Annotated in this window: 42 protein-coding genes and 2 tRNA genes (1 of these 44 cut by a window edge); 29 read left to right on the top strand and 15 right to left on the bottom strand. The window is 69.0% G+C overall.

From position 1 onward, the window contains the following. A protein-coding gene (ligA, locus tag K340_RS0118670) for an NAD-dependent DNA ligase LigA (protein WP_051266868.1) crosses the window boundary here: on the top strand, positions 1-1,664 show its 3' portion. Its footprint begins 493 nt before the window's first position; the window shows 1,664 of its 2,157 coding nt (coding positions 494-2,157); its start codon lies beyond the left edge, outside the window; its stop codon occupies positions 1,662-1,664. 67 nt (positions 1,665-1,731) lie between these two features. Here ligA and K340_RS0118675 read toward each other — a convergent pair whose 3' ends face one another. Next, on the bottom strand, positions 1,732-2,295 hold the full coding sequence (locus tag K340_RS0118675; RefSeq protein ID WP_154674352.1) for a hypothetical protein: 564 nt from the start codon (positions 2,293-2,295) through the stop codon (positions 1,732-1,734). Between the two features lie 1,442 nt (positions 2,296-3,737). On the opposite strand from K340_RS0118675, the gene K340_RS0118680 reads away from it, so the two are divergent. Beyond that, positions 3,738-3,923 (top strand): hypothetical protein, encoded by a 186-nt coding sequence (locus tag K340_RS0118680; protein ID WP_029137828.1) that lies wholly within the window; start codon positions 3,738-3,740, stop codon positions 3,921-3,923. 240 nt (positions 3,924-4,163) lie between these two features. On the opposite strand, the gene K340_RS31420 is transcribed toward K340_RS0118680, so the two are convergent. Beyond that, complete coding sequence (locus tag K340_RS31420) at positions 4,164-5,594, bottom strand: polysaccharide deacetylase family protein (protein ID WP_154674353.1); 1,431 nt, start codon at positions 5,592-5,594, stop codon at positions 4,164-4,166. Positions 5,595-5,839: 245 nt separating this feature from the next. Then, the gene (locus tag K340_RS0118695; RefSeq protein WP_029137829.1) at positions 5,840-6,526 is read right to left on the bottom strand and encodes an ACT domain-containing protein; all 687 of its coding nucleotides are present in this window, start codon (positions 6,524-6,526) and stop codon (positions 5,840-5,842) included. A 312-nt stretch (positions 6,527-6,838) separates the two neighbouring features. On the opposite strand from K340_RS0118695, the gene gatC reads away from it, so the two are divergent. Genes gatC through gatB form a run of 3 tightly spaced genes read left to right on the top strand, consistent with a single transcriptional unit; the run spans position 6,839 to position 10,184 of the window. Beyond that, entirely contained in the window at positions 6,839-7,153 is a 315-nt protein-coding gene (gatC, locus tag K340_RS0118700) for an Asp-tRNA(Asn)/Glu-tRNA(Gln) amidotransferase subunit GatC (RefSeq protein ID WP_029137830.1), read from the top strand. Next, a complete protein-coding gene (gatA, locus tag K340_RS0118705) occupies positions 7,150-8,673 on the top strand; it encodes an Asp-tRNA(Asn)/Glu-tRNA(Gln) amidotransferase subunit GatA (protein WP_029137831.1) in 1,524 nt (507 codons plus the stop codon). The genes gatC and gatA overlap by 4 nt, the downstream gene beginning before the upstream one ends. After that, a complete protein-coding gene (gene gatB, locus K340_RS0118710; RefSeq protein WP_029137832.1) occupies positions 8,670-10,184 on the top strand; it encodes an Asp-tRNA(Asn)/Glu-tRNA(Gln) amidotransferase subunit GatB in 1,515 nt (504 codons plus the stop codon). The genes gatA and gatB overlap by 4 nt, the downstream gene beginning before the upstream one ends. 87 nt (positions 10,185-10,271) lie before the next feature. On the opposite strand, the gene K340_RS0118715 is transcribed toward gatB, so the two are convergent. Together K340_RS0118715 and K340_RS0118720 are read right to left on the bottom strand one after the other, a co-directional pair. Next, positions 10,272-11,561 carry a PQQ-dependent sugar dehydrogenase gene (locus tag K340_RS0118715; protein WP_051266832.1) on the bottom strand — a complete coding sequence of 430 codons (1,290 nt, stop codon included), beginning with the start codon at positions 11,559-11,561 and terminating at the stop codon, positions 10,272-10,274. An 88-nt stretch (positions 11,562-11,649) separates the two neighbouring features. After that, entirely contained in the window at positions 11,650-12,828 is a 1,179-nt protein-coding gene (locus K340_RS0118720; RefSeq protein ID WP_037365654.1) for an AAA family ATPase, read from the bottom strand. Between the two features lie 372 nt (positions 12,829-13,200). Here K340_RS0118720 and K340_RS31425 point away from each other — a divergent pair, with 372 nt between their 5' ends. Further along, the gene (locus K340_RS31425; RefSeq protein WP_211229535.1) at positions 13,201-13,935 is read left to right on the top strand and encodes a thermonuclease family protein; all 735 of its coding nucleotides are present in this window, start codon (positions 13,201-13,203) and stop codon (positions 13,933-13,935) included. An 18-nt stretch (positions 13,936-13,953) separates the two neighbouring features. On the opposite strand, the gene ilvD is transcribed toward K340_RS31425, so the two are convergent. Beyond that, positions 13,954-15,801 carry a dihydroxy-acid dehydratase gene (gene ilvD / locus K340_RS0118730; RefSeq protein WP_029137835.1) on the bottom strand — a complete coding sequence of 616 codons (1,848 nt, stop codon included), beginning with the start codon at positions 15,799-15,801 and terminating at the stop codon, positions 13,954-13,956. 150 nt (positions 15,802-15,951) lie between these two features. Continuing rightward, positions 15,952-16,440 carry a PH domain-containing protein gene (locus K340_RS31430; RefSeq protein WP_051266847.1) on the bottom strand — a complete coding sequence of 163 codons (489 nt, stop codon included), beginning with the start codon at positions 16,438-16,440 and terminating at the stop codon, positions 15,952-15,954. Between the two features lie 272 nt (positions 16,441-16,712). On the opposite strand from K340_RS31430, the gene K340_RS0118740 reads away from it, so the two are divergent. The 10 genes from K340_RS0118740 (at position 16,713) to K340_RS0118790 (ending at position 29,917) form a co-directional block, all read left to right on the top strand. Continuing rightward, entirely contained in the window at positions 16,713-18,533 is a 1,821-nt protein-coding gene (locus K340_RS0118740) for an acetolactate synthase large subunit (RefSeq protein WP_037365604.1), read from the top strand. 2 nt (positions 18,534-18,535) lie between these two features. Continuing rightward, positions 18,536-19,048 (top strand): acetolactate synthase small subunit, encoded by a 513-nt coding sequence (gene ilvN, locus K340_RS0118745; RefSeq protein WP_029137837.1) that lies wholly within the window; start codon positions 18,536-18,538, stop codon positions 19,046-19,048. A 137-nt stretch (positions 19,049-19,185) separates the two neighbouring features. After that, the gene (ilvC, locus tag K340_RS0118750) at positions 19,186-20,214 is read left to right on the top strand and encodes a ketol-acid reductoisomerase (RefSeq protein WP_029137838.1); all 1,029 of its coding nucleotides are present in this window, start codon (positions 19,186-19,188) and stop codon (positions 20,212-20,214) included. Positions 20,215-20,456: 242 nt separating this feature from the next. Further along, complete coding sequence (serA, locus tag K340_RS0118760) at positions 20,457-22,061, top strand: phosphoglycerate dehydrogenase (protein WP_029137839.1); 1,605 nt, start codon at positions 20,457-20,459, stop codon at positions 22,059-22,061. 295 nt (positions 22,062-22,356) lie between these two features. Continuing rightward, positions 22,357-25,659: a S8 family peptidase gene (locus K340_RS31435; RefSeq protein WP_051266849.1), complete on the top strand. Its 3,303-nt coding sequence runs from the start codon at positions 22,357-22,359 to the stop codon at positions 25,657-25,659. Positions 25,660-25,899: 240 nt separating this feature from the next. Beyond that, positions 25,900-26,922: a 3-isopropylmalate dehydrogenase gene (locus tag K340_RS0118770; RefSeq protein WP_029137840.1), complete on the top strand. Its 1,023-nt coding sequence runs from the start codon at positions 25,900-25,902 to the stop codon at positions 26,920-26,922. A gap of 14 nt (positions 26,923-26,936) precedes the next feature. Continuing rightward, positions 26,937-28,601, top strand: a complete 1,665-nt coding sequence (gene cimA / locus K340_RS31440) for a citramalate synthase (RefSeq protein ID WP_051266851.1) — start codon at positions 26,937-26,939, stop codon at positions 28,599-28,601. 64 nt (positions 28,602-28,665) lie between these two features. Further along, positions 28,666-29,463: a fumarylacetoacetate hydrolase family protein gene (locus tag K340_RS0118780; RefSeq protein WP_029137841.1), complete on the top strand. Its 798-nt coding sequence runs from the start codon at positions 28,666-28,668 to the stop codon at positions 29,461-29,463. 271 nt (positions 29,464-29,734) lie between these two features. Next, a tRNA-Gln gene (locus K340_RS0118785) sits at positions 29,735-29,806 on the top strand. A gap of 38 nt (positions 29,807-29,844) precedes the next feature. Further along, positions 29,845-29,917, top strand: a tRNA-Glu gene (locus K340_RS0118790). Between the two features lie 187 nt (positions 29,918-30,104). On the opposite strand, the gene K340_RS0118795 is transcribed toward K340_RS0118790, so the two are convergent. Continuing rightward, the gene (locus K340_RS0118795; protein WP_037365606.1) at positions 30,105-30,806 is read right to left on the bottom strand and encodes an IclR family transcriptional regulator; all 702 of its coding nucleotides are present in this window, start codon (positions 30,804-30,806) and stop codon (positions 30,105-30,107) included. A 171-nt stretch (positions 30,807-30,977) separates the two neighbouring features. On the opposite strand from K340_RS0118795, the gene leuC reads away from it, so the two are divergent. The 3 genes from leuC to K340_RS0118810 all read left to right on the top strand — a co-directional run bounded on the left by leuC (position 30,978) and on the right by K340_RS0118810 (position 34,077). Then, positions 30,978-32,411: a 3-isopropylmalate dehydratase large subunit gene (leuC, locus tag K340_RS0118800; RefSeq protein ID WP_029137843.1), complete on the top strand. Its 1,434-nt coding sequence runs from the start codon at positions 30,978-30,980 to the stop codon at positions 32,409-32,411. A 24-nt stretch (positions 32,412-32,435) separates the two neighbouring features. After that, entirely contained in the window at positions 32,436-33,029 is a 594-nt protein-coding gene (leuD, locus tag K340_RS0118805) for a 3-isopropylmalate dehydratase small subunit (RefSeq protein WP_029137844.1), read from the top strand. A 295-nt stretch (positions 33,030-33,324) separates the two neighbouring features. Continuing rightward, the gene (locus K340_RS0118810) at positions 33,325-34,077 is read left to right on the top strand and encodes an HU family DNA-binding protein (protein WP_051266853.1); all 753 of its coding nucleotides are present in this window, start codon (positions 33,325-33,327) and stop codon (positions 34,075-34,077) included. An 86-nt stretch (positions 34,078-34,163) separates the two neighbouring features. Here K340_RS0118810 and K340_RS0118815 read toward each other — a convergent pair whose 3' ends face one another. Together K340_RS0118815 and K340_RS31445 are read right to left on the bottom strand one after the other, a co-directional pair. Next, entirely contained in the window at positions 34,164-35,063 is a 900-nt protein-coding gene (locus K340_RS0118815) for an NUDIX hydrolase (RefSeq protein ID WP_029137846.1), read from the bottom strand. Continuing rightward, positions 35,053-37,350 carry an RNA degradosome polyphosphate kinase gene (locus tag K340_RS31445; protein ID WP_245599626.1) on the bottom strand — a complete coding sequence of 766 codons (2,298 nt, stop codon included), beginning with the start codon at positions 37,348-37,350 and terminating at the stop codon, positions 35,053-35,055. Before K340_RS31445 ends, K340_RS0118815 begins: the two co-directional genes overlap by 11 nt. Before the next feature lie 165 nt (positions 37,351-37,515). Between K340_RS31445 and K340_RS31450 the strand changes: the two genes are divergently transcribed. Genes K340_RS31450 through K340_RS0118835 form a run of 3 tightly spaced genes read left to right on the top strand, consistent with a single transcriptional unit; the run spans position 37,516 to position 40,540 of the window. Next, positions 37,516-38,313 (top strand): lysophospholipid acyltransferase family protein, encoded by a 798-nt coding sequence (locus K340_RS31450; protein ID WP_051266855.1) that lies wholly within the window; start codon positions 37,516-37,518, stop codon positions 38,311-38,313. Beyond that, a complete protein-coding gene (locus K340_RS0118830; RefSeq protein ID WP_084614653.1) occupies positions 38,310-39,341 on the top strand; it encodes an NAD(P)H-dependent glycerol-3-phosphate dehydrogenase in 1,032 nt (343 codons plus the stop codon). The genes K340_RS31450 and K340_RS0118830 overlap by 4 nt, the downstream gene beginning before the upstream one ends. 29 nt (positions 39,342-39,370) lie before the next feature. Further along, positions 39,371-40,540, top strand: coding sequence for a D-alanine--D-alanine ligase family protein (locus tag K340_RS0118835; RefSeq protein WP_084614654.1), 1,170 nt, complete (start codon positions 39,371-39,373; stop codon positions 40,538-40,540). 24 nt (positions 40,541-40,564) lie between these two features. Here K340_RS0118835 and K340_RS31455 read toward each other — a convergent pair whose 3' ends face one another. Then, positions 40,565-41,167 carry a DUF3515 domain-containing protein gene (locus K340_RS31455; protein WP_051266857.1) on the bottom strand — a complete coding sequence of 201 codons (603 nt, stop codon included), beginning with the start codon at positions 41,165-41,167 and terminating at the stop codon, positions 40,565-40,567. After that, positions 41,168-41,401, bottom strand: a complete 234-nt coding sequence (locus K340_RS0118845; protein WP_029137849.1) for an Lrp/AsnC ligand binding domain-containing protein — start codon at positions 41,399-41,401, stop codon at positions 41,168-41,170. Positions 41,402-41,583: 182 nt separating this feature from the next. Between K340_RS0118845 and K340_RS0118850 the strand changes: the two genes are divergently transcribed. Both K340_RS0118850 and K340_RS0118855 read left to right on the top strand, forming a co-directional pair. Further along, complete coding sequence (locus K340_RS0118850; RefSeq protein WP_029137850.1) at positions 41,584-42,564, top strand: thiamine-phosphate kinase; 981 nt, start codon at positions 41,584-41,586, stop codon at positions 42,562-42,564. Further along, positions 42,564-43,235, top strand: a complete 672-nt coding sequence (locus tag K340_RS0118855) for a uracil-DNA glycosylase (RefSeq protein ID WP_029137851.1) — start codon at positions 42,564-42,566, stop codon at positions 43,233-43,235. The genes K340_RS0118850 and K340_RS0118855 overlap by 1 nt, the downstream gene beginning before the upstream one ends. Here the strand turns inward: K340_RS0118855 and K340_RS31460 are convergent. Continuing rightward, complete coding sequence (locus tag K340_RS31460) at positions 43,191-44,696, bottom strand: MFS transporter (protein ID WP_084614655.1); 1,506 nt, start codon at positions 44,694-44,696, stop codon at positions 43,191-43,193. The genes K340_RS0118855 and K340_RS31460 overlap by 45 nt on opposite strands. Before the next feature lie 58 nt (positions 44,697-44,754). Here K340_RS31460 and K340_RS0118865 point away from each other — a divergent pair, with 58 nt between their 5' ends. After that, positions 44,755-45,279 (top strand): winged helix-turn-helix transcriptional regulator, encoded by a 525-nt coding sequence (locus tag K340_RS0118865; protein WP_029137852.1) that lies wholly within the window; start codon positions 44,755-44,757, stop codon positions 45,277-45,279. On the opposite strand, the gene K340_RS31465 is transcribed toward K340_RS0118865, so the two are convergent. After that, positions 45,276-46,346 (bottom strand): nicotinate-nucleotide--dimethylbenzimidazole phosphoribosyltransferase, encoded by a 1,071-nt coding sequence (locus tag K340_RS31465; protein WP_051266859.1) that lies wholly within the window; start codon positions 46,344-46,346, stop codon positions 45,276-45,278. The genes K340_RS0118865 and K340_RS31465 overlap by 4 nt on opposite strands. Before the next feature lie 128 nt (positions 46,347-46,474). Here K340_RS31465 and K340_RS0118875 point away from each other — a divergent pair, with 128 nt between their 5' ends. Continuing rightward, positions 46,475-47,635 (top strand): acyl-CoA dehydrogenase family protein, encoded by a 1,161-nt coding sequence (locus K340_RS0118875; protein WP_029137853.1) that lies wholly within the window; start codon positions 46,475-46,477, stop codon positions 47,633-47,635. 65 nt (positions 47,636-47,700) lie between these two features. On the opposite strand, the gene K340_RS0118880 is transcribed toward K340_RS0118875, so the two are convergent. Next, positions 47,701-48,177 (bottom strand): MarR family winged helix-turn-helix transcriptional regulator, encoded by a 477-nt coding sequence (locus tag K340_RS0118880; protein WP_029137854.1) that lies wholly within the window; start codon positions 48,175-48,177, stop codon positions 47,701-47,703. Positions 48,178-48,242: 65 nt separating this feature from the next. Here K340_RS0118880 and K340_RS0118885 point away from each other — a divergent pair, with 65 nt between their 5' ends. The 3 genes from K340_RS0118885 to K340_RS0118895 all read left to right on the top strand — a co-directional run. Further along, positions 48,243-49,310 (top strand): aldo/keto reductase, encoded by a 1,068-nt coding sequence (locus K340_RS0118885; RefSeq protein WP_051266861.1) that lies wholly within the window; start codon positions 48,243-48,245, stop codon positions 49,308-49,310. Continuing rightward, positions 49,310-49,867: a cysteine hydrolase family protein gene (locus tag K340_RS0118890; RefSeq protein WP_037365610.1), complete on the top strand. Its 558-nt coding sequence runs from the start codon at positions 49,310-49,312 to the stop codon at positions 49,865-49,867. The genes K340_RS0118885 and K340_RS0118890 overlap by 1 nt, the downstream gene beginning before the upstream one ends. 544 nt (positions 49,868-50,411) lie before the next feature. Then, the coding region (locus tag K340_RS0118895; RefSeq protein ID WP_161632138.1) for a DUF222 domain-containing protein at positions 50,412-50,913 on the top strand (502 nt) is incomplete at its 3' end.

A 50,913-nucleotide genomic window follows, 5' to 3' on the forward strand; every position in this document is an offset into this window, starting at 1 on the left:
GGGAGGACGTGACGCTGAATGTCCGCACCATCAAGGCGATTCCGGACCAATTGCGGGACGACGGAGGACATGACATCCCGGAGTTGGTGGAGATCCGCGGCGAGGTGTTCTTTCCGCTGGCCGGGTTCGCCGAGTTGAACGCGCAGCTGGTCGCTGCCGGCAAGCCGCCGTTCGCGAATCCGCGGAATTCGGCGGCCGGGTCGCTGCGGCAGAAGGATCCGAAGGTCACCGCCTCCCGCCCACTGACCATGCTGTGTCACGGGATCGGTGCCCGGAAGGGCTTCGAGATCGACCGGCAGTCGCAGGCGTACGAGCGGCTACGGGCCTGGGGGCTGCCGGTGTCCGACCACAACTTGGTGGTCGAGCGCACCGCCGAGGTGATCGACCGGATCGGCTACTGGGCCGAGCACCGGCACGAGGTGGAACACGACATCGACGGCCTGGTGGTCAAGGTCGACCAGATCGCCCTGCAGCGCCGGCTGGGCAGCACGTCGCGGGCGCCGCGCTGGGCGATCGCCTACAAATACCCGCCGGAAGAGGTCACCACCGTGCTCACCGACATCGCGGTGAACGTGGGCCGGACCGGCCGGGTCACTCCGTTCGCGGTGCTGGAGCCGGTACTGGTCGCGGGATCCACCGTGGCCAGGGCGACCCTGCACAATGCCGACGAGGTGAAGCGCAAGGGCGTACTGATCGGCGACACGGTGGTGATCCGCAAGGCCGGCGACGTCATCCCCGAGGTGCTCGGCCCGGTGGTCGACCTGCGGGAGGGACGGGAGCTGCGCGAGTTCGTCATGCCGACGCATTGCCCGGCCTGCGGCACCCAGCTGGCGGCGCAGAAGGAGGGCGACGTCGATCTGCGCTGCCCGAACGCCCAGAGTTGCCCGGCCCAGCTGCTGGAGCGGGTGTACCACCTGGCCAGTCGAGGCGGATTCGACATCGAGGCGATGGGCGGCGAGGCGGCCGCCGCGCTGCTCAAGGCCGGGGTGATCACCGACGAGGGCGACGTCTTCGATCTGACCGAGGCGGACCTGTTGCGGGCGCCGCTGTTCACCACCAAGGCCGGCGCGCTGTCGGCGAACGGCCGCAAACTGCTGGAGAATCTTGCCCAGCGCAAGGATCAGCCGCTGTGGCGGGTGCTGGTGGCGCTGTCCATCCGGCACGTCGGGCCGACCGCGGCCAGGGCGCTGGCCCAGCATTTCGGCTCGCTGGACGCCATCCGGGCGGCGGCTGCCGACGATCCGGAGCAGCTGGCCGCGGTGGAAGGGGTCGGTCCGACCATCGCCACCGCGGTCGCCGCCTGGTTCGAGATCGATTGGCACGTCAGGATTGTCGAGAAGTGGGCGGCGGCCGGGGTACGAATGGCTGACGATGTGTCCGACCGTCCGGAGCAAACCCTGGCCGGGCTGACGGTGGTGGTCACCGGTTCGCTGCAGGGATTTTCCCGCGATGAGGCGAAGGCGGCACTGCTGGAACGCGGTGCCAAGGCCGCGGCCTCGGTTTCGGCCAAGACCAGCTTCGTGGTGGTCGGTGATGCGCCGGGATCCAAGTACGACAAGGCGGTCTCGCTGAAGGTACCGGTGCTCGACGAGGACGGGTTCCGGGTGCTGCTGGACTCCGGCCCAGATGCGGCCCGCGAGGTGGCGCAGATCGGCGAGGCCTGAAGATTTGCGGACGCCTGGCACAGCCTCTTGAGCGCCCAACGCGTCGACCGTGAATCGAACGATCGCTCTATCGAATCGCGGTGACGGCTCCGTCTCGTACTGTGGCCGTGGCCATGAGCAAAGTGTATTCTTCGTCGGCTCCGACAGTAACTCTCAACTTGACTGCGAAATCGTAGTCGCCATTGGTCAAACTCTGCCCGCCGCAGTCGAGTGGGATTGCTCCGACCTCCACAACGCCGACGGTACCCGGCCGCAGGGTGACGTCAGGCAACTCGATCGCAGGAGTGCCGGCGAAGCCGACGATCCGTGCACCGTTCACGAACGCGGCATCGACGATGCCCGGGGCGGTGATCGACTGATCCGAGTCGTTGCGCAGATTCATCGCAATGCCGAGCCTGGACAAGGAGTACGTTGCCGACACGTCCAATTCGACAGCCGAGGGAAGCGGGCCACCGCACATCAGCAGCTCCCCATTCCACGGTTCGCTTGTCGTCGTGGACTGTTGCGGCGAGTTCGCTCGTGTTATGAGGACGACGACGACGGCAGCAACGAGTACTGCGGCGCCAATCGGCAACCACATTCGCCGTCCTGTGAATCGAACTCCTGGTTCCTTGTTTGGACTGTCGGTCATTCGTATCACATCCTCCCGGCGTCCTCTGGTATGAAGTGAGAGACTGTTGAAATAATGCTATCCTATGATAGCTTCGTTTACGACGGACACACTCGCCGCCTTCATTATGACTCTGCGAAACGTGCGACGACGGGTTTCGTGAATTGTCGTTTAGTTCAAGTCGACGTGTAATGCTGCAAGGGCTGTGTCGAGTCGCGAACCTACCATATACTGTCCTAGCTGCCCGGTAACGCAGCCGTTTACTTCATTCACGATGGCTGAAACAACCGCATACCCCGCGCCTGCGATGTACACCGGTCCGCCGCTATCGCCGTGTCACGCTTTGAGAGTCCAGTCTGTATAGGCCTTTCCGAATTGTTCGTACCATTTCCCCAAGACGCTGTATTGGTCAGGTGGACGATCCCGTAGTCCTGACCCTTCGACGGAATATATATCGATTTGTGACTCTTTCCGAGCAGTCGTTGAACAAGATCCGACAACCGTAGACCGTACTTCGAATCAACGTCGCCGGACGTGGTGCAATGCCCGGCCGAGAGAATGTATGGCATATTGTCAGTCACGCTATGGACCATAAAGCCACCTGAGCAACCAGACATCCAGATGCCGCCCCTGAACGGACTGGTACAGGTAAGGTGGCCGAGGGTCGTATTGCACGTCGCGGGTTGAACAGAGACTCCAAGCACTGTGACACTGGGAAAGTCTCCGACAGCGTCCATCGACGCCTGCACCTGATCGGGCCGGACGCGGACCTCTAGTTGGTTCGTTTCCTGAAGGAATGCACTGCTGATAGGAGTTATCTGGACGGACTCAAGGGCCGCATTCACGAGCGTGCTGTCGCTGGGGCTTCCGCCACTCCCGATTCCAGGCCGGCGGCCTGTGCGTCCGACTGGCTCAGTGCTGCCGTGAGGAGCAGGATCGCCGCACCCGCGACAACAGTTCGCAACTGCCGCGTTAGAGACAACCTGAACATGTTGGCCTCCGATACCGATACGGATCAATCGGGCGCGTTCACTGGCAGTGAATGCGCTGAACACTAGTCTGCTTCGATGATTGCCAACGGCAACTGTTGCAGAATCGTTATGTATTTTGGCCACTCGGAGACAGGCCAGGATGTTGGTGAGGGTTTCGCGACCCTGCCCTGGTGTAGTGAAAGCGCCTGTCCCGCAACAGATAGTGGACCTTGCGAGGGGTGCCAAGCCGTCGAGGGAACGCAATCGGCGATTTCTTCGCAGGTCACCGAGGTGTTGGCGGATACCTGGGGCGGGACGTGGGCGCACGAGCTGGCTCGGGTGCTCGCCGATCTGGCGGCGCAGTCCCCGACGGGACGGATTGTGAGTCCGGGATCGGCCAGTCGGAGGGCTGGTACAGGCCGGTCGCGTCAGTGACTACGACGGGGGCAGCTTTTGGATCGCCGCGCGGCACGGGAGCCTGACGGAACCTTGATGCTGGACGATGGCACCGCGGTGGAAACGGGGGCGGGCAAGCTCCACCTAGACTCCGTGCTGGACATGTCCTCGAGGCGGATCGTCGGGCTCGCTGTCGGCGAGCACCCCGGCGCCGAGCTGACCTACGGGGCGCCGTTGATGCCGGTAGCGGTACGCGGGGGAAAGAGGCCATCGCCGGAGTGATCATGCACACCGATCAGGCCATCGGGCTCACCATCGACACAGCCGCCAGAGACCTGCACTGGTCTATCTCCACCGAGTCCCACATCGAGCCTGGCCACTCCTCGGACCGCGAGAAGATCACCTACCGCGACTACCTCGCAAACGAACGGACTGCGGGTTGTCAAGATAGGAGCATCCGTCGATTGCGAAGAGCCCAAACCGCTGGCGACCGCAGGTGTCAATCGCCTGAACGAATATTCCTCAACTCCCTCCCGTAGTCTTGCCCAGCTCCGGAGCCTGCGCCTGCAGCTGAGCCAGCCGCGCCGGGTCCTGAACCTCCATCCAGGCGATCAGATCGCGGAACGGCACGCATTCGGTGTCTGCCTTGCCGCAGGTCTCCTGGACGAACTTGCCGATGGCGTCGGAGTAGGCGTTATTGTTCCACTGGTTGAAGTGGTTGCCGAGGATCAGCGGCGCCCGGTTGCCGTTGAAGGTGTCGTTGTACATGTCGTTGTAGGTGGCGACCACCTGGTCCATGTCCTTCTGCGACTGTTCTTTGCTGGGCAGGCCGTCGACGCCGGCCTTCTCCTGGCTGTAATAGAAGTTGTAGTCCATGGTGATCTGCACGTGCTGGGTGCGCTGACTCGGATCCAGATCCGTGTTGCCGGTGATGGTGCCGTGCATCGGGTATTCGGCCATCCCGATCTGCCAGATCTTGTTGGTCGGCGACTGGGTGGGCCAGGAGATGCCGCGCCGGGTGAACGACGAGTCGTAGATCATGTTGTGCTGCGCCAGCGCGGGGAACAGGTCCTCGATGTGGCCCTCCAGGCAGGGCGTCCGCTCGCCGCGGATGTCGTTCTTCGTCACCTTCAGCGTCGGCAGTTGCTGAGTCGGATTGTTCGCCTTGTAGTTCTTGATGAGCGCGAAGAACTGATCGAGTTCGGTGTTCCAGTCGGCCGCCGTCCAGCTGTCGCCTCCGCCGGCTCCGCAGAAGTGCCCGTTGAAGTGCGTCCCGACCTCGTTGCCGATGTCCAGCGAATGGTTCAGGTCGTTGATCTCCACCGGCAGATCGGCCGGCAGGTTCCAGTTGATGTCCGAGGCGCCCGGCTGATGACCCGGTCCCTGGTAGTGGTCCTTGGTCGCTTCGGTGAGCATGTAAGTGCCGGACAGAAACCCGGTGAATCGGAACGGCACCTTCTTCGCCATGTCGAACCAGTACTGCCACTTCTCGTCCCAGCCGACGCCGTCGAAGCTGACGACGATGAACTGCGGCGGCTTCTCGCCCGCCTTGAGCTTCGTCGGCACGAATCCGTCGGGCAGCGCGACACCGTCCTTCGGGTGGTCGAAACTGCCGGTGCCGGCCGGGCCGGCGGACGATGACGTCGCCGTCGTCGGGCCGGTGGCGCTCGACGGTGCCGTCGAGGTGCCGCTCGTCCCAGTACCCGAACTGCTCCCTGCGGTCGAGCTGCCGGCTCCGTCGGCGGAGCCGGAGGTCGCCGACCCGCCCGAGGCCGACGACGATTGGACGGGTCTGCCGTTGGCGTCCTCGCTGGGTGCCGCGTTCGTCGGCGCGACGGTGACGTTGCTCGTCACGGTCACCGGCGCAGCGCTGTCCGACGACGAGCAGGCGCCTGCCAACAGTGCGGTCGATACGCCGACCGCGACGGCCAACATCCTGGTGCGAGAACGCACGCGATCACTCCTTCTCCCCGGCCGGGCGATGGCCCGGCCGCGGAATCCTGTGGATTTCCCCGACGGTGACAGGACGTCCCGGGACCGCCCGAGGTTGCCTGCGAAGATCCATCCCGCTCCGCCCCGCCCGTCCATCTTGCGCCTCCGGCCGGTGGCGGGCCGGTCCCACACGCACAGCAGCCGCACAGACTGCGACCGGCGTCACATCCAGCGGCGCGATGAGGCACACCCGGGGGAGCCAGCCGTCAGCTGCGGTCCCAGCGGTGCAACGCCGGTGCCCGGCCGGAGATGACCGCGGCCAGCATGCCCAGATGGGCGAGCTTGGCGATCTCCGTGCGGCGAAGGACCGGCCCGCCGGGCCGGCCGACAATGACGCAGACATCGGCCGACCCGATCGGCGCTGCGGCCAACTCGGTGCCGACCATTCGCCACGACTCCGGCACCCAGTGATCGTCGGCGTCGAGTTCGGTGGCTCGGGTCAGCGGTGCCCAGCCGGGCACCACGCCCGCGAAGTCCGGCGCCCCGCCGCCGGTGGCCAGTACCTCGACCTCGCCGGACAGCGGCGCCTTCACCACCGCCGCCCAACCGACCCGCAACACATCGGGCAGCAGCTCGGCGAGAGTCTCGACGGCGTGGTCCGGATCGGCGGCAATGGCCTCGACCATCTCCCATTCGCGGTGCGAATCGGCAACTCCGGGGTCGGGGCGCACCGAATCGACCCGCACCCCGGGGACCGATTCGGCCGCGGTGATCAGCGCATCGGCCGCCCGGCTGCGCGGCAATTCGACCACCAGGTCGTCGACGGCCCGCCCGCCCGCCCGTTCGACGACGTCCATCGCCAGGATGTCGGCGTCGATGGTGCCCAGCGCGGTCGCGACAGCGCCCAGGGCGCCCGGCCGGTCGGGGAGCTCGACGCGCATCAGATAGGACACGGTGTGCTCTCCCTTCGACGTTGCCCGGCGGTGCCGCGGCCCGGCGGGGCTCGCCGCCGTGTGCGCTCGTGCTGCGCGTTTACCCACATGCTGCCAGTGAGCCCCGGTCTTCGGGAGTCGCCTGGGTTACCAGCAGATCACACCGGGCACCCGAGCCCGACCGAACCGTGGCGAGCCCGGCGGGAACCAGCGCAGGGACGGCTGCCGGCCCGGCACTAGGATCGAGTCGAACGATCGGGGCCCGACGGTCCCGAGACCGCTGACGGGCGGCCGATGATCCGGCCGGCCCGCGACCGGACACCTGGGAGAGTAGTGACCACTGCCGACGAACCCGCGCTGACCAGGGATGACGTGGCTCATCTGGCACACCTGTCGAGGCTGGAACTGACCGACGCCGAGCTTGATACCTACCTCGGTCAGCTCGGCGTGATCCTGCACTCGGTGGCCAGGGTCGGTGAGGTGGCCGGCGACGACGTCGAGCCCACCACCCACGCCGTGCCGCAGACCAATGTCTTCCGGGACGACGTCGAGGTGCCGTGCCTGCCGCACGCCGCGGCACTGGCGTCCGCGCCCGCCTCCTACGAGGGCCGGTTCCGCGTCCCGCAGATCCTGGGCGAGGAAGCATGAGCGCCGACCTGACCCGGCGCAGCGCCGCGGAGCTGGCCTCCGCCATCGCGTCCCGTGAGGTCAGCGCGGTGGAGGTGACTCGGGCGCACCTCGATCGGATCGGTGCCGTCGATCCCGACGTGCATGCCTTCCTGCATGTCTCCGACGAGCTGGCGCTGGCCCAGGCGGCCGAGGTCGACCGGGCGTTCGACGCGGGGGAGCAGTCGGCGTCGCCGCTGGCCGGAGTCCCGTTGGCGCTCAAGGACATCGTGGTGCAGAAGGGGGTGCCGACCACCGCCGGGTCGAAGATTCTCGAGGGTTGGCTCCCGCCCTACGACGCGACCATCACCCGGAAGCTGCTGGACGCGGGCATCGTGATCCTGGGTAAGACGAACATGGACGAGTTCGCCATGGGCAGCTCGACCGAGAACTCGGCCTACGGCCCCACCCGTAACCCTTGGGACCTGTCCAAGATCCCCGGCGGCTCGGGCGGTGGTTCGTCAGCCGCGCTGGCCGCCTTCGAGGCGCCACTGGCCATCGGTACGGACACCGGTGGCTCGATCCGGCAGCCGGCGTCGGTCACCGGCACCGTCGGCGCGAAGCCCACCTACGGCGGCGTGTCCCGCTACGGCGTGATCGCCCTCGCGTCCTCGCTGGACCAGCCGGGTCCGTGCGCACGCACCGTGCTGGACACGGCGATGTTGCACGAGGTGATCGCCGGTCACGACCCGATGGACGCCACCTCGATCCCGCAGCCGGTGCCGAACGTGGTGGCCGCGGTGCGGCGCGGCCAGGCTGACGGCGTCGCAGGGATGAAGATCGGCGTGGTGAAACAGCTCGGCGGCCAGGGCTACCAGCCCGGCGTGCTGAGTTCCTTCCGGTCTGCGGTCGAGCAACTGCAGGCCGCCGGTGCGGAGATCGTCGAGGTCGACTGCCCGCACTTCGAGTACGGGCTGGCGGCCTACTACCTGATCCTGCCCAGCGAATGCAGCTCGAACCTGGCCAGGTTCGACGCCATGCGCTACGGGCTACGGATCGGGGATGACGGCACCGCATCGGCCGAGCAGGTGATGTCGCTGACCCGCGGCGCCGGCTTCGGCGCCGAGGTGAAGCGGCGGATCATCCTGGGCACTTATGCATTGTCCGCCGGCTACTACGACGCCTACTACGGCTCGGCGCAGAAGGTTCGCACACTGATCCGGCAGGACTTCGAGAAGGCCTATCAGCAGGCGGATGTGCTGATCTCGCCGGCCTCGCCGACCACCGCTTTCGGCATCGGCGAGAAGGTCGACGATCCGATGGCTATGTACCTCAACGACCTGGCGACCATTCCCGGTTCGCTGGCCGGCATCCCGGCGATGAGCGTGCCCAGCGGGATCGCCGCCGACACCGGATTGCCGGTGGGCCTGCAGATCATGGGGCCGGCGCTGGGCGAGGAACGCATGTACCGGGTGGCCGCCGCCTTCGAGGCCGGCTATCTGGCCGAACACGGAACGACTGTGCCGCAGCAGATTCCGGCGCTGGAGGGGACTGCTCGATGAGCGAGCTGATGGACAGCGGGTTGATGGATTACGACGAGGCGCTGGAGAGGTTCGACCCGGTGCTCGGGCTCGAGGTGCACGTCGAGCTGGGCACCGTCACCAAGATGTTCTGCGGGTGCCCGACCGGTTTCGGTGCCGCGCCGAACACCCAGGTGTGCCCGGTCTGCCTGGCGCTGCCCGGGGCGATGCCGACGGTCAACCGGCAGGCGGTGGAATACGCGATCAAGATCGGCCTGGCGCTGAACTGCGAGATTGCCGAGCTGTGCCGGTTCTCCCGGAAGAACTACTACTACCCGGACATGCCGAAGAACTACCAGATCTCGCAGTACGACGAACCGATCGCGTTCGGCGGCTATCTGGATGTCGATGTCGACGGGGAGACCGTCCGGATCGAGATCGAGCGGGCGCACATGGAGGAGGACACCGGCAAGTCCACCCACATCGGCGGCGCGACCGGTCGCATCCACGGAGCCGAGTACTCGCTGCTGGACTACAACCGAGCCGGCGTGCCGCTGGTCGAGATCGTCACCAAACCGGTGACCGGTACCGGGAAGGCGGCGCCGGCAGTGGCCCGTGCCTACGTCGCGGCGTTGCGCGATTTGCTGGCCGCTTTGGACGTCTCGGACGTCAGGATGGACCAGGGCTCGCTGCGCTGCGATGCAAACCTCTCGCTGATGGAGAAGGGTGCCCCCGAGTTCGGCACCCGCACGGAGACCAAGAACGTGAACTCGCTGCGCAGCGTCGAACGGGCCGTGCGCTACGAGATCACCCGACAGGCAGCGCGGTTGGCCGCCGGGCAGACGATCAAACAGGAGACCAGGCACTTCGACGAGTCCACCGGCACCACCGCTGCCGGGCGTTCCAAGGAGACCGCCGAGGACTACCGGTATTTCCCGGAACCCGACCTGGTTCCGGTGACGCCGGAACGGGAATGGGTCGAGCGGGTGCGGGCCACGCTGCCGGAGCTGCCCTGGCTGCGCCGCGCCCGGCAGCAGGCCGAGTGGGGCTTCACCGACCTGGAGATGCGCGATCTGGTGGCCGCGGACGGTGTCTCGCTGGTCGAGCAAACGGTCGCTGCCGGTGCCTCGCCGGGCGAGGCCCGGTCCTGGTGGGGTTCGTATCTTGGGCAGCAGGCCAACAACCGCGGCGTGACGTTGGCCGAACTGCCGATCAGCCCGACCCAGGTGGCCGCGGTGGTCAGCTTGGTGAACGACGGCAAGCTGACGGCCAAGCTGGCCCGCCAGGTGGTCGACGGCGTGCTGGCGGGCGAGGGGGAGCCCGACCAGGTGATCGCCGCTCGTGGGCTGGCGGTGGTCAGCGACGATGCGCCGCTGCAGCAGGCGATCGACGACGCACTGGCCGCGCAACCCGACGTGGCGGAAAAGATTCGCAGCGGCAAGGTGCAGGCGATCGGCGCCATCCTCGGTGCGGTGATGAAGGCGACCCGCGGTCAGGCCGACGCCGGCCGGGTGCGGGAGCTGGTGCTCAAGACGCTGGGCGTCGATAGCTGACCCGAGCCGGCGGGAACGCTGGAGTGCATCGAAAGTGGTGTGACGGGCCACTTCCGGTGCATTCGGCGTCGGCAGGCTCTGCGGGGATCAGTCCGGGCCGTTGCTGCCGCCGCCACCGCCGGCCGGGATCACGATCACCCGGTCGTCGCTGGCGGTGGGCTTGCCCTTGCCATCCTTGTTCGACGTGGTCGCCCAGAAGATCTCTTCCTTGGTGCCGGCGCCCCCGAGCGTCAGGGTCAGCAGCCGGCCGTACTTCTTCTCCAGCAGGGTCTCCGGATTTCCGGTGAAGTTGCCCTTCGCATCCGTCCGAATCGCCACCACGCGCTGCGCGTCCAGCGAGCTGAAGCCGAGCTGGGCGCTCGCCAACGAACAGTCCGCAGCGCCGCCCTGCGACGGCTTCCAGGTCCAGACGGCCTGCCCGGACGGCACTTTCGTGTAGCTGCCGCCGGCCTTGACCCCGACCAGGACGTCCTGCCCGGTCCGGTGGTCGAGGGCGCCCATGGTCGAGCCGAGCGCGCACATCCCGGTCACGTCGGTGAAGCCGGAGGCGAACACCGGCGACGTCGGATCCGGGTTGCCCTTAGACGGCTTGCCGAACTCGTCGACCCGCAACACCTTGCCGGCCAGGCTCTTCGGGTCTGCTGCCAGGTCCGGCTTCCCGGCGTCGCCGGTGCCGATGTAGAGCTGACCGTCGGTGCCGAACTCGATCCGCCCGCCGTTGTGGTCGCTGCCTTTCGGAATGCCGGTCAGGATCGCTTTGGGAGTGTCTCCCGGCGCCAGCCGCAGCACCCGGTTGTCGGTCTTGGTGGTGACGTAGGCGTAGATGAGGCTGTCCTCGTCGTAGGCCGGGGAGAACGCGATCCCCAGCAGTCCGCCCGATCCGGAGGCGTCGATGCCGTCGACGGTGGCGTACTCGACCGGGTCCTTCTTCGGCGCGATCCGCAGGATCTTGCCGGTGGTCCGTTCGCCGACCAGTGCCGATTGACCGTCCGCGAACACCGCCAGCCCCCAGGGCGCGTCCAGGCACGCGGCGATCACCGCCGGGTCGCTGGGGGTGCACGGGTCCAGCTCGGCGCTGCTGCTCGCCGATGACGATGGCTGCGGCTGGCCGGACGAGGGCGTCGTCGGCGACGAGGGCGAGGACGGGGTCGACGACTGGCCGACCCGCGGCTGGGACGGTTCCACCGGCACCGCCGCCGGTTCGGTCAGCGACGGCTGCGCACCGTAGGACGATTGCGGCCCGGAGAAGTCGGCGCAGCCGGCGAGCACCAGCAGCAAGGTCGCGGCCGCGGCGGTGAACGCCCAACGTCGGTGGGCGGACGCGATCCGACGCCGATCGGCCGGCCGCCGGTGCGAGGAGTCTGTTGGTCGGGTCATCGCCCTCCACGGTACGGGCCGGGGCGACCCGGCACGCGCGGATCGTCAACCCGGAGGTGAACGACACCGCCGGCCGGGTTGACCGTCATCAGCGCTTGCCCCAGTCCCACTGCGGGGTGGTGAGAATGCTCAACGCGGGCACCTTCGTCTCGCCGAGGTCCTTCACCAGCTCGATCTGTCGAGGATCCGACGGTTCGGGCTCGTCGTCCAGCGCCCGCGCGCCCAGCTGGTCGATCAGCACTCTCGAGTGCGAGACCACCAGAACCTGGGTACGCCGCGCCGCCTGCGCGATCAGCCGGCCCAGGGGCGGCAACAGGTCAGGATGCAGCGAGGTCTCCGGCTCGTTGAGCACCATCAGCCGCGGCGGGTCGACGGTGAGCAACGCCGTCATCCACAGCAGGTAGCGCAGCGTGCCATCGGATAGTTCGGCCGACCGCAGCGGCCGCAACATGCCGGGCTGCTGCAGCGCAACGTCGAACACCCCGTCGCTGACACTGACCCTCAGCGTTGCGCCGTCGAAGGCGTCGGCGACCGCAGTCGCGAGGTCCCGTCGCCCGGTCTCGTCGATGGTCTGGACCGCCGCGGCCAGGTCGGCGCCGTCGTCGGCCAGCACCGGCGTCCTGGTGCCGACCCGTGGGCGGCGGGCCGGCGCAGCGGCGTCCGTCCGGAACCCGTCGTAAAACCGCCACGACCGGATCTGCTCGCGCAGCGCGAACAGCTCGGGAGCCCGCTCCGGGTCGGCGATCTCGGCGAGCATGCTGCGATGGCCTGCCAGCTGGTCGGTCAGCAGCTGCCAGCCCCGCCCGGCTTCGGCGGTTTCCACCACTTGCCGGGTCCGCCGGACCAAGGTCGCGGCCGGCCGCATCACCGGCCCGGCGAACACCACCTCGCGCTTGATCGTCGGGTCGAGCGCGAACGCCGACTCGCTCGGGGTCGGCAGTCCCAGGTCCACCAGATAGCTGAAATCGTCGGCGCCGAAACCCATCCGCAGGCTCACCGGACCGGACCGCACGGTGCCCTGCACCGGTGCGCCCCGGCGGGCGGCGCCGAGCGTTGCCGGGCCGGCCCAGAGGGCCGACTGCAGTCCGCCCTCACGGGCCAGCGAGCCGATCACCGCCCCCTGGCTGCAATCGGCCAGCAGGCGCAACGCGCGGTAGAGCGACGACTTCCCGCTGCCGTTCGCGCCGGTGATCACCGTCAACGGACCCAACGGCACCACCAGGTCCCGCAGCGAGCGGTACCCGGAGACGGCGAGCGTGCGGATCATGCGGGTCAACCTACGGCGCCGTTCCGACATCACCACCGTCGCCGTCGATGCTTGTCGCTGGGACGCTAATCTGGGTGCGCTGAGTCAGCACATCCACCCGATAGGGGCAATGACGTGGTTGACGGTCGACTGCGGTCCGCGATTCGTGGACTGACGGTAGCGGTCGCGGTGGGTGCGGTGCTCGCGTCCTGTAGTCCGGGGGACCCTTCGGCCGCCGACGGTATGTCATCCCCGAGCCTCGCGGCCGAGTCTGCGCACCCGTCCGCTGCCCCTCCGACGACCGCGGCCAGCGTGAGTGGCGTGCGATCGACGGTGCCGTCGACAGTCCGATCGACGGTGCGATCGACGGTGCGATCGACGGTGCCGTCGGCAGTGCGATCGACCGTCGCGGAACCGACCGCACCCAGCCGGTCGACGAGCGATTCCGCCCGCCCGAGCAGCACTGCGCCGCTGTATCCGGTGGCGGGTGTGGTGGACGGCGACACCATCAAGGTGCGGATCGACGGGACGTCGCACACCGTGCGGATCATCGGCATCGATACGCCGGAGCTGCACAAACCCGGATACGCGCTGGCGTGCTTCGGGCAGCAGGCAGCGAGCCGCATGCAGTCGCTGGTGCAGAGCAAACAGGTTCGGCTGCAGGCGGATCCGACCCAGGCAGACGTCGATCGCTATGGCCGGCTGCTGCGGCACGTGCTGCTGCCGGACGGCAGATCGGTCGCGCTGCTGATGATCCGTGAAGGTTTCGGACGCGAGTACACCTACGACCGTCCGTATACCGGTCAGGCCGACTATCGCGCCGCGGAAGCCACGGCGCGAGGCGCGCACGCCGGGTTGTGGGGTGCGTGCGGCGGCTTCCCGACGGCCGTCCCGTCGGTCCCGAAGAGCTCCGTTGTCCAACCGCCCCCGACGACCAAGGTGCCGCAGGCCGAGCAGAGTTCAGCCTGCGACATCAAGGGCAACATCAACAGCAAGGGCGAGAAGATCTACCACACACCGGGTTCACGGTCCTACGCGGCGACGAAGATCACCGAGTCCAAGGGCGAGCGCTGGTTCTGCAGCGCCGCCGAGGCGGAGGCCGCCGGCTGGCGCGCCCCCCTGGGCTGAACCCGGTCCCGCGAATGCTCAGCGGGCCGGCACCTGCCGGACCGCGCCGGTAGAGGCCGAGGTCGCCATCGACGCGTACGCCTGCAGGGCCTTGCTGACCACCCGATCGCGATCGGCCGGGTGCCACGGGTTCTCCGAGGCGTCCATCTTTGCCCTGCGGTCGGCCAGCTCTTCGTCGGACACGTTGACCCGCAACAGTCTGGAGTGCACGTCGATCTCGATCTCGTCGCCGTCGACCACCAGGCCGATGGCGCCGCCGGAGGCGGCCTCGGGGGAGATGTGGCCGACCGAGATGCCCGACGAACCGCCGGAGAACCGTCCGTCGGTGATCAGCGCGCAGACCTTGCCCAGCCCCAGCCCCTTGATGAACGACGTCGGGTGCAGCATCTCCTGCATGCCGGGGCCGCCGGCCGGTCCTTCGTAGCGGACCACCACCACATCGCCGGCCTTCACCCGCTTGGACAGGATGGCGTCGACCGCGGCCTCCTGGGACTCGACGACAACCGCGGTGCCGACGAAGTGGAACAATTCCTCGTCGATGCCGGCGGTCTTGATCACCGCACCGTCCTGCGCCAGGTTCCCGAACAGCACCGCCAACCCGCCGTCGACGGTGTAGGCATGTTCTTGGTCCCGGATGCAGCCGTAGACCGGATCGGTGTCCAAACTGTCCCAACGGTTGTCGGTGGAGAACGCCTGGGTGGTGCGGACCCCGCCCGGGGCGGCGTGGAACAGCTGGTTCGCGGCGTCGGTCGCCTTGCCACCGCGCACGTCCCAGTCGTCCAGCCAGCCCTGCAGATCGGCCGAGTGCACGCTGTGCACGTCGGTCTCCAGCAGGCCGGACCGGTTGAGCTCGCCGAGCAGCGCCGGGATGCCGCCGGCGCGGTGCACGTCCTCCATGTGGAAACGCGGGTGGTTCGGCGCCACCTTCGACAGGCACGGCACCCGGCGGGACAGCGCATCGATATCGGCCAGGGTGAAGTCGACCTCGCCCTCCTGGGCCGCGGCAAGGATGTGCAGCACGGTGTTGGTGGACCCGCCCATCGCCACGTCGAGGGTCATCGCGTTGGCGAACGCCTTCTCGTCGGCGATCGAGCGGGGCAGCACCGAGTCGTCGTCATTCTCGTAGTAGCGCTTGGCCAGCTCGGTCACCAGCGAGCCGGCGCGCAGGAACAGTTCCTTACGGGCGACATGGGTGGCCAGGGTGGAGCCGTTGCCGGGCAACGATAATCCGAGCGCCTCGGTGAGGCAGTTCATCGAGTTCGCGGTGAACATCCCCGAGCAACTGCCGCAGGTCGGGCAGGCCGCCTGCTCCAGTGCGGACAATCCCTCGTCGGACACTTCGGAGGCGGAGGCGTTGATCGCCGAGATCAGGTTGGTCGGTGGACTGGCCACCCCGTCAACGATGACGGCCTTGCCGGCCTCCATCGGACCGCCGGAGACGAACACCGTCGGGATGTTCAGCCGCAGCGCCGCCATCAGCATGCCCGGGGTGATCTTGTCGCAGTTGGAGATGCAGACCAGCGCGTCGGCGGTGTGTGCGTTCACCATGTACTCGACCGAGTCGGCGATCAGCTCGCGGCTGGGCAGCGAGTAGAGCATGCCGGCATGGCCCATCGCGATGCCGTCGTCGACGGCGATGGTGTTGAACTCCTTGGCCACCCCGCCGGCCTCCTTGATCGCGCCGGCCACCAGATCGCCCATGTCCTTGAGGTGCACGTGGCCAGGCACGAACTGGGTGTAGGAGTTGGCGATCGCGATGATCGGCTTGCCGAAATCGTCGTCGCCCATGCCGGTGGCCCGCCAGAGGGCGCGGGCGCCGGCCATGTTGCGGCCGTGGGTCGATGTGCGGGAACGATAGGCAGGCATGGGCGGAGAACTCCTACGGGGGACCGGGTTTCGTTCGACCCGGGATGACGGCGACGTCGGTATCGGGAGGGGCGCACGCCCCTGGGGTGACGGGACGAAAGCAGGTGGCGGGCTGGGATGACGGCGCCCGCCGGCTGCCGGTGTTCGAGGTTACGCCCGCGGCTGCTGGATCGGTGGTGCGGGAGTCGGCTCGCCGTCCGACGCGGTGGCCGGGTCGATCCCGGTCGATGGGGGGCTCGTCTCGGTTCCGGGAGCCACCAGTTCCGGCGCGGTGAATGCGAAGGCGCCGCCGGAGGCCGCGGCCAGCCGGGGGAGGTCGCGGGTCAGCACCATCGGCAGCCTGGTCCGCCGGCCGTTCCGCTCGGCGGCCACCACCCATCGCTGGCCGTCGAGCTCGAGCCGATCGATCCGCTGCCACGGCAGCAGCCGGCGGGTGAGCAGGCCGGACACCCGGACACCGTCCGGCGTGGCCGTGGTCCTGGTGACCAGGATCCAGACCAGGCCGAGGGTGGGCACCAGGTAGGTCAGATTCCACCAACCGCCGGCGCCGGCCATCGGGATGACGCAGACCAGCAGGAGGGCAGGCACCAGCAGCGCGATGGGCGGCAGGCGGAACGTCGTGCGGGGAGTGCGGGCCATGGCTCCATGGTTCCATCACTGGGACCGGCACCGGCACCGGCGCGGCTGCGGACGCCCACGCCCGGGTCGAGTTCCCGGATGCTGAGATGTCGGTCCCGCAGTGTTGACACCCGTGCGGCCGCTGCCTACAGTCGGGGGCATGCATTCGCAGCTCCTCGTAATCACCTAGCGCGCCTCGCGGCACTCATCGCGACGGCGCGCAACCCCTTGGCCACCGAAAGGTGACGGGGGGTTTTTTGTTGCCCGATCCGGCAGTTCAGGAAGGCCCAGCAATGACGTCACCAGCAGCACCCTCATCGGCCTCGGCCCGACCGGCCGTCGTGCCGCCGGCCGCGCAGTCGCGCCCCACCGTCGAACAGGTCACCGGCGCCCAGTCCGTGGTGCGCAGCCTGGAAGAGCTCGGCGTCGACATCGTGTTCGGAATCCCAGGTGGCGCAGTGCTTCCGCTCTACGACCCGCTGCTGGACAGCACCAAGGTGCGGCACATCCTGGTCCGGCACGAACAGGGCGCCGGCCACGCGGCAACCGGCTACGCCCAGGCCACCGGCCGGGTCGGTGTCTGCATGGCAACCTCGGGGCCGGGAGCGACCAACCTGGTGACGCCCATCGCCGACGCGCACATGGATTCGGTGCCGCTGGTGGCGATCACCGGGCAGGTCGGCTCGCCGCTGATCGGCACCGACGGCTTCCAGGAGGCCGACATCTGCGGCATCACCATGCCGATCACCAAGCACAACTTCATGGTGACCGATGCGGCGGAGATCCCGTCCGTCATCGCGTCCGCGTTCCACATCGCATCCACGGGCCGACCCGGCCCGGTGCTGGTGGACATCCCCAAGGACATTCTGCAGGCCGCCACCACCTTCAGTTGGCCGGCAGAGATCCACCTGCCCGGATACCGGCCCACCGCCCGGCCGCACTCCGGCCAGATCTCCGCCGCCGCCAAATTGATCGTCGCCGCTCGCCGACCGGTGTTGTACATCGGCGGCGGCGTCATCAAGGCGGAGGCAACGGAGCAGCTGCTGCGCCTCGCCGAGCTCACCGGGATTCCGGTCGTCACCACTTTGATGGCCCGTGGCGCCTTCCCGGATTCCCATATCCAGCACCTGGGGATGCCGGGCATGCACGGCACGGTGGCAGCGGTCGCAGCAATGCAGAAGGCCGATCTGCTGGTCGCCATCGGTACCCGCTTCGACGATCGGGTGACCGGCCAGCTCGATTCCTTCGCCCCGGGCGCGACGGTGATCCACGCCGATATCGACCCGGCCGAGATCGGCAAGAACCGCACCGCGGACGTGCCGATCGTCGGCGATGCCAAGGACGTCATCAACGAATTGATCGGCGCGGTGACGGCCGAGCAGGGCTCCGGCGTCGTCACCGACCTGTTCGCCTGGTGGGCCGAGCTCGACGAGATCCGGGAGACCTTCCCGACCGGTTTCGAGGAGCCGCACGACGGCACCCTTGCGCCGCAGTACGTCATCAAGCGACTCGGCGAGATCTCCGGCCCGGACACGGTTTTCACCTCCGGGGTGGGGCAGCACCAGATGTGGGCGGCGCAGTTCATCAAGTACGAACACCCACGCACCTGGCTCAACTCGGGCGGCCTTGGCACCATGGGCTACTCGGTGCCGGCCGCGATGGGCGCGAAGGCCGGCCGGCCGGACGCCACCGTCTGGTCGATCGACGGCGACGGCTGCTTTCAGATGACCAACCAGGAGCTGGCCACCTGCGCCATCGAAGGGATTCCGATCAAGGTGGCGGTGATCAACAACGGCAACCTCGGGATGGTCCGGCAGTGGCAGACGCTGTTCTACGGCGAGCGCTACTCCAACACCGACCTCGGCACCCACAAGCTGCGGATCCCTGACTTCAAACTGCTGGCCGAGGCGATGGGTTGCGCCGGCCTGCGGTGCGAGTCGAAAGAGGACGTGGACGCCACCATCGAGGCGGCGATGGCGATCAACGACCGTCCGGTGGTGGTCGACTTCACCGTGGGCAAGGACGCGCAGGTGTGGCCGATGGTCGCCTCCGGTACCGGCAACGACCAGATCATGGCAGCCAGGGACATCCGCCCGCTGTTCGAAGAGGAGTGAGCGTGAGCCGTCATACGCTGTCCGTCCTGGTCGAGAACAAACCCGGTGTGCTGGCACGGGTCTCGGCGTTGTTCTCCCGCCGCGGGTTCAACATCCACTCGCTCGCGGTCGGACCGACCGAGGACCCGGACGTCTCTCGGATGACCATCGTCGTCTCCGTCGAGGGACCCGCCCTCGAGCAGGTCACCAAGCAGCTCAACAAGCTGATCAACGTGCTCAAGATCGTCGAGTTGACGCCGTCGGCCGCCGTCCAACGCGAGCTGCTGCTGCTGAAGGTGCGGGCCGACGCGACCACCAGGGAGCAGATCGTCACCGTGGTGGAGATGTTCCGGGCGCACATCGTCGACCTGGCGCCGGAATCACTGACGATCGAGGCCACCGGTACCACCGACAAGCTCGAGGCCCTTTTCCGGATGCTGGAGCCGTTCGGGATCAGGGAGATGGTGCAGTCGGGGATGGTGGCGCTCGGTCGCGGACCTCGGTCGATCAGCTCTTCGGGGGGTCGACAAGAATAGATTCACCCACCGCAGGATGATCATGGCGCCCAGCCCGCGACGCGCCGACCAGGTGTCCGATATGCCGGGCAGCGCACCATGATCAACAGCAAGAGCAAAAGCAGCAATACCCACTCAAGCAGGGAGCACATCAGCACATGGCCGCCGAGATCTTCTACGACGACGACGCCGATCTGTCGATCATCCAGGGCCGCAAGGTCGCCGTGATCGGCTACGGCTCGCAGGGGCACGCGCACGCACTGAACCTGCGTGATTCCGGGGTGGACGTCCGCGTCGGCCTGCCGGAGACTTCGAAGTCCCGCACCAAGGCCACCGACGAGGGGCTGCGGGTCGTCACCCCCGCCCAGGCCGCCGAAGAAGCCGACGTGATCATGATCCTGACCCCGGACCACGTTCAGCGGCACGTCTACGCCGAATCGATCGAGCCGCACCTGACCGCGGGGAAGGCGCTGGCCTTCGGCCACGGCTTCAACATCCGGTTCGGCTACATCAAGCCGCCGGCCGACGTCGATGTGATCATGGTCGCCCCCAAGGGCCCCGGCCACCTGGTGCGCCGTGAGTTCGTCGACGGCAAGGGCGTTCCCGACCTGATCGCCGTCGAGCAGGACCCGTCCGGCAACGGACAGGCGCTGGCACTTTCCTATGCAGCCGCGATCGGCGGCGCCCGGGCCGGAGTCATCAAGACCACCTTTGCCGAGGAAACCGAGACGGACCTGTTCGGTGAGCAGGCAGTGCTCTGCGGCGGCATGTCGCGGCTGGTGCAGCTCGGCTTCGAGACCCTGGTGAACGCCGGCTACCAGCCGGAGATCGCCTACTTCGAGTGCCTGCACGAGCTGAAGCTGATCGTCGACCTGATGTACGAGGGCGGCATTGCGAAGCAGCGTTGGTCGGTTTCGGACACCGCCGAGTACGGCGACTACGTCTCGGGACCGCGGGTGATCGATGACCACGTGGCACAGAACATGCAGGCCGTGCTGGCCGACATCAAGGACGGCACCTTCGCGGCCAGGTTCATCGCCGACCAGGACGCCGGCGCCCCGGAGTTCAAGAAGTTCCGCACCGAGCAGGAGCAACACCCGATCGAGGAGACCGGGCGTCACCTGCGCGGCCTGATGAGCTGGGTCACCGCCGACGACGACTACTCCGGCACCGCCGCCCGCAACTGAGTCGATCGGCACCGCAACATCATCAGCACCGCAACATCATCAGCACCGCTGCGGCATCGGTACCGCCGCAGCATCGGTACCGCAGGATCGTCGCCGCCGTCGTCCGGATCGGGATCGCCCCGGGATCGGATGACGGCGGCGCCGCCATTTCGTCGGCGACTACGATTCAGCGCGGGCAACGTCGCCCCGTCCGGCGGCACCCGTCCGTCGGATCCCCAGAACTCCGGACGGAGCCCGTCACCGTGTCGTCCCCCACGTCCAACCCCGTCGTCCTGATCGCCGAGAAGCTCGCCCAGTCCGCCATCGACGTACTCGGCGACGAGTTCGACATCCGGCACGTGGACGGCGCCGATCGGGCCGCACTGTTGCCCGCACTGGCCGACGCCGATGCGGTGCTGATCCGGTCCGCCACCACGATGGACGCCGAGGCGCTGGCCGCCGCGCCGAAACTCAAGGTGATCGCCAGGGCCGGCATCGGCCTGGACAACGTGGACGTCGCCGCCGCCACCGAACGTGGCGTGCTGGTGGTCAACGCGCCCCAGTCGAACGTCATCTCGGCGGCCGAACATGCGCTGGCGCTGCTGTTCTCGGTCGCCAGGCAGATCCCCGCGGCGCACGCCTCGATGATCGCGGGGGAGTGGAAGCGCAGCTCGTTCTCCGGCGTCGAGATCGCCGACAAGATCGTCGGGGTGGTCGGCCTGGGCCGGATCGGGCAGCTGGTCGCGGCCCGGCTCGCCGCCTTCGGCAGCACGGTGATCGCCTATGACCCCTATCTGCAGCCGGCCAGGGCAGCCTCGTTGGGCGTCACCCTGGTCGATCTGCCCACTCTGCTGCGGCAGGCCGACATCATCACGATCCATCTGCCCAAGACGCCGGAGACGGTCGGCCTGATCGGCCGGGAAGAACTCGCGACGGTCAAGCCCACCCTGATCGTGATCAACGCCGCCCGCGGCGGCCTGATCGACGAGGCCGCCCTCGCCGAGGCGCTCACCGACGGGCGGGTCGCCGCCGCCGGCATCGACGTCTACTCGGCCGAGCCGGCCGCCGCCGACAATCCACTGCGCACTGCACCGAACGTGGTCCTCACCCCGCACCTGGGTGCCTCCACCGCCGAGGCACAGGACAAGGCAGGTACGGCCGTGGCGAAGTCGGTGAAGCTGGCGCTGCGCGGTGATTTCGTGCCGGACGCCGTCAACGTGCAGGCCGCCGGTCCGGTCGGCGACGATGTGCAGCCCTGGATCCCGTTGGTCACCAGGCTCGGGACGATCCTCACCGCGGTCGGCGGCGGGGTGCCGAGTGAGGTCACCGTCGAGGTCCGCGGCGACCTGGCGCATTCGGACACCTCGATCCTGCAACTGGCCGCGGTGCGCGGGATCTTCGGCCCGGTGATCGCCGAGGCCGTCACCTTCGTCAATGCCCCGACCCTGGCCGCCGAGCACGGCCTGACCCTGACCGGGAGCGCGACCGAGGAGACCGGGGACTACCGCTCGGCCGTCACGCTGCGCGCGGCCATGCCGGACGGCGCCCTGCGCACCGTTTCCGGGACGCTGTCCGGCGAACACCTGGTGCCGAAGCTGGTGGAGATCAACGGCCGGCACTTCGATCTGCGGGCTGCCGGTGATCTGCTGGTGCTCGCCTACGACGATCGGCCTGGCGTGATGGGCACCGTCGGCACCCTGCTCGGCGCGGCCGGCGTCAACATTCTGGCCGCGCAGCTGTCGCAGGAGATCTCCGGACACGCCGCGATCATGGTGCTGCGGCTCGACGCCGCGCCGCCGGCCGAGCTGCTGGAGTCGGTCGCGGCCGAGGTCGGCGCCCGATCGATCCGGGCGATTGCCGCCGGCTGACGACGTCAGCGACGTTCTTCCGGGTTTGTACCGAAATCAACCCGCTCCGAAATCAGTACATTCGGGTCAATTGACCCCCCGAATGGTGGCGACTTTGCGCCGCGGGCTGGTCACGGGCCGCACTGACCTCTAGCGTCTGATGTGCGATGCCTCACGATTGTCTCGTGCGGCGATGAGCGGCGGGTCGAGACCCGATCCGCATCACGCAAGTCCGATCAGGGCGCGAGGCCCTGGTCCGTGAAAGGGGACGGTGTTCATGGCGTTGCCGAGAAGGTCGGTTGCCAGGAGATGGGGCGTGGCGGTAGCCGCCGCGGGACTGGTATCCAGTTTCGTCGCGACGGTACCGGCGGCCTCAGCTGCTCCGGCCGACAACGGCGGTTACACCCCCGCTGATCCAGCGGTTGCGGCGCACGGATCGGCGCCCGTCGGCGACAGTGCGAAGCTGGCCGACGGCTTGGATCGGAAGCCGGCCGGCACCTACAAGGTGTTCGTCCAGTTCGCCGGTTCGGGTGCCGCCGCCGCCGGCGCCTCGGTCGCGCCGAAGGGCAAGGCCGCCGAGAAGAAGGCGGTCAAGGACAAGCGAGCGGCGATCGACCGGACCGCGAATGCGGTTGTCGGTACCGCCACCGCACAGGACGCCAAGACGAAGAAGGCCAATCGTTCCGCGAAGGCCGTGACCAAACGGCTGTACGCCACCACGAACACCGTCCCGGGTGTCGCCATCTCGGCCGACCTCGCCTCGATCAAGGCGGTGGCCGCGCGCAGCGACGTGGTCAAGATCAGCCAGATCGTTCCTAAGACGCTGAACAACGCCGGCGCCGCCCAGTTCACCAAGGTGCTCAATGCCTGGCAGGACACCGGCTTGCTCGGCAACGGCGTCAGGGTCGGCATCATCGACACCGGCATCGACTACACCCACGCCGACTTCGGCGGCCCCGGCACGGTGGCGGCCTGGGATGCCGCGCACGCGGATTCGGCCGGCGCCTGGACCCCGACCGCCAAGGTGGTCGGCGGCTACGACTTCTCCGGCGACGACTACAACGCGGATCCGACGGCCGCCGACTACCAGCCGGTCCCGCATCCTGATTCGAACCCGCTGGACTGCTACGGACACGGCACCCATGTGGCCGGCACCGTTGCCGGCTCCGGAGTGAGCGCCGACGGCAGCACCTTCACCGGCGACTACAGCAAGCTCACCGGCGACGACCTTTACGCCATGAAGGTCGGCCCGGGAATGGCGCCGAAGGCCAGCCTGTACGCGTTGAAGGTGTTCGGCTGCACCGGTTCCACCGATCTGGTCGGTCAGGCGCTGGACTGGGCGCTTGATCCGAACGGTGACGGCGACTTCTCCGACAAGCTGGACATCGTCAACCTCTCGCTGGGCAGCGATTACGGCACCGAGGACGATCCCGAGAACGCCATCATCGACGTGCTCGCCCAGTACGGCGTGCTGCCGGTGATCGCGATGGGCAATGCCAACGACGTCACCGACGCCGGCGGAACGCCGGGTAACGCGGTCCGCTCGCTGGCCGTCGCCGCGGTGGTGGATCCGTACCAGGTACTGGACGGCATTCGGGTCGACGCTCCGGCCGACGCCGCCGGCATCGCCGCCGGGCAGGTGTCCGTCGCCTACGACTGGGCCGGCAAAGCCCCGGTCAGCGGTGACGTGGTTGCCATCGGCGGCGCCAACGCCGACGGCTGCAGCCCGCTGAGTGCCGAGGACGCCGCAAAGGTCGCTGGCAAGGTCGCCTGGCTGGAGTGGGACGACAACGACGCCACCCGTCGTTGTGGTTCGGCCGCACGAGCTACGAACATCGACAACGCCGGTGGGCTCGGGTCGATCTTCACCTCGCAGCTCAACGCCTTCAACGCCGGCATCACCGGCTCGGCGAAGACGCCGGTCTTCCAGATCACCGCCGACGAGACCACCAAGCTGCGTCCGGCAGTGGATGCCGGGACGCTCAAGGTGACGTTCGACGGTTCGCTGGTCGGCACCATCCAGACCGTCACGCCCGCCCTCGGCGACACGATCAGTTCGTTCTCGTCCCGTGGCACCCACGGCACCCAGAACCCGGTCAAACCGGACGTCGCGGCGCCGGGCAGCTCCATCTCGTCGGCCGGGATCGGCTCGGGCAACAAGTCCGCCCTCAATTCCGGCACGTCGATGGCGACCCCGCACATCGCCGGTATCTCGGCACTGCTCAAGCAGGAGCACCCGACCTGGAGCACCGAGCAGCTCAAGGCCGCCATCATGAACACGGCCAACCACGACGTGTTCACCGAGCTCGGCCAGACCGGTGATCGGTACGGCCCGGCCCGAGTGGGCTCCGGCCGGGTGGATGCGCTGCAGGCCGTCACCACGGACGTGCTCGCCTACAACACCGACACCCCGGGCGGCGTCTCCGCCACCTTCGGTGTCGTTTGGCAGGCCGCGAACAAGGCGAAGTCGACCCAGACCCGCACCATCAAGGTGCAGAACACGGCAAAGACCGGCGCGACGTTCAAGGTGTCGTACGAGGGTCTGGTGACCTCGCCCGGCATCCAGTACACGGTCAAGCCGGCGTCGATCTACTTGCCGCCCAAGGGCTCCGCGAATGTGACCGTCACCATGACCGTCACCACCGCGAAGCTGGATCACACCATCGACCCGACCATGGACAGCACCACCCCGAACCCCTACACCGGGCTGGACGAACCGCGTCAGTACGAGACCGACGCCTCGGGCCGGGTGCTGCTCAAGGCCACCGGCAAGCCGACCCTGCGGGTGCCGGTGTTCGGCGTCGCCAAGCCGTACTCGACCACCAAGCCGACCCTGGTCGGAAAGGGCAAGAACACCTCGATCGGCCTCAAGGGTGGCAAGGGTGTGGCCGGCGGCTACACCTCGCTGGTGTCGGTGCTGCAGGCCGGCGTCAGCAGCTCGAAGCTGCCCAAGTGCACCAAGTGGATCACCAACGGGTGCGCCTCGACGCCGTCCGACAAGGCGGCGGACATCCAGTACGTGGGTGCCGGTAGCGCCAAGGGCGACAGCGGGACCTACGCGGACGGATTCCTCTGGTTCGGCGTCAGCACCTACGGCGACTGGGCGACCATCGGCCACTCGGTGGTGCCGTACGTCGACTTCGACGTCAACGGTGACGGCGATGCCGACTACGAGGTCTATGCGCAGTCGATCGAGGACGGCACGGGTGAGCCGACCGACCTGATCTCGGCCTTCCTGGTCGACCTGAACGCCGACGAGCTGATCAGCATCAGCCCGGTCAACTTCAACTACGGCGACACCGACACCAACGTGTTCGACGGCAACGCGATCCTGCTGCCCGTCGACCCGGCGGCGATCGGCGTCACCGCGGCCACGAAGTCGCTGCCGATCAGCTACACCGTCGGCACCTACTCGACCTTCACCGGCGAGGACGTCGACACGGTGACCGGGTCGACGTACAACGTGACCAAGCCGCAGCTGACGGTGGAAGCACCGCTGTACATCGACGCCGCCAAGTCGGCCGTGCCGTACCAGGCGACCGGCAAGAACGTCTCGGCGTTGGTCCTGCAGCTGAACGGCAAGCCGAAGCACCGGGCGACGGTGCTGCGCATCCAGTAACACGGTGCGCGGTGGACACCCGATGACGGGTGCCCACCGGTCGGCACCTAGCAGTGGGAATTCGGACGGCCCGGTAGGAGATCCTCCTGCCGGGCCGTCCGCCGTTCCATCTGCTGGTACGACTAGGCTCTGCACCAGCGTTGACGCGCTGTGTTCGATCTGCGCAGCGGTCGGCCACGGCGGTCCCGTTGCGCAGTGTTCGTTGGTCTCCTCCGTGTGGTGAAAGAGAAAGTGATGTCGATGAAGCTGGCGGTCATTCCTGGTGACGGAATCGGTCCCGAGGTCGTTGCCGAGGGACTGAAGGTCCTGACCGGAGTCGTGCCCGATGTCGATGCCACCAGCTACGACCTGGGCGCCAGTCGCTGGCACCGCACCGGAGAGCTGTTGCCGGACTCGGTGTTGCGCGAGTTGCGCGAACACGACGCGATCCTGCTGGGTGCGGTCGGCGACCCGACGGTGCCCTCCGGCATCCTGGAACGTGGTCTGCTGCTGCGGATCCGCTTCGAACTCGACCACCACGTGAACCTGCGCCCGGCGAGGCTCTACCCCGGCGTGCCAGGCCCGCTGGCCGGCGACAAGGCCGTCGACCTGGTCGTGCTGCGGGAAGGTACCGAGGGTCCGTACGCCGGCAACGGTGGCCTGCTCCGCAAGGACACCCCGCAGGAGATCGCCACCGAGGTGTCGCTGAACACCTATTTCGGGGTGGAGCGGGTGGTCAGGGATGCCTTCGAGCGCGCGTCCCGCCGGCCCCGCAAGCATCTGACGCTGGTGCACAAGACCAACGTCCTGGTGCACGCCGGGCAGTTGTGGAGCCGGGTGGTCGAGGAGATCTCGATGGAGTACCCGGACGTGACGGTGGCGTACACCCACATGGACGCGGCGATGATCTACCTGGTGACCGATCCCGCCAGATTCGACGTGGTGGTCACCGACAACCTCTTCGGCGACATCTTCACCGACCTGGCCGCGGCCGTCTCCGGTGGTATCGGGCTGGCCGCGTCCGGCAACCTCGATGTCTCCCGGACCAACCCGAGCATGTTCGAGCCGGTACACGGTTCGGCGCCGGACATCGCCGGTACCGGCACCGCCGACCCGACGGCTACCGTGCTCAGCGTCGCGCTGCTGCTCGACCACATCGGCCACACCGATGCCGCCCGCCGGGTGGAGGCCGCCGTCGCCTTCGATCTGGCCACCCGACAGACCGGTGCACCGGGTCGCACCTCGGCGATCGGGGACCGGCTGGCCGCGTTGGCGTCCGGCTGACCGGGGTTTCCAGAATGACCACACCGGACGCCTCGGCGGCACCGCCGCTCGGTGACGCGTTCCACGTCTTCGACACCACCCTTCGGGACGGTGCCCAACGTGAGGGCATCAGCTACTCGGTGGCCGACAAACTGGCGGTCGCCACTCTGCTCGACGAGCTCGGCGTCGGCTTCATCGAGGGTGGCTGGCCCGGTGCGATGCCCAAGGACACCGAGTTCTTCGCCAGGGCCGCGGCCGGTGAGCTGAAGCTGCGGACGGCACAGCTGGTCGCCTTCGGTGCCACTCGCAAGGCGGGGACCACCGCCGCCGCCGACCCCCAGGTTCTGGCGCTGCTCGACTCGGGTGCCCCTGTCGTCACCCTGGTGGCCAAATCCGATGTGCGCCATGTGGAACGGGCGCTGCGCACCACCCAGGAGGAAAACCTGGCGATGGTGCGCGACACGGTGGAGTTCCTGGTCGGGCACGGGCGCCGGGTGTTCCTGGACTGCGAACACTTCTTCGACGGCTACGCCGTGGATCCCGATTACGGGTTGCGGGTCGGCGAGGCGGCCATCGGCGCCGGCGCCGACGTGATGGTGCTGTGCGACACGAACGGCGGCCAGTTGCCCGGCACCCTGGGCGAGACAGTGGCCGAGGTACTGCAGCGCACCGGATTCCGGCTCGGCATTCACTGCCAGGACGACACCGGCTGCGCGGTCGCCAACACCGTCTCCGCGGTCAGGGCCGGTGCCAGCCACGTGCAGTGCACGGCGAACGGTTACGGCGAGCGTGCCGGCAACGCCGATCTGTTCGCGGTGCTCGGCAACCTGGTCACCAAACTCGACCTGCCGGTGCTGCCGGACGGCCGGCTGGCCGAACTGGTCAGGGTCTCGCACGCGATCGCCGAATTGGCCAACATCGCACCGAACACCCACCAGGCCTACGTCGGCGCCTCGGCGTTCTCGCACAAGGCGGGGCTGCATGCCTCGGCGATCAAGGTGGATCCCGAGCTGTACAACCACCTCGATCCCGAAGTGGTCGGCAACGACATGCACATCCTGATCACCGAGATGGCCGGCCGGGCCTCCGTCGAGCTGAAGGCCAGGGAACTCGGCGTCGAACTGGCCCGCCGCCCAGATGTCGTCTCGCGGGTCGTTGACGAGGTGAAAACCCGTGAGGCGCAGGGCTTCTCGTACGAAGCGGCGGACGCATCCTTCGAGCTGCTGCTGCGCGACGAGTTGGCGTCGGCCGACGGCCGTGGCGTCCCGGTGCCGTTCCGGCTGGAGTCGTACCGGGTGATCGTGGAGAACCCCCCTCGCCCTGGCAGCGGCGCGGTGTCCAGCGAGGCCACGGTGAAAGTGATGATCGGCGATCGCCGGGTGATCGTCACCGCCGAGGGCAACGGCCCGGTGAACGCGCTGGACTCGGCGCTCCGCTCGGCGCTCGAGGACGAGTTCACCGAACTGCGGCACGTGTCATTGACCGACTACAAGGTGCGCATCCTGGCCGGCAACGCCGGGACCGACTCGATCACCAGGGTGCTGGTCACCTCCTCCGACCGGCACCGGGACTGGACGACCGTCGGCGTGCACCCGAACGTGGTCGAGGCGTCCTGGCAGGCGTTGGTCGACTCGCTGATCTTCGCGCTCGACTTCGTTCAGGGGCCGGAGCCGATCGAGCCCCAGGCGCCCGCTCGTTAGGCTCGGGGCGCACTCGCCCACACCGGGGAACCGGCTCGTTCCACCGACACCCACAGGAGATGCCATGCGTCTGGCCAGGATCGCCCACCCCACCGGTGGCGTGATGTTCGTGTCCATCGACGGTGACGTCGTCCTCGACGCCGCGACCGGTGCGCCGACCGGCGACGCGCAGACCAGGGAGATCCTGGCGCACCCGTTCGGCACCCCCGAGTACTCCGGCCGCACCTTCCCGCTGGCGCAGGCCAGGTTGCTGGCACCGATCCTGCCGTCCAAGGTGGTCGCCTTCGGCCGCACCTACGCCGACCACGCGGCCGAGCTGGGCAACGCCGTTCCGGACGAGCCGCTCTGCTTCCTCAAACCGTCCACCTCGGTGGTCGGTCCCGGAGCGCCGATCGTGCTGCCGCCGCAGAGCACGCAGGTGAGTTTCGAGGGGGAGCTGGCCGTGGTGATAGGCCGGCCGTGCAAGGACGTGCGGGCCGAGGATGCCTCATCGGTGATCCTCGGCTACTCGGTTGCCAACGACGTCACCGCCCGGGATCTGCAGAAGACCGACGGACAGTGGGCCAGGGCCAAGGGCTTCGATTCGTTCTGCCCGCTCGGCCCGTGGATCGAGACCGAGCTGGACCCGCAGGGCCTGTCCATCCGCACCGAGGTGGACGGCGAGGTGCGCCAGGACGGCAACACCTCGGACCTGGTGTTCACCATCGGTGAGCTGATCGAGTGGATCTCGGCGGCGATGACGCTGCTGCCCGGCGATGTGATCCTCACCGGTACCCCCGAAGGGGTCGGGCTGCTGGAGAGCGGGCAGCGGGTGTCGATCGAGGTCGAGGGCATCGGCACCCTGGTCAACCCGGTCGCCTAGTTCTTCTGGTTCGCCGCCGCGCTGTGTCTTTTTGGCTCGCCGCCGCGCTCGCTGCGGTCGCGGGATCATCGCTCCTTCGTCGCGCGATCCCGCGTCCTCGCTTCGCTGTGCGGCTCACGAGGTGACGTCCGGGTCCTCGCTTCGCTGTGCGGCTCACGCAGGTGTTCGCCCGGACGTTCCGGCGAGCCTGCGGGGCGCCGACCTGCGAATTGGGAACTGCGCTGGTGGGCCTGTAGTATTGGTCCTCGTGCCCGGCTTCCCGCCGGTGCCTTGGGGTATGGTGTAATTGGCAACACTAGGGATTCTGATTCCCTCATTCTAGGTTCGAGTCCTAGTACCCCAGCGGTCACCCGAAGTTCGGGTACCATATGTGAAGTTCCGGCCCCCGTCGTCTAGCGGCCTAGGACGCCGCCCTCTCACGGCGGTAGCGTGGGTTCGAATCCCATCGGGGGTACGTGTGAAATCCCGGTCGCCATCGGCGACCGGGATTTGTCGTTTCGGGTCCCTGCGGCGGAGGTTCGCAACGCCAGCAGTGGTTCGCAACGCGGATGACGGTTGCGAACCACTAGGACGGTTGCGAACCCTCAGGCGCGGAACCGCAGCCGGGCGCAGCGGCGCACGCCAGTGTTCGCACGCCAGTGTTACAGCCTTGCGGTGAGGGCCTCGCTGGCCTGGAGCAGGTCGCCGGCCCAGCGCACTCCTGGGCGGCGGCCGATCCGGTCGATCGGGCCGGATACCGACACCGCGGCGATCACCGCGCCATCCTTGTCCTTGATCGGCGCCGACACCGAGGCGACACCGGGTTCGCGCTCAGCGACCGACTGGGCCCAGCCGCGCCGGCGCACCTCCGCGAGCATCCGTTCGGTGATCAGGCCGTCTGCGAGCACCGGGCGTTGCACGGTGGCATCGCCCCAGGCCGCCAGCACCTTGGCGGCCGAGCCCGCCGTCATCGGCAACCGGGCGCCCAGTGGGACCGTGTCGCGCAGCCCGGCCGCGGGCTCGGACACCGCGATACAGATCCGGTTGCTGCCATCGATCCGGTAGATCTGCACGCTCTCGCCGGTGCGGTCGCGCAGCCTGGGCAGCACATCCGCGGAGGCGGCCAGCAATGGATCCGGCGCACCAGCGGCCATCACCGCGAGCATCGGTCCGGGGCGCCAGCGACCGTGCTCGTCCCTGGCCAGCAGTCCGTGCACTTCGAGCCCGACGGCCAGCCGGTGCGCGGTCGCCCTCGGCAGGCCGGTGACGGTGCACAGATCTGCCAGCCCGATCGGCGTGCCCATCGTCGCGTGCAAGACCTGGACGGCTTTGTCGAGAACTCCGATGCCGCTAGACTGTCCCATGAAGCGATACTAGATTCCCGGATGCTGAGATGTCCACCCGTAATGCCCGCCTGCGACGGTCCCTGACTGACGTCCGCCCGGCATCTGCCCGGTCGGCACCCGCGCCGGGTGTCCAGCAGGGACCATCAGCTCCGGGTCGGTATCCGACCGAGCGGAACGAAAGGTTGTGCCATGGGACGCACGATGGCCGAGAAGGTCTGGGAAGCACACGTGGTCCGGCGTGAGGCCGGCGAACCCGACCTGTTGTTCATCGATCTGCACCTGGTGCACGAGGTGACCAGCCCGCAGGCGTTCGACGGTCTACGACAGACCGGCCGAGGCGTCCGACGGCCGGACCTGACGCTGGCCACCGAGGACCACAACGTGCCGACCATCGACGTGAATCTGCCGATCGCGGACGAGGTCTCGCGGTTGCAGGTGCAGACGCTGCGGGACAACTGCGCCGAGTTCGGCGTGCCGCTGTATTCGATGGGGAACGCCGAACAGGGCATCGTGCACGTCGTCGGCCCGCAACTCGGGCTGACCCAGCCGGGAATGACGATCGTCTGCGGCGACTCGCACACGTCGACGCACGGTGCGTTCGGCGCCCTCGCCTTCGGTATCGGCACCAGCGAGGTCGAGCACGTGCTGGCCACTCAGACCTTGCCGCTCAAGCCGTTCCGGACGATGGCGATCACCATCGAGGGCGAACTGCCGGACGGGGTCAGTGCCAAGGACGTGATCCTGGCGGTGATCGCGAAGATCGGCACCGGCGGCGGTCAGGGATACGTCCTGGAGTACCGGGGGTCTGCGATCCGCGGCCTGTCCATGGAAGCCCGGATGACGATCGCCAACATGTCCATCGAGGCCGGAGCGCGGGCGGGAATGATTGCCCCGGACCAGACCACCTTCGACTACATGGCGGGGCGCCCGCACGCCCCGGCCGGCGAGCAGTGGGATGCCGCGGTCGAATACTGGCAATCGCTGGCCACCGACGACGACGCGGTCTTCGACGCCGAGGTGGTGATCGATGCCGCCGAGCTGTCACCGTTCGTCACCTGGGGCACCAATCCCGGGCAGGGCCTGCCGCTGTCCGGCGAGATCCCCGACCCGGCACTCATCTCCGACGACGGTGCGCGCAGCGCGGCCGAGAGGGCGCTGGAGTACATGGATCTGGTCCCCGGCACCCCGCTGCGCGACATCCGGGTGGACACCGTCTTTCTCGGCTCCTGCACCAATGGCCGGATCGAGGATCTGCGGGTGGCGGCCGAGATCATCGGCGGCCGCACGGTGGCCGACGGGGTGCGGATGCTGGTGGTGCCCGGGTCGATGCGGGTCAAGCTGCAGGCCGAGCAGGAGGGCCTGGACGAGGTATTCACCGCGGCCGGGGCCGAGTGGCGCAGCGCCGGCTGTTCGATGTGTCTGGGCATGAACCCCGATCAACTGGCGCCGGGGGAGCGCAGCGCGTCCACCTCCAACCGGAACTTCGAAGGCCGGCAGGGCAAAGGTGGCCGGACACATCTGGTCTCGCCGCAGGTGGCCGCCGCCACCGCTGTCCGCGGCACGCTCAGCTCGCCGGCCGACCTGCAGCCGCTCGGTGCCGACCGGGCCGTCGCCACCCACTGATCCGCCAACTCGGGAGAAGTCATCATGGAAGCGTTCGTCACCCACACCGGCGTCGGGATCCCGCTGCGTCGCAGCAATGTGGACACCGACCAGATCATCCCGGCCGTCTATCTGAAGCGGATCACCCGTACGGGGTTCGAGGACGGGCTGTTCGCGGCCTGGCGCAGCGATCCCTCGTTCATCCTGAACCAGCCGGTGTTCGCCGGCGGCTCGGTGTTGGTCGCCGGCTCCGACTTCGGCACCGGATCCTCCCGGGAGCACGCGGTCTGGGCGCTGATGGACTACGGGATCAGGGTGGTCATCTCCTCGCGCTTCGCCGACATCTTCCGCGGGAACGCCGGTAAGGGCGGGCTTCTCGCCGCCCAGGTCGCCCAGGACGACGTCGAGCTGATCTGGAAGGTGCTCGAGAACGCGCCGGGGACCGAGGTGACGGTCGATCTCACCGAGCAGACGGTTACGGCCGGTGCCCTGACGGTCCGGTTCGACGTCGACCAGTCCACCCGCTGGCGTCTGCTGGAGGGTTGGGACGACATCTCCCTGACCCTGCGAAACGCCGATGAGATCGGTGAATTCGAGAGTCGTCGGCCACAATTTCTGCCGGTCACCACGACGTCCTGAACGGGCCTCCGCGAGGCCGGGATCCGGGCCCGTCGGGCGCCATGTCCGGTCCCGATCGGCCCACCTGCCTGCCGCGTTCGACTGCCGATATACGATGTGCCGCAACGATTTTCGATTCCGCCATCGGGCGTTCATCAGCTCCCCGGGGTGCCCTGGATCGGCGCCTGGAACCGGGTCATCGGTGCCGTTCGGGGAGTTCGCCGGGCGCCGAGATCGGTTGGAACACTAGGCGTTGCGCCGCGTGGCGATTGGCGTTGTGGCGATTTCGCGCCTACCCTGTCGCCCAGTCGGCCCAATGATCCCCGGGGCCGGGAATGTCCTGGGAGGGACCGTGAACAAGACCGATCTGATCAACAAGCTCGCGGAACGGCTGGACGGCGACAAGAAAGCCGCCTCAGCCGCTGTCGAGGGTTTCATCGACCTGGTGGAGCGCGAGGTGCATCGTGGTGGCAGCGTCTCGCTGTCCGGCTTCGGCGTCTTCGAAAAGCGGGCCCGTGCGGCCCGCACGGCCCGGAACCCCCGGACCGGCGAAGCGGTGCGGGTGAAGAAGACCACCGTGCCGGCATTCCGCCCCGGAAAGTACTTCAAGGACGTGCTTTCCGGCGCCGAGAAGCTGCCCAAGGCGCCGGCTGCCACCACCCGGACCGCCGCTGCCAAGCCGGCTGCGACCCGGACCGCCGCTGCCAAGCCGGCCGCGACCCGGACCACCCGGACCGTTGCCGCCAAGCCGGCTGCGACCCGGACCGCTGCCGCCAAGCCGGCCGCGACCCGGACCACCCGGACCGCTGCCGCCAAGCCGGCCGCGACCCGGACCACCCGGACCGCTGCCGCCAAGCCGGCTGCGACCCGGACCGCTGCGGCCAAGCCGGCCGCCACCCGGACCGCTGCCGCCACCAAGCCGGCCGCGACCCGCAAGGCTGCCCCGGCACCGAAGAAGGCCGCGCCGAAGGCTGCTCCGAAGGCCGCGGTCAAGGCTGCTCCGAAGGCCGCCCCGAAGGCTGCCGCCAAGAAGGCGCCGGCGAAGAAGGCTGCCGCCAAGAAGAAGTGACGTCCGGCGCGGCAGCGCGTCGGAGGTGATCGAGGGCCCGGCATCCATTGTGGTGCCGGGCCTTCGACCTGCCCGGCCGGCCCGACTCAGATCGAGGGCGCGGGATACGGGTCGGCCTGGACCAGGTGGTCGCCGTCGAACGAGAGCACCCAGAAGGAGGCCTTCGGGGTGCTGGCGTCCGGCACCGTGATGTCCGACCTGGCCGCCAACGACTTCACCACCCCCGGGATCACCCCACCCTGACTGGCCGCCACCACGCAGCCGGGTCCGGTCGCATCCTTGGCCAGTTCCAGCACCCGGCGGCGGGCGGCGGCCGGATCATCGCGGTAGATGTCCTCGCTCAGTGAAGGTTCGACGCCGATCGGCAGGCCGAGGGACGTCGCCAGCGGCATCACCGTCTGCCGGCAGCGGGTACTGGGCGCACTGACGATCCGGGCCGGGGCGAACGGTCGGAGCAGCCGGTCGAGGGCCTGAGCCTGCTTGCGGCCCTTGGCGTCCAGCCGCCGACGGGCATCGTCGCCGTCGAAGGACTCCCGGTGGCCCGCCTTCGCGTGGCGCAGCAGGATCACCGTGTGCAGCGCTGCGGGGTGCACGCCGAAGGTGGACAGCACGGCTCGGTCGAAGTCGTAGGTCAGTTGCTCGGCGGCCGCCTCGATCGGCATCCAGCGGACCTCGTCGACCTCCTTGTTGGGCGTGAAGGATCCATTCAGTCTGCGGGCCGAGAAGTACTGCACGTTCTTCAGTCCGGCCGGCACGGTATAGCTCACACTGGTCAGCGCCCGGCCGATCGCCGAGCAGTAGCCGGTCTCCTCGGCGACCTCCCGGTGCGCGGTCTGCGCCGGGGTCTCGTCACCGTCGGCCTTCCCCTTCGGCAGCGACCAGTCGTCGTAGCTCGGCCGGTGCACAAGGGCAACCCGGATCCCGTGCCGTCGTGAGGGTTTCCAGAGCACGCCGCCGGCCGCCCGGACGTCGGGATCACTCCCCACCGGCGCTCCCGCGACGCAGCAGCAGGTCCTGCAGGTCGATACCGGCCCGGTACGACCAGCCGTCCGGCCCGAGGAGCCAGGCCCGGATGTCGTCGCGCACCAACAGATCCAGGATGCGTTGCAGACGGGCTGTGGTCCTGGCGCCGGTCAGCTGCACCAGTGCCTCCACCCGGCGGTCGAGGTTGCGGTGCATCATGTCCGCGCTGCCGATCCAGTACTCCGGCGACCCGCCACCACCGAAGTAGAAGACCCGCGAGTGCTCGAGGAACCGTCCGACGATCGAGCGCACCGTGATGTTCTCGCTCAGCCCCGGTACCCCGGCCCGGAGTGCGCAGATTCCCCGGACGGTGAGATCGATGCTGACACCCGCCATCGACGCCCGGTACAGCGCATCGATCACCTGTTCGTCGACGATCGAGTTCATCTTCAGCTGGATCCGGCCGCCCTGGCCGGTCTGCTGGTGGGCGATCTCGGCCTCGATCCGCTCGACGATACCCGAGCGCACGGAATGTGGTGCCACCAACAGGCTCCGGTATTCGGTCTGCCGGGAATAACCGGTGAGCACGTTGAACAGGTCGGTCAGGTCGGCGCCGACCTCCGGGTCGGCGGTCAACAGGCCGAGGTCCTCGTAGATCCGCGCCGTCTTCGGGTTGTAGTTGCCCGTTCCGATGTGGCAGTAGCGACGGATGGTCGGACCCTCCTGCCGCACCACCAGGGCGACCTTGCAGTGCGTCTTGAGACCGACCAGCCCGTAGACCACGTGCACGCCGGCGCGTTCCAACGCCTTGGCCCAGGTGATGTTCGCCTGTTCGTCGAAGCGCGCCTTGATCTCGACCAGGGCGACCACCTGTTTGCCGGCCGCCGCCGCCTCGATCAGCGCATCCACGATCGGTGAATCGCCGGACGTGCGGTACAGGGTCTGCTTGATGGCCAACACATTCGGGTCGGCCGCTGCCTGTTCGATGAATCGCTGCACCGTGGTGGCGAACGACTCGTAGGGATGGTGCAGCAGCACATCGGTGTCCCGCAGCCGGGAGAACACGCTCTTGGGTGTCTCGCCCTCGACGAACGCCGGATTGGTTGCCGGTACGAAGGTCCGGTCCTTGAGCTCAGCGCGGTCCAGCCCGTGCAGCTGCCAGAGGCTGGACAGGTCGAGCAGTCCGGGGACCTCGACAACGTCGCCGGGATCGACATCGAGTTCGCCGACCAGCAGTTCGAGGACCCGTGGGCTGGAGGTATCGGTGATCTCCAGTCGAACCGGTGGGCCGAACCGGCGACGGGCGAGCTCGCGTTCCAGGGCCTGCAGCAGGTCCTCGTCGCGATCTTCCTCGACCTCCAGGTCGGCGTTGCGGGTGACCCGGAACGTCTGCTGTTCCACCACTTCCATCCCGGGGAACAGCTCCCGCAGATGTGCGGCGAGCAGTTCCTCCAGTGGCAGGTAGGTGTCGACTCCGGAGCGGACCCGGACGAACCGATCGACGTTGTTGGGCACCTTGACCCTGGCGAACCGTTCGGCGCCCGAGTCCGGATCCCGGACGATGACCGCCATGTTCAGGCTGAGCCCGGAGATGTACGGGAACGGGTGCGCGGGGTCGACGGCCAGCGGGGTGAGCACCGGGAAGATCTGCGAGGTGAAGTAGTCGTCCAGTCGGACCCGGTCCCGATCGGCGACGGAATCCCAGTGCACGATGTGGATTCCGGCGTCGTCGAGCCGCGGCAGGATGTCGTCGACGAAGCAGCGGCCCTGCCGCTCCACCAGCTCCTGGGTTCGTTCGGAGATCAGCTTCAGCTGCTCGCCGGCGGTCAGCCCGTCGGCGCTGCTGATCGACAGTCCCATGTCGAGCCGCCGTTTCAACCCGGCCACCCGCACCATGTAGAACTCGTCGAGGTTGGAGGCGAAGATCGCCAGGAACTTCGCCCGCTCCAGCAGCGGCTCGTCGGCACTTTCGGCGAGGGCGAGCACACGTTCGTTGAAATCCAGCCAGCTCAGTTCGCGGTTGTAGAACCGATCATCGGGCAGCGGACCGGTGTCCAGGTTGACCGGTCGGCGCTCCTCGCGCGCGACACCGTCCCGCGGGGCGTGGAACGGCTCGAACACCGCGGTGCCACCCGGTTCGGCGGCGTCCGGCTCGGTGCCTTCGGAATCCGTCGGCCGGTTGCGGTCGATGTCCGTCCCGGGGTCGTCGAGGTCCGTCACCGCGGTGTTCGTCGCATCGATCCCCGCTGTGGGGGCGACGGCGGCGTCGCCGCCGGAGGAATCCGTCTGCTGCTGATTGGTTGCGGTCACCACTGCATTGTGATGCGTGACGGTGGCCCAGCGCCAACAGGTGTCGGTGAACTTCTGCTCACGCGGTTGCGGGCGCCTTCGGCTGCCCGCATGCCGGGACCGTCGCCCACTACGCTGGGACGACGCGCGACAACGCGAGCGGACCGGCGGAGAAGGGACGATCAGGTGCCACGATTCAAGGCGCTCGACCACAGCAACCTGTGGATCCGGGTCTGCCAGTCCGTGCTGTACCCGCTCACCAGGGTGGTCGGCAAACGCGACTACCGGGGAATGGAGCGGTTCAACCGGCCCGGCGGGATGCTGGTGGTCGGCAACCACATCTCGCACCTCGACCCGATGTACGACGTGGTGATGATCCACAAGGCCGGCCGGGTTCCGCACGTGCTGGCCAAGGCCAGCCTGTGGAAGATCCCGGTGGTCGGCCGGGCCCTGCGCGGCACCGGTCAGATCCCGGTCGAGCGCGCCGCCGGCGCCGGTCAGTCGGCGGTCGAGACGGCCCGGCAGACTCTGGACGACGGCGGCCTGGTGCTCATCTATCCGGAAGGCACCGTCACCAAGGAACCCGACTTCTGGCCGATGCGGCCGCGGCCGGGGGTCGCGGTGCTCGCCATGGCCAGTGACGCCGCCGTGGTACCGATCGTGCATTGGGGCACCCAGGACGTCTACAACTCCTACGCCGAGGGCAGCAAGCTCAAGCTGGTCCCGCGGCAGCGCGTCATCGTCGCAGTCGGCCCGGACATCGACGTCTCCGCCTATCGCGGCCGGCAGAGCGACCCGCGGGCGATCATGGAGGTTTCGATGCTCATCATGAACACCATCGCCGACCTGCTCGCTGAGATCCGGGGTGAGCAGCGCCCGGCGCAGCTGTTCGATCCGAAGAAGGCGGAGCGGCAGGCCAGAAAGGGCCCCACTTCCGGTGATTCGCCCGGCACCTCCGCAGGCCCGGAAGACGGCGGCCGTTGACCACAGCTGCGGTGCCGGTGGGTGATGGCAGCCTGCAGCGGATCACCGTGCTGGGCGCGGGTGCCTGGGGCACCACGTTCGCCAAGGTGTTGGCGGATGCCGGCCGCGACGTCACCTTGTGGGCCAGGCGGGAGGCGATCGTCAGCGCCGTCAACGGAACCCAGCGGAACCCCGCCTACCTGGGTGAGATCCCGCTGCCGGCGGGCATCGTTGCCACCGGTGCGCTGGAGGAGTCGCTGGACGGCGCGCAAGCGGTCGTGCTGGCGGTGCCGAGCCAGACCCTGCGGGAGAACCTGGTGGTGTTCCGCGACCTGCTGCCGCCCGAGGTGCCCATCGTGTCGTTGGCCAAGGGCGTGGAGATCGGCACCGGCCTGCGGATGAGCGAGGTCATCACGTCGGTCGGGCATGTCCGGCAGGACCGGATCGTGGTGCTGTCCGGTCCGAACCTGGCCAAGGAGATCGCCTGTGGGCAACCCACTGCCACCGTGATGGCCTGCACCGACCACGAGACCGCCGTCCGGGTCCAGATCGCCTCGGCCGGCGGCTACTTCCGCCCGTACACCATCACCGACGTGATCGGCACCGAGATCGCCGGCACCACCAAGAACATCATTGCGTTGTCCACCGGCATCGCCGAGGGCCTCGGCTTCGGGATGAACACCTCGGCGTCCTTGATCACCCGTGGCCTGAACGAGATGACCAGGCTCGGGGTCGCACTCGGCGCGCAGGCGCCCACCTTCGCCGGCCTGGCCGGCCTCGGCGACCTGGTAGCCACCTGCTCGTCGCCGTTGTCCCGCAACCGCCGGCTCGGGGTGCAGTTGGGCAGGGGGATGACGGTGGAGCAGGCCCTCGAGCACAACGGCGAGCTGGCCGAAGGGGTGGTCAGCTGCCGGTCGACCAGGGACCTGGCGCACCGGCACGACATCGAGATGCCGATCACCGAGGCGGTCTACCAGGTGTGCCATCGGCAGGCCCCGCCGGAACAGATGATCAGATCGTTGATGGACCGGCCGCCCACCCCGGAATGATCACCCCGGCCGCACTTTAGGGTGGTCCCATGACTTCCGCAGCTGATCTTGATCCACCGACCGGGCCGACGACGGCGTCGACCGCTGCCGGACGGACCGCTGCCGGGCGGATCTCCGTCGCGGTGGTCTTCGGCGGCCGCAGCGGCGAGCACTCGGTGTCGTGCATCTCGGCCGGCGCGGTGATCGGGCACCTGGACCCGGCGAAGTTCGACGTCACCGCGATCGGTGTCACCCCGGCCGGGAACTGGCTGCAGGTGGACCCGTCGACGGTGGCCGCGGTGGAGGGCGACCGGCTGCCCGAGGTGACCGACGGGCGGCCGGTGGTGCTGCCGCCGGATCCGACGAGCCGCTCACTGCGGGCGCTGACCGGCCCTGACGGGGTGGCCCCGGAACCGATCCGCTCGGGGATCGCTGTCGACGTGGTCTTTCCGGTGCTGCACGGTCCGCAGGGCGAGGACGGCACCATTCAGGGACTGCTGGAACTCTCCGGCATCCCGTACGTCGGTCCGGGCGTGCTGGCCTCGGCGGCCGGGATGGACAAGGAGTTCACCAAGAAGCTGCTGGCCGCCGAGGGACTGCCGGTCGGCGACTATGCCGTGCTGCGGGCCGGTGTGACGACGTTGCCGCTGGACGACCGGGAACGCCTCGGCCTTCCGGTGTTCGTCAAACCGGCCAGGGCCGGCTCGTCGCTGGGCGTCACCAGGGTCGACGATTGGTCGGAACTGGACGCGGCGATCCATCAGGCCAGGCAGTCCGACCCCAAGGTGCTGGTCGAAGCCGCGGTGATCGGCCGGGAGATCGAGTGCGGTGTGCTCGAGCTGCCGGACGGCACCCTGCGGGCCTCGCCGCCGGCCGAGATCCACCTGGCCGCCGAGCAGCAGTTCTACGACTTCGACGCGAAGTACCTGGACGACGCGGCCACCTTCGACATCCCGGCGCGGTTGCCGGAGGGGATCACCGAGCAGATCGGCGAGATGGCGATCGCCGCGTTCCGGGCCCTGGACGCCCAGGGCCTGGCCCGGGTGGATTTCTTCGTCCGGGAGACCGGCGAGGTAGTGGTCAACGAGGTGAACACCATGCCCGGCTTCACCCCGATCTCGATGTACCCCAGGATGTTCCAGGCGGCCGGCATCGAGTTCGGCGAGCTGCTGGAGACGTTGATCGCCACCGCCGTCGCCAGGGGCACCGGCCTGCGCTGAGAGAGTGTGCGGCGCTACCTGGCGCTAACCGTCGACGGTCGGGTGCAAGGTGCCGTCGGTGCAGATGTGTCCCTGGGCGTCAGCGGTCGACGGGAGCACGCCGCTGATCACCGACGACAGCTCCTGGATCGGCCCGGTCCCGGCGTTGTCCGGCAGCGTGACGGCGATCCGCACCGGTCGGTCGGCCGCCAGGTAGGTGGTCTGCCCGCCCTCGCTCTGCTGCAGCCACAGCACCCCGGGCTGGCCGTTGGCGTTGGACAGCTGGACCAGTCCGGCCGAGCAGGTCAGTTCCTGCGGGGTGGGCAGCCCGCAGCGCAGCGTGATGGCCGGATCGCCCCAGGCGGCGACGCCGGTCGGCGAGCCGATCACCTCGCGTCGGGCCGAGCCGGCCAGCTGCGCAGGCAGCGCCGTCATCAGCGCGGTGCAGTTCTTGCCGCCGGCCCCGGGGGCCGGGGCGGCACCTACCGCCACCGGTCCGGTGTCGCCGGCCGGCTGTGAGTGTGACCAGATGACGCCGCCGACGATCACCGCGACCACCACCACGATGACGAACGACAACACGCCGATCAGCCGGTTCCTGGTGCCGCCCGCGGCACGGGCGGCCGGGGAAGTGGGGCGTTCGGTCACTTAGAGGTGCACGACCGGGCAGGTCAGGGTCCTGGTGATGCCGGAGACGCCCTGCACCTTGGCGACGACCAGTTTGCCGAGCTCATCGACGGTGTTCGCCTCGGCGCGGACGATCACGTCGTAGGGGCCGGTGACGTCTTCGGCGCTGGTGACGCCGGCGATGTCGGAGATCGCGGCGGCCACCGAAGCGGCCTGCCCGACCTCCGTCTGGATGAGGATGAAGGCTTGCACCACGGTGTGCCCCTTTCGTCGGTCGCGCCGGGTCGACATGTGCGCTGTGTGCTGCGAGCGTAACCACTGCACGCGGCGGCACGCCCGGCGGGGACGGATCTGACGCCAGGGCTCCGCGGGATGCGGCACCATGGTGGACGGCCGATTCCGCACGGCTGCCAGCTGCCTCACCCGAAGGAGTCCTCATCAACGTTCCGTCTTCGTCCCAGAGCGCCGACACCCTTGCCGCCACCGGCGAGTTCGCCGTCATCGCGGCGGTGACGGCCGAGCTCGAACAGCCGGCCACCACCGTGCTCGGCCCCGGTGACGACGCGGCCATTGTGGCCGCGCCGGACGGTCGGCAGTTGGCCAGCGTCGACATGCTGGTGGACGGCGTGCACTTCCGCAGCGACTGGGCCTCGGCCGAGCAGATCGGCCGGCGGGCGGCGCTGGCCGCGATGGCGGATGTCGCGGCCATGGGCGGCCGGCCGACCGCTCTGCTGGTCGCCATATCGGCGCCCGGCAGCACCACGATGCCGGTGGTCACCGGCATCGCCGCGGGTCTGCGGCAGGCGGCCGCGGAGAACGGCGCCGGAGTGGTGGGCGGCGACCTGACCTCGTCGGACGTGCTGACCCTGTCCGTCACCGTGCTCGGTGATCTGGCCGGCGCCGCGCCGGTGCTGCGGTCCGGCGCACGACCCGGCGACATCGTCGCGGTGACCGGTCGGCTGGGCTGGGCGGCAGCCGGATTGGCGGTGCTGAGCCGGGGATTCCGCTCGCCTGCCGTGGCCGTGAACGCCTACCGGGTGCCCGAACCGCCGCTGTCGCAGGGCCCGCTGGCAGCGGCGTCGGGGGCCACCTCGATGATCGACGTGTCCGACGGCCTGCTCGCCGACCTCGGGCACATCGCGGCGGCCTCCGGGGTGTCCGTCGATGTCCGCAGCGCCGCCATCGAGGTGCCCGCCCGGCTCGCCGAGGTCGCCTCGGCACTCGGCAAGAATGCCCGCACCTGGGTGCTGACCGGCGGTGACGACCACGCCCTGGCGGCCACCTTCCCGAGCGGGTCGGCGCTGTTGCCCGGCTGGGTGAAGATCGGCCAGGTCGGTCAGGGAACCGGGGTGACGGTGGACGGCGCCGACTACGAGGCCGACCCGGGCTGGGACCACTTCGGCGGACCGGGACGCTGATGCCCAAGCCGCTGGCGGAGGTGATCGATCCGGGCTGGGCCGAGGCCCTGGCGCCGGTCGCCGAGCGGATCGCCGGCATGGGCGATTTCCTGCGTGCCGAGATCGCCGCCGGACGCAGCTACCTGCCGGCCGGTGAGCACGTGCTGCGGGCCTTCACCCGGCCGATGGCGGACGTCAAGGTGCTGATCGTCGGCCAGGACCCGTACCCGACGCCCGGCCATCCGATCGGATTGTCGTTCGCCGTCGACGCGGCGGTCCGCCCGCTGCCCAGATCGCTGCAGAACATCTATCGGGAACTGACCGCCGACCTCGGAGGGCCGGCACCGGCCACCGGCGACCTTTCGGCCTGGGCGGATCGCGGGGTCCTGCTGCTGAACCGCGTCCTGACGGTGGCGCCCGGAGCGCCGGCCTCACACCGCGGCAAGGGCTGGGAGCCGGTGACCCAGCGGGCGATCGAGGCGTTGGTCGGCCGCGGTGGGCCGCTGGTGGCGATTCTCTGGGGCAGGGACGCGCAGACCCTGCGACCGATGCTGGGCGGGGTGCCGGTGATCGCCTCGGCTCACCCGTCGCCGATGTCCGCCGATCGGGGGTTCTTCGGCTCCCGGCCGTTCTCCCGGACCAATGACCTACTCCGGGAGCAGGGCGCCGGGCCGATCGACTGGTCGTTCTGAACGGTCCCGACCGGCGGGGTTGGCGTCAGCGGGATTGCCCTCGGCGCGGTGGTGCCGGCCGCCCGGCCGGCGGGTGAGCAGCACGACCGCAGCCGCGCCGGCCAGCGAGACCAGGCCGGCGACGGCGGCCGCGTGATCCCAGCCGGCGATCATTCCGGCGGCGGTGCCGCGCGGGTCGGTCGCGATGATGCCGACCACCGTCACCCCGATCGAGGAGCCCAGGTACCTGGCGGTGTTGTTCGCACCGCTGCCCAGCCCGGCCCGATCGGCGGGCACCGAAGCCACCGCTTCCCGACCCAGCCCGGCGTTCAGCACGCCGCTGGCCACCCCGGCGATCACCAGGCCGGGCAGCAGGTCCCAGGGTGAGGCCCCCGGTGCCAGCCCGATCATCGTCAGCAGACCGACGCCGACGCCGGCCAGCCCGATCGCCAGCTGCCGGCTGCCGGTCAGCGCCGCCGGCAGCCGGCGGGCCAGCAATGCGGCGACCACGCTCAGCCCCGACCAGATGGCGAGCAGGCCGGCCGCCTGCAGGGTGCTCATCCGCAGGGTGGTCACCAGGAACGTGCAGGCGAACGACATCAATCCGATGACGCCGATTCCGGTGGCCAGCGCGGCGATCGTCGCGGCGGTGAACCGGGGTCGGCGGAACAGCGCCAGGTCCAGCATCGGCGCGCGCCGGCGCAGTTCGATCGAGATGAACCCGGCGATCAGCACGGCGGCGGCGATGCCGGTGACCAGCACCACCCCGGCGTCGCGCTGGCGGCCGGCGACCATGGCCAGCAGCAGCGCCACCATTGCGGCGCTCAGCGTGATCGCCCCCGGCAGGTCGATCGGGCGGGGAGCCTCGGCCTTCGACTCGGCGACGCGGGCCCGGGTGACGAGAATGAGCACGGCGCCGATCGGCAGCAGCGCCCAGTAGAACCAGCGCCAGAGCCCGCCCAGATCCAGCAGGCCTGCCAGCAGCGGGCCGACCGTGATGCCGGCGCCGACCGCCGCTCCCCAGACTCCGGTGGCCGCCGCCCGCTGGGCCGGGACGACGAACGCCTGCGCGATCAGACCCAGGCCGGCCGCGATCACCCCGGCCGCGCCGATGCCCTGCAGCACCCGGCCGGCGATGAACAGCGCCGGCCCGCCGGCGACCGCACAGGCCAGCGAACCTGCCACCAGCGCGCCGATCCCGATGACGAACACCCGGCGCCGACCGTGGTCGTCGGCGAGCGCGCCGACGGTCAGCAGCACCGCCGCCAGCCCGATACTCATCGAGCTGAGGATCCAGGTGCGGGCGATCGGCCCGGCCGACAACGCCGCCGCGATGGTCGGCAGGTTCCCGAGCGGCGCGCAGTACACGGCCAGGGCCAGGAAGGTGCCGGCGGCGGCGATCAGCAGGGTGGCTCGGGGTCGCGCGGCCGGGGTTTCGGTGCGGCCGGAGTTCTCCGGCAGTGCGGTTGGCAGTCTGGTCATCAGACCAAACTAGCAGCTTCAGTCTCGTCAGCAGACTGAATTTCGATACCATGCGGGGATGGCACTCGGAACCGGATACGCCCAGCAGAACTGCTCCATCGCCCGCGCGCTGGAGATCGTCGGCGAGCGCTGGACCATGCTGGTGCTGCGGGACTGCTTCTACGGCGTCCGCAGGTTCAGCGATCTGTTGGGGCACCTTGACATCTCCCGGGCGGTGCTCACCGAGCGGCTGGCCAGCCTGACCGATGCCGGATTGCTGGAGCGGCGCTCGGCGGGCGGCCATCCGGAATATCTGCTCACCGCCGCCGGGATCGCGTTCTGGCCGACCCTGTACAGCCTGAGCAGGTGGGGCGAGCGGTACGCCGGCGACGGCGGGCGGACCCGGACGTTCAGCCATGCCGGGTGCGGCGGGGAGGTCGACGATCTCGGCCAGTGTCCGGTCTGCGGAACGACGCCGGGTCCGGCCGATCTGATCGTCACCCTCGTCGAGGGCTCGTCCGGGCACCGCCGATCGGATCCGGTGAGTCTGGCACTGCGTCGCCCGCATCGGCTGCTGCAGCCGGTGACGCCGGTGGCCGGCTAGAGCAGTTCGGCGTCCCAGTCATCGATCGCCCACGGCGCCCGGTCGCCGGGCGCCGCGGCCGGCGCCGCGTCAACCGCCGCGGTCGCCGCGGCCAGCAACGGGACCATCAGCAGTGACGGCCCGGCGATGCCACCGCCCAGCCGCAGCCCGGTGAGCGGCTCCGTCCGCAACAGTTCCAGCAGCCTGCGGTGCAGCACCCCGGGCACGGGTGCGGGGACCAGTACGTATCGCTCGGCGCCCGGCGCGAACCGATGGGCCAGCACGGCGGCAACGGCGCCCGGAATGTCGTCCACCAGCACGGGAATGCCGCGCAGGGCCGACTCCAACACGAAGCCGGTGAGCGCGGCCAGATCGGCGCCGCCGGCGACCCGGAGCTGGGTGGCCGCGTCCGGGTTGCCGACGGTCAACCGGTAGCGGGCGTCGCGTACGGCGGTGGCTCGGCGGATCCAGGCGTCGTCGTCCACCCCGGTTCCGCGACCGGCCGCGTCCACCGGCTCGAGCCCGGTCAGGAACGCGCCGATGGCCGCTGCGGCGACGCCGGCGCCGACCCCGCAGACCGAGCCGATCAACATTTCGGCGCCGGCGTCGAGGTCGGCGGTGGCCGCGTCCCGACCGGCCTGGATGGCCCTGGCCACCTCCTGGGCGGTCAATGCGTCCTCGATGTCGATGCGACCGGACCCCCGGCGGACCCGGTTCCTGCGCACCCCGCCGATCTCGTCGTCGCTGTCGATGGCCAGGTCGATCACCGTCACACCGACCGCCGCCCGGTGCGCCAGCAGTGCGGTGTAGCCCGTACCGGACGCCAGGTCGGCCGCCCGCCGGCGGGTGGCCTCCGGCAGATCGGCCGAAACGTCCTGGGCGGCGATCCCGTGATCGCCGGCGAACACCGTCAGCCGCACCGATGCCGGCGTGATCGGCGGCACCGCGGCGCCGCGAAGGGCGGCGAGAGTGTCGGCGACCGCTGCGAATTCACCGAGCGCGCCGGCCGGCAACAGACCGCGCCGTTCGGCGCTGGCGGCGGCCGCTCCGAGGTCGGGCGCTGGCACCTGCAAGGGGTCGCTGGTCACAGGCAGCACGCTACCGTCGCGCGCCGATGGCACCGACACCCCAAACCCGACCGCCAGTTTGTTAACCGCCGTTAACTTCAGGCACACTGACGGCACCGACCCAGTGGGGAGCCACCATGCCCGACAGTTTGAATTTCGCCGAACCGGCCGAGTACGCGGAGATCCGGGCCGCGGTCCGGCAGATCTCGGCCGCCCACGGGCTGCGGGAGTACGCCGAGCGCGGCAAGCACTCCGAGCCACAGACCGAACTGTGGGAAGAGCTGGGGGACGCCGGCTTCATCGGGATCAACGTTCCGGCGGAGTTCGGCGGCGGTGGCGCCGGGATGAGTGAACTGGCGGTGGTCGCCGAGGCGTCCGCGTCGGTCGGGTGCCCGCTGTTGCTGTTGCTGGTCTCCAGCGCGATCAGCGTGGAGATCCTGGCCCGCTACGGGTCCGCGGAACAGCAGCAGCAGTGGCTGACGCCGCTGGCCGGTGGCCGGACGAAGATGGCGTTCGCCATCACCGAACCGGACGCCGGCAGCAACTCGCACCGGATCACCACCACGGCCCGGCCGGCCGACGACGGCAGCGGCGACTGGTTGATCTCCGGGCAGAAGTACTACATCTCCGGCGTCGAGGAGTCGGCGGCGATCCTCACGGTCACCAGGACCGGAACCGATGACCGGGGTCGAGCGCAGGTGTCCCTGTTCATCGTCCCGACCGACGCCGCGGGACTGACGGCGACCAGATTGCCGGTAGCCGCGCAGATCCCGGACAAGCAGTACACGCTCTTCTTCGACGACGTCCGGGTGCCGGCGGCCGCGCTGGTCGGCACGGCCGGCGAGGGTTTCAAGCCGTTGTTCGACGGGCTCAACCCGGAGCGGATCGCCTCCGCGGCGCTGTGCGTCGGCATCGGCCGGTTCGCCCTGGACCAGGCGGCCGAATACGCCAGGACCCGCTCGGTCTGGGGTGCCCCGATCGGCACCCACCAGGGGGTGTCGCATCCGTTGGCGCAGGCCAAGATCAACGTCGAGCTGGCGGCCCTGATGCTGGCCAAGGCGGCCTGGTTGCACGACCGTGGTGAAGAAGCCGGCGAGACCGCGAACATGGCCAAGGCCGCCGCCGCCGACGCTGCGGTTGCCGCCGTCGACGCCGCGATCCAGGCGCACGGCGGCAACGGCCTGTCGGAGGAGTACGGCCTGCTGCCGCTGTACGGGATGGCCAGGCTGCTGCGGATCGCGCCGGTCAGCAAGGAAATGGTGCTCAACTACGTCGCCCAGCACACCCTGAAGCTGCCGCGCTCGTACTGAGCTCGGGTTGCCGGCGGGACCTGGTGCCCAGCCGACCGGGCGGCCGGCGTCGTGCCTGCTCGCGATCAATCGTCGATCGTTGCCTGCAGGATGGCTCTGATCTTCGCCAGCTTCTCGACGAAGGTCGCGCGGTCGTCACGGCCGAACAGGGCGTCGAACCGACTCTCGATGGCCAGCGTTGTGCGGTCCGCCGTGGTGGCCAGCCGGCGACCGGCGGCGGTGGCCGTGCAGACCAGCACACCGCTGTGCACGGGCGACGGCGCCCGGACGATCAGTCCGCGATCGGCCAGATTCGCCAGCACCGCGCCGATCGTCTGCGGGGTGACCAGGCAGGCCCTGGCCACCTGCGCCGCCGAGATCCCGTTGCCGGCAGCGATAGTGCTCAGCGCGGCGTACTGCGGAACGGTGAGGTGCAACGGTTTGAGTACCTTGGTCTTCGCGGCGATGAGCAGCTGCTCGGTCTGTTTGAGGTGCACGCCGAGCCGATCGCCGGTGGCGGCGCTCGGCCCGTCGGCCCGCCGAATTCCGTTGCTGCTTCCCATACCCACGAGTGTACGGTGGCTGATGAGCATAAGGGGCCTTACTCGGCTCTGCGGGTCTCGAGCCGATGGCGAACCTCGAACTGAAGGAGAACACAGTGCAGCAGCGGAGTCTGGGACAGGGCGGACCGAGCGTCAGCGCCATTGGCCTGGGATGCATGGGCATGAGCTGGGCGTACGGGCAGGCCGAGCAGGACGACGCGGCCAGCGCCGCACTGCTCGCCGAAGCGGTCGAGTCGGGCGTGAGTTTCTTCGACACGGCCGACGTCTACGGGCTGGGAGCGAACGAGGAGCTCGTCGGCGCGGCTCTGGCGCCGTTCGCCGATCGGATCACACTGGCCACCAAGGCCGGCCTGGCTTCACCGGACCGGCAGGCCGGGTCGCTGGTCCCTGACGGCCGGCCGGAACACTTGCGGGAGGCGGTTGACGCCAGTCTGCGCCGGTTGGGCCGCGAGGTGATCGATCTGTACTACCTGCACCGGGTCGATCCGGCGGTCCCGCTGGAGGAATCGTGGTCGACGATGGCCGAGTTCGTCCGCTCCGGGAAAGTGAAGGCGATCGGCTTGTCGGAGGTGACGGTGGCGCAACTGGATGCGGCGCAGGCAATTCATCCGGTGGCGGCCGTGCAGTCCGAGTTCTCGCTGTGGACCAGGGGGCCGGCCGGCGCCGGAGCTCCCGCGGTCGCTTCGGCCGCCGGTACCCCGCGGGACGTCGGGATCGGCGGGCTGAGTGCGGGTGCTCCCGGCGACGTGATCAGTTGGACGGCAGCCAGCGGTGCAGCCTTCGTGCCCTTCGCCCCGCTCGGTCGTGGGTTCCTGACCGGTGCGTTCGACGCCGGAACCACCTTCGCCGAGGGTGACTTCCGGGCCCGCAACCCGCGGTTCGCGGCCGAGGCACTCGCGGCGAATCAGCGCATCGTCGACGAGGTGAAGGCGGTGGCCGAACAGGCCGGCGCCACCCCGGCCCAGGTGGCGATCGCCTGGGTGCTGGCGCAGGGGGAGCACGTCGTGCCGATCCCCGGAACGAAGCGGAGCAAGTACCTGCAGGAGAACATCGGGGCGGCCGCACTGCGACTCGACGCCGAGCAGTTGGACCGGCTGAGCAACCTGCCGGCACCCGAAGGGGAGCGTTACTGATGCGAGAAGCATTGTTGCTGATGGACTTCCAGCACTATCCGGTGCAGGCAGTGCCCGGCTCAGGCGCGGCGGTCGGCGCGGCCCGGCGCGCGCTGGCCGCGGCACGTCGGGCCGGGCTGACGGTGATTCACATCCGGGTCGCGTTCCGGCCCGGTCACCCCGAGATCCCGACCCGGATCCACGCCTTCGACGGCCTGTTGGGCACGGAGGTGTTCAGCGAGACGAATACGCACACGCGTTTCGAGATCGAACCGATCGAGGGCGAAGTAGTGGTCACCAAACGCTTCTACTCGGGGTTCGGGCACAGCGACCTGGACATCGTGCTGCGGGCGGCCGGGGCCGAGCAGGTGACGATGGCGGGACTGGCCACCTCCGGCGTGGTGCTCTCGACGGTGCGCGACGCTCTCGAGCGCGGTTACCGGACGACCGTGCTGGCCGATGCCTGCGCCGATCCGGACCCCGAGGTGCACCGGGTGCTGATGGACAAGGTGATCGCGCCCAACGCCGACGTGTTGACCGTCGATGCCTGGACCCGGACGCTGCCGGTCGCCGCCTGACGAGCATCGGCAGATCGGCGACGCGGCGAAGCCCGCCGGCCGCGCGACCTTGAATTGTCCGTTGTCACCTGCGCGGCTGCCGAGCGCCCGCAGCATCCGTGGCCGTTCGTCTTGCACGTCAAAAGCGTCGATGGCCGGTTACGGGTGGGTTTGACCGGTAGTGATCCGGACCTGGTGGCGCACCATGCCGTGTTGAATGCGTGTCGCGCCAGCGCTTACCGCGCCACCCGGAGACTCCTGTCCAAGATCGACGGTGCGCCCTGGCGGGCCCTGCAGGGCGGGCCAGGCGGCGCTGAGCAGGACGGTGCCGCAGGGCCCCACTGTCGGTGCCGGCTTCTACCGTTGTCTATGCCGACCTGGCCGGGCTGGACGACGGTCGGCAGGAGCGGCCTGTCCGGCGCTGCCGTTTGCGATCGGATGCGGCTTCGCGGATCGCGTCCGTTTGGGTGAAATCCCTTGCGGTGTCGACGATTCGGAGTAGACTAGTACAAACGTACGAGTGGCTTTGCTGGGGGTGGAACGGGTGACGGTCATGGGATCGATAATGAACGCTGCCCGCCCGGACGGGATGGAGATGAGGTTCCCCGGGGCGCAGCGGGGCGGGCTCGAGGTCGAGTTGGCCGGACTGCTCGCCGACATGGGGGACGAAGTGGCTCAGTCGGTGAAGGCGTTCACCGCGATCTTGCGTACCTCGGCCCCGGCTGCCGACCCGGCCGCCCGGATCGAGCGGATCGCCGCGTTGGAGCAGGCCCGAGCCGTGTTGGCGGCGGCGCAGTTGGCGGAGGAGGTGGCGTTCGCCGAGCAGCAACGCGCCGAGCAACTCGCATCCGGTGTTCCGGCGTCGAAGTTGGGCCGCGGCATCGCCGAGCAGATCGGGTTCGCCCGGCGGATCTCCCCGGTCGCCGCGTCCCGGCACGTCGGCCTGGCGGTCACCCTGCGGGACCGGCTCCCCGAAGCGTTCAAACAGCTGTGGGCGGGTGCGGTGTCCGAGGACCAGTGCGCGATCCTGGCGAACCGCACCTCGCACCTCACGGACACCGACGCGA

The sequence above is a fragment of the Nakamurella lactea DSM 19367 genome (genome assembly GCF_000426645.1).
GTDB lineage: Bacteria > Actinomycetota > Actinomycetes > Mycobacteriales > Nakamurellaceae > Nakamurella > Nakamurella lactea.

What these genes read in the sequence shown, in the direction of transcription:
- K340_RS0118675 (WP_154674352.1), bottom strand. Translation starts at nt 2,295, where the DNA reads ATGACCGACAGTCCAAACAAGGAACCAGGAGTTCGATTCACAGGACGG.
- K340_RS0118680 (WP_029137828.1), top strand. Translation starts at nt 3,738, where the DNA reads ATGCTGGACGATGGCACCGCGGTGGAAACGGGGGCGGGCAAGCTCCAC.
- gatA (WP_029137831.1), top strand. Translation starts at nt 7,150, where the DNA reads ATGAGCGCCGACCTGACCCGGCGCAGCGCCGCGGAGCTGGCCTCCGCC.
- gatB (WP_029137832.1), top strand. Translation starts at nt 8,670, where the DNA reads ATGAGCGAGCTGATGGACAGCGGGTTGATGGATTACGACGAGGCGCTG.
- K340_RS0118715 (WP_051266832.1), bottom strand. Translation starts at nt 11,561, where the DNA reads ATGACCCGACCAACAGACTCCTCGCACCGGCGGCCGGCCGATCGGCGT.
- K340_RS0118720 (WP_037365654.1), bottom strand. Translation starts at nt 12,828, where the DNA reads ATGATCCGCACGCTCGCCGTCTCCGGGTACCGCTCGCTGCGGGACCTG.
- ilvD (WP_029137835.1), bottom strand. Translation starts at nt 15,801, where the DNA reads ATGCCTGCCTATCGTTCCCGCACATCGACCCACGGCCGCAACATGGCC.
- K340_RS31430 (WP_051266847.1), bottom strand. Translation starts at nt 16,440, where the DNA reads ATGGCCCGCACTCCCCGCACGACGTTCCGCCTGCCGCCCATCGCGCTG.
- K340_RS0118740 (WP_037365604.1), top strand. Translation starts at nt 16,713, where the DNA reads ATGACGTCACCAGCAGCACCCTCATCGGCCTCGGCCCGACCGGCCGTC.
- ilvC (WP_029137838.1), top strand. Translation starts at nt 19,186, where the DNA reads ATGGCCGCCGAGATCTTCTACGACGACGACGCCGATCTGTCGATCATC.
- K340_RS0118770 (WP_029137840.1), top strand. Translation starts at nt 25,900, where the DNA reads ATGAAGCTGGCGGTCATTCCTGGTGACGGAATCGGTCCCGAGGTCGTT.
- cimA (WP_051266851.1), top strand. Translation starts at nt 26,937, where the DNA reads ATGACCACACCGGACGCCTCGGCGGCACCGCCGCTCGGTGACGCGTTC.
- K340_RS0118780 (WP_029137841.1), top strand. Translation starts at nt 28,666, where the DNA reads ATGCGTCTGGCCAGGATCGCCCACCCCACCGGTGGCGTGATGTTCGTG.
- K340_RS0118795 (WP_037365606.1), bottom strand. Translation starts at nt 30,806, where the DNA reads ATGGGACAGTCTAGCGGCATCGGAGTTCTCGACAAAGCCGTCCAGGTC.
- leuC (WP_029137843.1), top strand. Translation starts at nt 30,978, where the DNA reads ATGGGACGCACGATGGCCGAGAAGGTCTGGGAAGCACACGTGGTCCGG.
- leuD (WP_029137844.1), top strand. Translation starts at nt 32,436, where the DNA reads ATGGAAGCGTTCGTCACCCACACCGGCGTCGGGATCCCGCTGCGTCGC.
- K340_RS0118810 (WP_051266853.1), top strand. Translation starts at nt 33,325, where the DNA reads ATGATCCCCGGGGCCGGGAATGTCCTGGGAGGGACCGTGAACAAGACC.
- K340_RS0118835 (WP_084614654.1), top strand. Translation starts at nt 39,371, where the DNA reads ATGACTTCCGCAGCTGATCTTGATCCACCGACCGGGCCGACGACGGCG.
- K340_RS0118855 (WP_029137851.1), top strand. Translation starts at nt 42,564, where the DNA reads ATGCCCAAGCCGCTGGCGGAGGTGATCGATCCGGGCTGGGCCGAGGCC.
- K340_RS31460 (WP_084614655.1), bottom strand. Translation starts at nt 44,696, where the DNA reads ATGACCAGACTGCCAACCGCACTGCCGGAGAACTCCGGCCGCACCGAA.
- K340_RS0118865 (WP_029137852.1), top strand. Translation starts at nt 44,755, where the DNA reads ATGGCACTCGGAACCGGATACGCCCAGCAGAACTGCTCCATCGCCCGC.
- K340_RS0118880 (WP_029137854.1), bottom strand. Translation starts at nt 48,177, where the DNA reads ATGGGAAGCAGCAACGGAATTCGGCGGGCCGACGGGCCGAGCGCCGCC.
- K340_RS0118885 (WP_051266861.1), top strand. Translation starts at nt 48,243, where the DNA reads ATGGCGAACCTCGAACTGAAGGAGAACACAGTGCAGCAGCGGAGTCTG.
- K340_RS0118890 (WP_037365610.1), top strand. Translation starts at nt 49,310, where the DNA reads ATGCGAGAAGCATTGTTGCTGATGGACTTCCAGCACTATCCGGTGCAG.